This is a genomic window from Streptococcus mitis (assembly GCF_946190375.1).
GTDB classification, from domain to species: Bacteria; Bacillota; Bacilli; order Lactobacillales; family Streptococcaceae; genus Streptococcus; species Streptococcus mitis_CJ.
This window is the reverse complement of the sequence record NZ_CAMIAF010000020.1, coordinates 1-41412: the sequence shown is the minus strand read 5'-3', so window position 1 is coordinate 41412 and position 41412 is coordinate 1. Positions and strand designations below refer to the sequence as shown.

Below are 41412 nucleotides of genomic sequence, written 5' to 3'. Positions count from 1 at the left end.
TTGTTAGCCCAGCCTCCGTCGACTTTAGCAAGGCCTGTTCCTTGCGTTCCTTTAAATGCAAAGAACTTACCTGTGACTCCATTTTCAGTTTTCGCTTTAACCTTTTTTAAGACAGTATAGTTATACTCAACTTCCTTAGTATCACTTCCTTTAGTAACGAGTAAGGTTGCTTTTTTCGTACCCGGAGTTGATAAATCTAAAGTTCCAGGTTTCCAAGTAACAGTAGTTGTTGAAGGTAAAGCTCCACCATTACCATCTACAACAAAGTCACGAGCATTGAGTTGACTAGGATTTTCTCCTTCAACGGCATAAAAACGATCTGTTTTAGCTCTATACGGTGCCTTCGCAGTAGCAGTGGTTGTCGCTCCATCTGAGTTAAAGTTATAAGACATTGCATTAACTGGAGTGTTATCTTTGACTGCCTCTTCGGAAATAGTCACATTACCAGTCGATTTATCTAAAGTCACCCCAGCTGGAAGAGGATCACTATTTTCCCATGTAGTTCCAGATTTCTTAATCGTAATTTGAGTAGGAGTGTTAGCAGTCGTCGGTGTAGTCGGTGTATAAGATATATTTATCTTATCATTGTCGGTCACTGGACTAACAACTACACTACCATCACTCTTAGGATCAACACGAGGAGCTGTAGCTCTAGCCTTCTCAACATTTTCAAAGAAAACTTCTGAAACATCGACTGAATCGCCATCCTCATCATCTTTATAAATGGTCTTAAGTTGCTTAGTCAATCCTACTTTAGTACCAGTAATCGTAGCAGCATTCCCTTGTAAGTCATTATGAGCAAGAATTGCTTGCTTATCTTTAGCAGACAAAGGTGAACCCAATCTTGATATATCCATATCTTCAGGGACAGGTAAGTAAACTTCTTTACCGTTAACAATAGCTTTTACAGCCATCTTTTCCCCTATTCCTGAACCAATTTCGTTACCGCCAACCCATTCAACATTCTTAACGTTTAAACGACTTAGATCACTACCTGTTCCTGCAGTGGTGTTTGGAAGAACTCTAGCAGTATTTCTTCCTCCATTAATCTGACTATTGTAAAGTTCCATATCATAAGGCTGTTCAAACCCTGATATATCACGAGATTTATCATCAATTTTCTGAATAATAGATACAGGATCGACCACCTGCCCTTTAGAAACCGTGCTAGAAGCTACTGTCTTATTAATTACAGGTTCATAGGCATCAGCCTGAGTGATAATTCGAAACGGAAGAGTACGAGTCCCCATCTTAGGAGCGGTAACCCTGAGGTCATGTTCTCCTTTAGAAAATGAAATTTCTTTAGTGTTAGCAAGAAATTGAATATAAGAAGAACTCTCATTTCTCCCTCTAATCGCATAAGTGATACTCTGGCCAGGCTCTAAAGGAGGAACCTCTGTAATATCTCCTGTTAATCTATCATAGGCATTTGCAATCGCATTCAAACGATTAGCATTAGTTAGGTCATTCAATTTACCATACTTCAAAAAAGTAGATGGAACGCCAGTTTTCAATTTTAGTGCATATCGTTCATTCGATCCATTCATTTGAAGGTAATTTCTATGACGAGAATCTTCCAAAGAACGGAAACCAGCCATATAAAAATCATCGGTATTTTCTGGACTTGTTGTCGTAAATTTTATTTTATATCCTTCTTGACGAGCACTCCCCTTAGGGTGCAAGGCATAAACATTTGCTGTAGCACTTTCGATGGTGTTAAAAGCAAAATCTCCCGCCTGTTTAACCGTTTCTGATATTTTATCTGTCTGATAATATGCACTTGGATTATTAAAGGCAAAATCTCTCAGACTTGTGAGCGAACCACGTCCAACCCCATTTGGCCCTACACCAGCTACATTTTCATAATAAGAACCGCCTTGATTATTCCAGGTATTCCCAACTGCCGCCAAAAGGTCTCCACTCTTAGAATTATGTAAAAATGAACTACCGTCATTACTACTTCCTAATAAATTCCAGTTTGAATTCGAATTACCATTATCCTTTTGATAAACCTCCATATGGGTAATGTTATGCCCTTTTGGAACCGTAAAGTAAAAATAAGGATTATCGTGACGATCTCCACTTTCATTAAAAGTAACTTCCCAGTTAGTCGTAGTTCCCTGTCTATGCGAAGTCATGTAAACTTGGCTTCGAATTGTTCTGACCTCAACACGTGTAGGAACATTGGATTTTTCGGGTGGTCTATTATTAGCTTGTCTCCCTTGCGTTGCATAAATATAGGTACCAGGTTTGTATCCATTAGCCAAGGGCTCACTTTTTGATTCTGCCTCTGATATCACATAGGCAACTGTAGCCTTTGCCATATTAGTATTTCCTGGAGTATTCTCAGGCGCTACCTCCCTAAAGCTAACTCCTCTCTCCATCGGTCTACCATTTAGCACACTACGTTTGCCGTTATGGGCGCGGAGCACTGCATTAGCGATAGAGTTTCGTGCAAGTGTCGCTTGTTTGATAACGTCTGTTAAATCAGCGCCTGGAATCTTTAGCGCATCTTCGATAGCTGTTACAGCTGCATTGACCTTAGCTACGGCTTCGGTTGTGTTTGGCAAACCGATGGACTTAGCTAGGTACTCACTCATATCAGCTGAGATTTTAGATAGACGTTTGCGGTCTTCTTGAGCTTTCTTGTTGCTCTCAGCAGATACTGTAGCCGCTACGGCAGCTGTTGTCGTCGTATCCACCAAACTTGAAGTTGTTGATGTGATTTGGCTCAAACGAGTTTCAACTGCTTGTAGAGATGCGAGGCTATCTGTGATAACTTTTGAAAGAGCTGCGTCAGCTGTTGCGTTAGCTGCATCTTCCTTACGAACAGATGTCTCTTTGTTTGAAGCTGTCTCTGATGTTGCTGGTTTTGCAAGTTCAGAAGTTGCTCCAGCTTGTGATTGAGAAGCACTTGTTGAGGCTGACTCTGATGCCGATGTGCTTGCACTTTCAGAAGCAGATGTACTTGCCGATACAGAAGCACTTGTTGAAGTACTTACTGATTGGCTTTCACTTTCTGAAAGATGCTTACTTGCATTCTTGGAAGCTTCCTCAGACAAGGATTGGCTTTGGCTGACAGAAACTGATAGGCTGTCGGCTTGAGCCCCCTCCTGATCTTTTACTGTTCCCAAAGTTACTGTGTCTGTATTCGCAAGTGTTTGATTTGACTCTACTGTCTTTTCAAGAGCGTCATTGGCATAAACCGTTGTTTGCGTTGCAACTGCTCCTCCAAGTACCGTCCCTGCTGCGGCTATCCCTTTCAGGATATCCAATCCTGTTAGTTTATTTGCTGATTGCTCTTCGATCATTTCAGTTGTTACCTGAGCAGCATCTACACCACCACGCAAGACTTTAAAGAGACCAAATTGAGAGGTCGAGGCACGCAACCAATGCTTACCTGACTTGATCAACTTGAAACGGGTCACACGATCCGTCTCTCTATATTCACCTTTTTGGCGCCTAAAAAACATATTTAACTCCTTCTTCTAAAAAGATATTTTTTCCTAATTATATTCTACTTCTTTGACTATATTAAGTCAACCCAATATACGCTCATGATAAAAAAGTTTTATTATTTAATTCTATGTATAACACTAGATGAGGTGATATTACTACAAACCTATTCATACCAAAAAATATTAATAAAATCAGCAAATTGCTTCTTTTGATATATATATATATATATATATCAAAAATGGTGTATATTTTTTAGTATCAAACTAGAAAACTAGACAAAAAAACGTCAAAACTCTATACAACTTGCCCTGCTATTTCTGTTTGTAGAGCCACGATTTCGCTATCCCTTCCTCTCCCCACTACCTCACGATAGTCAGGATTGGGAATCGCTATTGGGTTCACCGGTAGCAGGTGCCCGCAGAGGACTTACACCTCATATACACGACATGCCCGTCGTACACAAAAAAATCACTCCCTGACTAGGCAAGTGATTTTTGGGCTACTGTAAAAAAGAGTTCTGAGTAATTTCCTTGAAACAAGTCTTCAGCGCTATAGAGGGTCTGACTATGCACAGATGAAAAACCATGCTCCATTAGCTTGTTTTCCAGTTCAGCTAAATCAAATCCATGATGGTTAGCTTCCGTCTTGGTAAAATCGGCAATAAGGAGTCGCCCATCTCCCTTCAAATGCTGATGAAACAGTGAGAGAGCCGCATCCAAATCAGGCATATGATGAAGAACCCGACTAACAACAATGCAATCAAACTCTTGCTCCAAGGGATTTTTCAGTAAATCTTGCTCCAGAAACTGGATATTCTTGATTTCTTGTCGCTCCGCTTTCAAGCGAGCTCGCTCCAGCATTTTCTCCGAAATGTCTACAAGAGTAACGAACTTGGTTTGTTTGGCCAGAGGCAAGGCTAACAGACCCGTCCCTCCACCGAAATCCAAAATTTCTTTGTCTGATAGAAGATCAATCTGTTTCTCGACTGCTTGACAAACCAAGTTTGCAAGGAAAATATTTTTAGGGGAATCGAAAGTTTCTGCTTTGTGGTTAAAATCATGTTTCATGCTTTTAGTTTAACACAAAGTAGCTTGGTTGGCTAGGAATTCTCTTTCCAGGCTTCTCTTCTGATTTTTTCTTCTCCGCTTTTTCGTTTGAATCAGTCACTACCTTTTCCTTTTTATCCGTTTTCTCTTCTTTGATTTTAACTGAAGGAAATAAAAACTCATATTGGCTCTTAGGCGTGCGAACCCTTGTCACCAAGTTTGTTTTCTTATTTTGATAACTCACCTGACCTAGATTAAAGGCCTGTTCCCCACTTTCTTGCTCAGCCTTATCTTTGGTTCGTTTAGCCATAGCAAAAGCGATTAACTTTTCTTTATTTAAAGCATAATCTTGATAGTGGGCGACTTGTCTGTTCAAGTAAAATTGTAACAAAAGGCTAAAGATGGCTGCCAGGGTGACTGCATAGAGGAGAACACCTGCCTTAACTTTTTTCTTTTTCCACACGATAGATGAACTCCCTTTCTAAGCCTTTTTGAAACTGGAAACGAAAACGAACCAATTGCTTATCCTCTGTAATCTGAGCTGATTTGAGGCCATAAACCATAGGCTGATACCCTCGTCCACTGGCATCGGTTTTCCGAAAATCGTCCGATTTAGACTTGCCTATCGCAATTTCCTTGCCATCCTGCTTCATATAAATGCGATTGCCTTCCACTTTGTCGAACTGCGAACGGTCTAATTCTGCCTCCAGCTGATCCACAAACAAGAGCCACTCTTTTTGCTCGCTTTGCTGCTGATAACGAACTTCTGAAATGAGGAGCTGACTCATGGCTTGAAAGAGGAGTAAACTCCCACTGATGACAATGAGGGCAATCAGGGATTCTAACAAGGTGAAAGCCTTGATTTTATGGCTCTTTGATAGCCAATAACTGTTCTGAACCATGGTAGACCTCCAATCCCTTTTCACTAGAAAACACCTGAATCTCAACTCCGTTGATGTTTACCTGATTTTGACCTGTCTGCAGGGCCATCTTAGCTACACGCACAACTTCTTCCTTTTGCAGGATTTTTGCTTCTTCCTGCCTATTTTTCTGAATTTGGCCCAAAAGGAGGGTCGCAATGCTGGCAAAGATAGCTAAAGCGACCACTGCTTCCAGTAAAATTACTGCCCTAATTTTTTGTTTCCTTAATGCGTTTAATTTTTCCATTTCCTAGATATAATTGATAACGAATCGCTCCTTTATTGGTCTGAAATTCAACCTTAGCCAGAGACGAATTGCCCCCAGCTCGGTCAAATGTAATACTTTGTCCTGATGGTGCTTGAATGCCTTTAGGAACTGTCAACTTTTGACTGCCGTTACTAATCGTCTGCCCATCTAAGTTTAGACTAGTCTTTTGCTGACTGGCTACACTGCGTTTTTGGGTTTCCCGATAGAGTTCTTCAAACTCCATAAAGAAAATCTGCTCCTCTACCGCCGCAAAAGTGGACTGGACAGAGCCTGACAAGCCCAAGGCAACGATACTCACAAGTCCCAAAACCAAGAGACTTTCCAGCATGGTAAAGGCCTTAATCTGCAACGGTTTGACTGGTATTTTGTTTAGCATGGTATTCTTTATAAGCTTTAGCCTGTTCTTCTGTGATTCGCCCATCTGCTTGTAACTTACTTAGGCTAGCATCTTCATTTTTATCTAAACTATAAAGCTCTGCCTGGCTTTCCACTACCTTAACAACAGCAGCTTTTCCTTTGTCATTGACCGCCTCTTTTTGCTTGGTCAAATTAGGCACAAAGAGCAAGAGAAGCACGCTGATGATGAGCAAGACCACCAACATCTCTACCAGAGTGAAAGCTTTAACCTTAGCTTTTTTCAAGAATGTCATCATTTTTTTCATTTTAAAAATTTACCTCCATATTTTGATACATGGGCATGAGCATTGCCGCATAAAGTAAAACGATAATCAGTGCCACAAAGATAAAAACCAGTGGCTGCACCAGATTCATGGTACGATTGACTCGGGTAAAAAAGACTTCCCAAGTTTTTTCAGCATAGATTTCCAACTCACTCCCCAGCTTGGACTTGACTTCACCATACTCAATAATGAGACTCAACTCCTTTTTGAAGAAAGGATAGGTTCCTATAGTCTGAGAAAATTCCTGACCATTTTGTAGGGCTTGAGCCAAATCTCGACCGATTTCTTTAAAGAGCTGGGAACCTTGTTCCTGCATGATCTGAAAAATCTGCGTCAGCTCCAGCCCTTGAGAAATCATATTACCCCATTCACGCGCATAATAGGCTGTCAAATAGGTCTGCACAAAGATTCCAAGAAAGGGAAGGCGTGCTAAGATAGAAAAGACGCGCATCTTAGAACTTCTTTTATAAAAAGTTAGTGCTAAAAGGGCTAGTACGGAAACAAACCCTACCATGCCTAGAAAAATTTGTGGCAGATTGCCAATGATTTGGGTAGCAATATTGCTACTATCCAGTTGTGGTAGCAGGTAATTACGTAGTCCCAGCATAATTAAGAGAAGAAATCCCAGCAAAATCAAGGGATAGGTCGCTACTTCAATTAGTTTTTTCTTGACCTTGGCTAGATTGTCTAGATACTCTTCTATCTTTCCCAAACTCAGATGGAGATTTCCATGGACTTCCGCTAGGGATAACTGAGTGACAATGGCACTTGAAAAGCCCAAACTGTCCATCATTTCTGAGAATGATTTCCCCTGAGACAAGCCCGTGCGCATCTGGGTCACACACTGCTTGTCCAACAAGGCACTCCTATCTAAAAAGGAGATGGTCTCCACCAGATGAAAACCGCTGGAAAAGAGATTGTTAAACAAGGTGATGATATTTTTTTGCTTAGCTGTAGCTAATTTTTTCCGTTTCAGCCTGAAGACTTGTGATATGTCCATCTTTAAGAAGCTGGTCAATCTGTTCATTCCAGCTAGTTGGCTGGTGTTCTTGATAGTCTTTGTTTGCAAAGTCAACGATTCCTCCTCCCCCGATTAATCTTTGATAGCAGACTCCCTGCAAAACGACTGCCAATTCCTCCTCACTCACACCCAACTCCAACAGGCGTTCATAAACACCTCGAATACTCTTGGCGTGAATGGTTGAAAAGACTGTCGCCCCTGTCAAACTGGCTCTGACCACAGCACGCGCCGTCTCGCTGTCTCGAATTTCTCCGATAATCAGGAGATCTGGTCGATGACGTAGGGAAAGTTTGATTAGATTTTCATAGGTCAACCCGATTGCTTCATTCAACTGCAACTGGAGCATGTCGTCCTGCTTGATTTCTACAGGATCTTCGATGGACATGACTTGCTGTCCTTTAAATATTGATTTAGCCAATTCGTGCATCAAGGTTGTCTTGCCACTGCCGACTGGACCAGCAAAAAGATAGAGTCCCCGTTGCCTGTACTGCTTACCCAGTTCTTCAATATCCTGAAACCAAAAATGCAACTCCTGCTCCTCATCATGCAACAAACGAATAACTAAACTCTCATGTCCTCGATAATCGCCTACAGTAGATAGACGTAGAGATGCCATCTTCTGGTCATAGGCATAATCACAGGAACCAAGTTGACTACGTCGCTTTTCTCCTACATTCATACCCGCCACAAACTTAAAGTGACTGATGACTGCCGCAAATTTTTCAAAATCATAACAACCGATTTTACAGCGCTCGTCTCCTACCCTCATATGAAGCTCATAGGCGTCTAACTTGGGGACAAAATAAATGTCTTGCGCCCCTTTTTTCCGGGCCGAACGAATGATTTCTTGTGCAATTTCTTGAACCATACTTACCTCCTCACCTATACTATTCGCAAAGATTTGGAAAAATAAAAAAAGCAACTCCAAAAAAGTTACTTTTCCTCTATTTTAATTTCATACGGCAAGAACGGTGCCTTTCCTTACCTGTTTGTTTTTCATAGCCTGGACGTAATTTTTCATCTGGGATAACCTGCTCATCCTGCAAAAGAGCCAAAGAATGGTATTGTTGTAAATACTCATCACATTCATCACACCAGCGTTGGTCTTCTGGGTCCCAAAAAATGGTCATCAAATCACTTCTACTTTTATAAAGAGGGGATTCTTGCTCCAATCTAAACCAGCAAGTTTTGTAGTATTTGAGAGCATCATAATACTGGTCAAATTTCTTACTTGCTACAATATCTTCTTCCCAACCTTCTAAGAACCACCACGGTTCAAAATCTCCGTACATTTCTATAACACGATACATATTCATTCATTCCTTTGTACCGTATATTATAACCAATTCCGCCAAACAAGGAAAGAAATATGCTCATTTCTTAATTTCTTGATAAAAAATCCAGCCATCTGATGGATGACTGAATTTCTATTTGCTTGTATTCCAAAATCTTTTTACTACCTAGACTTCTGAGATATCGTTTTCGATAATGACTTTGATTGCATGGTGGTCTGCTGCCTTACTGAAAACTTCATAGGCTTTTTCAATTTCACTGAGTTTGAAATAGTGAGTTACCAATTTTTCTGGTTCAATCTTATGACTTTCAAGTGCTTTCAACAATTGTGGAGTTGTATTTGTAGATACCAAACCAGTTGTTACATTGATGTTGCGAATCCAAAGTTTGTCCAAATCGAATTCGACTGGTTTACCATGCACACCACAGTTGGCAACCGTTCCGTCTACACCGATAATCTTTTGACAGAAATCAAATGTTGCAGGAATACCAACAGCTTCGATAGCGACATCCACACCACGACCATCTGTCAAATCATAAATTTCTTTAATCGCTTTTTCAGGGTCTGAAGAATTAACCTTATGAGTCGCACCAAATGATAGGGCAGTTTCCAAGCGGTTATCGTCTAAATCCACCATAATCAATTTAGCTGGTGAATAGAATTGAGCTGTCAAAAGAGCAGCCAATCCAACAGGTCCTGAACCAATAATGGCTACACTACAACCAGGTTCTACTTTCCCTTTCAAGACACCAATTTCATACCCAGTAGGCAGAATGTCTGATAGCATAACCAAGGCTTCATCTGACAAGTCTTCTGGAGTGTGGTAAAGAGTGTTATCTGCATGAGGGACACGTAAATATTCAGCCTGCATACCATCAATCAGGTGACCGAAAATCCAGCCCCCTTCGTCTTCACAGTGGGCATAAATTCCTTTTTTACAGTAGTAGCATTTACCACAGGCACAGACACAAGAAATCAAGACCTTGTCACCTTTTTTGAAATTAGAAACTCCTTCTCCGACTTCTTCAACAATCCCAATTCCTTCGTGGCCAAGAATGGTACCACTTTGGCAAGCAGGAACATCCCCTTTGATAATATGGAGGTCTGTTCCACAAATAGTGGTTTTTACGATACGCACAATAGCGTCTGTTGGCTTGCGAATAACTGGTTTGTCAACGTCAACAAAAGAAGCAAGTCCTGGTTTAACATAAGTATAAGCTTTCATAAAGTACTCCTCCGTTTTTTTATTTGTACTATTTATAACATAATTGTAAGCCTTTTCATTTGTTTCTTCAAGTTTTTTTGTGATTTTTTTAACTTTTTTATTTACCGGTAAAGCAATATAGATAAAAAAGCAGAAGCTAGCCTCTAACTTCTGCTTTCTCTCTTATGCTTGATAACGTTTCACACCATCTAGATAGGTTGCTACCAATTCCAAATCTTTGTCTAAAACAATAAAATCTGCATCATAACCTTCACGAATTTGTCCACAGACATCGTCAATATGAACAGATTTTGCTGGGTTAAGGCTAGCCATCATGACCGCTTCGTGTGGATTTGCAATACCCCACTCGACTACATTTCTCATACCATCTTTAAGTTTGAGGATAGAACCTGCCAAATTACCAGTAGATTTGAGACGTGCAGTTCCATTTGCTACTACAACAGGGAATTCTCCCAACATATAGTCACCGTCTTCAAGCCCACCAGCTGTCATACAGTCCGTAATAAGAGCGATGTTTTCTGTCCCCTTTTGCTTAAGTAAAATCTCACAAGCTTTTGGATCTACGTGATAACCATCACAAATCAATTCTGCGTAAGTATGTGGGAGCTCATACATAGCTCCTACCATACCTAGTTCGCGGTGTGTTAAACCACGCATCCCATTATAGGCATGTACCCATACACTAGCCCCAGCATCAACTGCCTTCTTAGCTTGTTCAAATGTCGCATCTGAGTGTCCAAGTGCAACTGTCACACCTTCACCTGTAATAGTACGTACAAAATCTTCCACCCCATCACGTTCTGGTGCAATAGCGATTTTATTTAGCATCCCTTTTGCAGCATCTTGCCAAGAATGAAACTCCTCAACACCCGGGTCTCTCATATAAGTTGGATTTTGTGCCCCCTTAAAAGTTTCTGTGAAATATGGACCTTCATAATAAATCCCACGAATCTTAGCACCTGTTGCTTCTTTATAATGGTTTCCAAGATTTTCAGTGACTGCAAGCAATTGCTCATAAGTGGCTGTTAAAGTTGTGGGCAAGAAACTGGTAACACCGGTACTAAGAAGTCCTTCACTCATAGTATGCAATGTACCTTCAATGTTGTTGTCCATCACATCTACACCTGCATATCCATGAATATGAGTATCCACAAGACCTGGTGCAATGCTATAACCAGTATAGTCAAGAACCTCTGCTCCTTCAGGAATTTGATCCACATGTTTCCCAAATTTGCCATCAACAAGTTCTAAGAACCCACCGCGACGAATGCCAAATGGATAAAAAAACTGATCCGCTTTAACGTAATTAGGCATAATAATGACCTCCTTAAAAGATTACTTTTGATATTTATTATGTCAATTACATTATAAACTTTTCTGATTCATTTGTAAATGGTATAGACCTATTTTCTAGAGATATTTTAAAAGAGCTGGATTTCTCCAACTCTTCTCTTTTTAATACAAGTTATTTTGATTTGACTGGCTTGTCTTGAGCTGTTTGCAAGGCTGTAGCAATGGTATCTGCATACAATTTTGCTCCTGCTTCAATCTTACTATTGTCACTTCCGAAATGGACTTGGTCTGTTCCTGTCCAAATTTCTGGATGCTCTTTCGCAACTTGATTCCAATCAGCAATGGTGATATAAGGAGTCTTCTCCGCCAATTCTCTCATATAGGCAGCCGCCTTCTCAACGATTGCATAGGTCTCTTTTGTCTTATCTCCTTCATAAGGAGTCACCAAAACCATATGGTGTCCCTTAGGAAGATTTTTCACGATACTATCCCAATCTTCCTTGTAATTTTCAGGATTATTTACCCCTGTTGCAATGACCACCATCTTAGGTAAAAATTTATTCTGGCTATTATTTAGCATGATTTCATTGGCAGTCTTGGTTGTTCTGCTGACCTGCGCGTTAATCTGTGCTCCAGGAAGGGCTGTCTGTAGGGCTGTATTTGCCCTTAAAGCAACCGAGTCACCAATTAACATAGTGCCATCAGCAATCCCCAAACTGTTTGCATCTGCCCGTTCTGTCATCACCTTGGTCTGGCTAATATTTGTTGCAGCTTGCTTCAAGCCATTGACAGTTAAGTCTGTCTCAAACGCTCCCACTTGTGGTGCCATCAAAGTCACTAAGAAGACAATGAAGGCCAAGATTCCTGTACTTGTTGCAAGGATTGTGTGAATATAAGGCAGGGGACGAAGAGTTTGTAAAATAGGTGTGCTCTTTCCTGCAATCCAAGGTTCCAACACATAAAATGATAGGCTGGCAAAGCCATAAGAAAAAATCAAAGTCAGTAACACAGCAAAAAGATTTGATGTTAACTGTGAGAATATGATATAGAAAGGCCAATGGAAGAGATAAACTGCATAGCTAGTATCTGCTAAAAAGCTGATAGTCTTTGGCTCCTGCACATAAGGTGTCTTTTCATGTAAGACACGCGCCGCCAGAATCATAGCAAGGGCTGCAAGACTGGCAAGCAAGAAGCCCATAAGGTAGGTAAAGAGATAGGTAAATTTGACAAAGAAAGTCAAAATGAGTAAGAAGCCAAAACCTCCTGCAAAAATTAACAGGGTTTTTCGTAAATCCCAGATTCTATCCAACTGCTTAACTAGGGAAGTCGTCTGACGAACGCCTACGATAGTTGCTAACACACTTCCCAAAAAGAATGGATAGACATGAGTTAAACTGGAGAAATAAACAGAGGAATAATAGGTCACTAGAAAACTACCAATAAACATGGAGAAGAAGCTGATTAAAAAGGCAGCAGCTGATAAGAGAAAAACCATCCCCTTCAACTGACCATTTGATCTAGACTGCTTGGATAAGAACCAAACTGCCAATCCCCATAGAATATAGTAGTGAACCTCAACTGCCAAACTCCAATTATGAACAAACAAATGGGGAATGAACTGAGATTCATAACTCCCACCTGTTAGGAGTTCATAGAAGTTGGTCATAAAGCCTAAAACACCCGCAATCTGCCCCCCAATTCCAGCCACATAATCTTGGCGAACTAGAAAGGTAAAGGGCATGGTTACCAAGACCATCAAAACCACAGGTGGTACGATACGATAAAAGCGCCTTCTAAAAAATCCTATCAAATCAATCTCACGATTCTTAGAAAATTCTTCGATGAGTAGAGCCGTAATCAGAAAGCCTGAAAATGTGAAAAAGACATCTACCCCGAAAAATCCTCCAGGAAAGATGGTCTGAAAGAAGTGATACAAGAGTACAAAAAGTAAACCTGTAATCCTAATCAAGGAAAACCATTTAATGCGCATACGAGTTTATTCTCCCTTTCATTGTACACTTTATTCTATCAAAAAAAGAAGAAAAATCCTAAGAGAAAACTTAGGATTTTTAGCTTATATCCATTCCATTTTAGAAATTACGCCCTGATTTATTATAGCCATATTTTTCCACAAAATACTCACGGAATTCCAAAAGATTATCATCCATGATGGCTTGTCGCACTTGCTTCATCAGGTTAAGCAAGAAGTAAAGGTTATGGTAGCTAGTCAAGCGGATACCAAAGGTTTCATCAGCCTTGAGCAGGTGACGAAGATAAGCGCGTGTATAGTTCTTACATGTATAGCAATCACACTCAGGATCCAGTGGTGTAAAGTCCTCAGCAAACTGAGCATTTTTGACAACCAAACGACCTTGACTGGTCATACAAGTCCCGTTACGAGCGATACGAGTCGGCAAGACACAGTCAAACATATCCACCCCACGAATCACCCCATCAATCAAACTATCTGGCGCTCCCACACCCATCAGATAACGAGGTTTATTTTCAGGAAGCAGTTGAGTTGTGAAGTCCAAGACAGCATTCATCTCTTCATGGGTTTCTCCCACTGCCAAACCACCGATAGAGTAACCTGGAAAGTCCATGCTGACAAGATCATGAGCTGATTGGCGACGAAGGTCTTCAAATCCTGCCCCCTGCACAATTCCAAACAAACCTTGGTCATGTGGACGACGATGAGCCTTTAAACCACGCTCAGCCCAACGACTGGTACGCTCGATTGATTTCTTAACGTAGTCGTATGGTTGATAAAACTGAGGACATTCGTCAAAGGACATCATGATGTCTGAACCCAGATTATTCTGAATAGAGATGGCTTTTTCTGGTGATAGGAACATCTTAGAACCATTGAGATGGTTTTTAAAGGTTACTCCTTCTTCTGTGATATTACGGCTATCAGCTAGGGAATAAACCTGGAAACCACCACTATCTGTCAAGATAGGCTGATCCCAATTCATGAACTTGTGGAGACCACCTGCGCGTGCAATGAGTTCATCTCCAGGACGAAGCCACAAGTGATAGGTGTTTGATAGGATAATTCCCGAACCCATCTCCTTCAATTCTTCAGGTGACTGAGTTTTGACAGTGGCTTGTGTCCCAACTGGCATAAACATAGGTGTTGGGAAGGTACCGTGGGGAGTGATGATTTCTCCCAGACGAGCTCCCGTGTGTTTTTCTTTCTTAATCAAACGATATTTGATTGGTGAATCTGACATTTTTTACCTCCGAAGCTGGGAAAGACAGTCCCAGTTCATACTTTGTGCCCAAGGGCATACTGTATGATTTTATCAAAAAAAGCCGGAACTGTCACGAACTATGGTATAATGAGAGAATGAAATACCCAAAAATTGATTTAAAAACTGTTCGTCTGCAAGCCAGACAATTTCAGGCTGAAAATCCCCGCCTCTTTCTCGCCTATCTCTTACCTAGCATGCTGGTCATCTTGTCTGGCTTCCTCAATCCCTTAGAGCGTATCAACGAGTCTATTTTAGAACAACCCTTTTTAAGCGTGTTTGGTCATGTATTCCAAGCCTACCTTTTTCCACTATTAGTCTCCTTTATCGGGGCAATACTTCTAACCAGTTCAGTCTATACAACCCTAAAACTCATCAAGAATCCAGATACAGAACTATCCGTCAAAAATAGTCTCACTCTCTTTAACGACGAGCACTTTTCACAAACCTTTTTGACTCTCCTTCTCAAACGCTTCTATCTCTTTTTATGGAGCATTCCTAGTTTACTTGGGATTTACTTCCTCTTTTACAGTAGCTTTCTAGCAAAGAAATTCGTTGTCCTCCATCCTGAATTTCCCAATCTGGATCTCACGTCAATTGAAACCGAGCGTTTCCTCATGACCTTTGGTCTTTACTTTCTAGCAAGTATCCTCTTGATGATTGTCGGAAATAGTCTCTATATTCCACAATACTATGCCTATTCTCAGGTAGAATTTCTCCTCTGTGATACTCTAGATTTAGGACAAGCCAAACCAGGACAAATCCTAAAAACCAGCCGTTTCTTAATGAAAGGTTACAAATTTCAACGCTTTGTTCTAGACTTACAACTCCTTCCTTGGTACTTCCTCAATTGGATTACCTTTGGAATTGCTAGTTTTTCACTCCTACCCTACATTCAAATCAATAAAATAATTTTCTACCGAGCTATACTAGCTCGAAAACGTCCAAAAGCTTGAAGGTTTTCCCTCAAGCTTTTTTCTATCAATGAATTTCTCCGCCTACCAACTTGAGGTCCTCATCTCCATGTTCTATCATAGCGCCGATTGCCACTTCTATCCCTCGCCTAATATCCACTAAACTCATAGCTGGGGTAGTCGGTCTATTCACCACCTGTTCCATCATATAAGGAATATGCATAAAACCTGCCTTGACATGTGGAAATTTCTTTTCTGCCAAATAGAGGACCTGATACATCAAATGATTGCAGACAAAAGTCCCTGCCGTATTGGAAACAGAGGCCGGCAAGCCCTCTTTTTTTATAGCTTGAACCATCGCTTTAATAGGCAGACTACTAAAGTAGGCCGGAGCACCATCTGGACGAATGGAAAGGTCAATCGGCTGATTACCTTCGTTATCAGGGACGCGTGCATCGTCTTGATTAATGGCCACTCGTTCAGGTGTCAAGCTAGACCTTCCACCTGCTTGGCCGATACAAAGGACAAAGTCAGGTTGATAACGGTTCATCTCTTCTTCCAATACTTGAGCCGATTTGTGAAAGACTGTCGGTACTTCTAGCCAACGAACCTCAGCACCATGAATTTCAGATGGTAAACCTTTAATGGCCTCCAAGGCTGGATTGACCTTTTCCCCTCCAAAGGGCTCAAAACCTGTCACTAATACTTTCATTTCTAACTCCTCAAAACCAATTCAATGAGACTTTTTTCTTAAAAACAAGTATAACATATTTCCCTTATTCTGGAGTGAAAAGGACTAGCGAGACTAGTACCGCCTTTCAAATTTATTTAAAGAGTAAAATACTAATCAAGGCCAAAATAGCTGGTCCACCTTGCTTCAAAATAATTTTCTTATCTGCTGTGAGAGAGCCATAAGCCGCAGCACCAATCACAAATAAAACAAAAATAGTCACAATTTCCAAATTCTGTGAGAAATAAATTCCATACAAGAGAAAGACTCCTAGCAAAGCATTATAAATCCCTTGATTTTTAAATAATGAGCTTACTGACGAACGAGCCAGTTCTTCCTTTTCCATGTTAAAGACACGACTAGTTGCATCTGATTGCGTTGCAATACTTTCCAAATAAAAAATGTAAAAATGCTCCAAAGCAACAATCGTTGCTAAAATGATTGTCATAATTGACATCTATTTCTCCTTAAATTTCTATATTTTCAATACCCAAAACCAATTTATTTACTAAACGGATGAGTTCTGTTCTTTCAGACTCTGTTAAGATACTTTCCATCGCTTCTTTAACCTTGATATGCTGCAGAGGTGGATTCACCACTAACTGCTCCTTGGCATACTTCGTAGACTCCACCAACACTTCCCGCTGATTTTCAGGATTACGATGACGCTCCACCAAACCCTCTTTTTCTAAAATCTTGAAATGTCGTGTCAAGGCAGCCTGATCAATCTTCAAACGCTCCTGAACCGCTATTTGATTACAAGGGGAATGCTTCAGCAAAAATAATAAAATCTGATACCGTGTCAAACTAATCCCAAGTCTTTTTTCAAACAATTGCGTACTCGCTTGCTCAGACAAGCGGAGTTGATAAAGTAAATCTTGAATCTCTAACATTTCTTCCTTCTTTCTATTGACTTATCAATAATTGACTAATCAAGTATAATATAAAGTAAAATAGATTGCAAGAATGTTGCTTGAAATATTACAAAATACTGACTATCCATTCTTCATTCAAATTGACAAAGAAAAAACGAACGAGATTCGCTTCCTAACACAAAAGCTATATCTCATTCGTCAAAATGATATTACCAAGTCTGGTTTATCCATTCATTGAAACGTGAACGTGGTCATAGTGGTTCTCTGTCACGCTACCACGGTCCGGCATTGGATTCCAAGTGTTGGCTGGTCCATATTTGCTATCGAATGGGGCATAGAAACGTTGTTTCCAAATAATGTAACTAATTCCACGGCTGGCCATGTTTTGAATAGCGTATTCCGCAATCTTATCCCCTAGTTCTGAGCTTTCTGGTACCATAAAATCGATAGCCAAACCTTTTCCGTGATCTCCACTATCTCCTGGACGGTAACCACTAAAGGATGTGATACCAAACAAGTTGGCAATCTCTTCTTTAAAGGCAGCTGTTTGTGGTTGAAGACCTGCATTTTCAGATTTCGCTACCGCAAGTCCAGCATAATCGGGCGCAGCTGGAGCCTCGTAAGTTGCTGAAGCTGTTTTCGTCTCTTCTGGTTGATAAGTAGAAACTGCTTCTGTAGCTTCACTTGATGATGCTACTTCTTTTGCTTCTTCTAAACTTGTTGCAGTTGTTTCGGTTGCTGTTTCTTCTACTGGAGTTGTAGTTTCTTCCACTGTTGAAACAGCTTGTGGGCTTGCTTGAGTTTCCTCTTTCTCAGCTGGACTCGTTGCCTGAGGAGCTGCTTCTGCAACTGTACTGCTTGTTTCGGCTGTTTGCTCCTCTGGGACAGAAGTTCCTGTAGAAGGCGCAACTTCTTCTGAAGCAGTCGCTGTCTCTGTAACTTCTGAACTTGTTGCTACTTCTTTTGTACTTGTAGTTTCTACCGCTTTTGGAGCTTCTGCAATCGGTTGAGAAAGGTCTGCAACCTGAACAGTTTGATCATCAACCGTCACTTGATTGGTTGTCAAATCTGCTGTCGCAGTTGTCACTTCTTCACTAGAAGCCGCTTGAGGTGTTTGGATTTCAACTTCTGTTACTTCTTCTGCTTCATTGACGGTCGTTGTCAAAACAGTTTCTGGGAAAATCAGATCCATATTAGTGATTTTATTCAAATTCGCAAGAACTGTGACATCTACACCCAGGGCTTCTGCAATGGTGCTCAAGGTATCACCATACTGTACGGTATAACTTGTTTTGTTGTCCGTTTTAGTCAAATCATTTTGGATTTGCTCAACACTACGTGCAGTCCAAAGAACTTCTTCTGCTTGGGTTGCCAATACTGAGGCAAATGACAAGGCTACTGTTGACGCTAATAATATTCTTTTCTTCATTCTTTCAAATTCCTTTCAAATGAGTACCTGTCTATGATAACACAAAAAATGCAGAAAAAAAGCCCTCTCGGGCCTATTTAACAGAACTGTCTATTCCTTGTAACAAACTCGGTTACTTGAAATAGTTTGTTAGTTCTCTGTCACAAAACTGACACAATCTTCTCGTTACTTGCTCTCAAAAATATAAGTAATATCTGCTAACTCTTGAATCCTGTGATTGCCTTCATAAGACGACTCTAAAAAATTAATGCTCTGAATACCACTATTCTGGGCAAATTCCACATCCAGAGTCCGATCCCCTATATAATAGGTTTTCTCAGGATCCAACTGATACTTGTCTAACAGATAGGTAGCCACTTCCGGATTAGGCTTGCGCGCAAAGCCACTCTGACTGGTTAAAATCTCTGTAAAATAAGATTCCAACCCCAAGTCTCTTAGAATGGTAAAAGCATTGTCTCCCTTATGAGTGTAAACAAAGTTCCGAATCCCTACTTGGTCTGTCCAATCCAACACCTCACGCGCACCTGGCATTAAGACTACCTGGGCATTCTTTTCAGCCAGACTCTGGGCACGCACCTGATTTAGCACTTCCACATCCAGTTTTCTCTCTTCCGCCACCTGCACAAGCAAATCTTGCACCGAATATTTGAGGATAAACTCTCTCACTTTCTCCTTATCATAAGGAATAGAAAACTGACCAAAAGTCTCCTCAATCCCTGACAAAATCGCTTCGTAAGAGTCCAATAAAGTCCCATCTAAATCCCAAATAAAAGCTGTTTTTTGCATTTCCTATCCTTTCAAGCTCATATAACGCTGGTAACGGTAGCGTAGAAATAACCAACGAAAACCATTATCCAACAGGGTTCCAGCCCAAATACCAGGCAAGCCCCAACCAAGCACAATCCCCATCAGATATCCTGTTCCAATGCGGATACACCACATTCCTATACTTGTCGCATAAAAGGGAAGCCGAGCATTGCCCAAACCCTGCCAGACTGCTGTATAGATGACTGTTCCTGTCGTCATAGGAGTACCAAGTAATGAAAAAAGTGTCACTAGAACACTGGCCTCAACCGCTAAAGGATCAGTCGTATAGAGATGAGTTAGTGGTATTCCTAAGGCATAGATACTGAAGGTCAAAGGCAACATGAGAAACAGAGAAAGCCAAAAGGTTTGCTTGCTCAAACTAGCGACTCTTTCCCAATTATCCTCTCCAACTGCTCGGGCCACCAACATAACCGTTGCCGTAGCAACGCCAAAAGCAGGCATGTAGTTAAACTGGGTCAAGACTTCTCCGACCGCATTTCCAGCCACTGCCTCCGTCCCAAAAGAAACGACCAAGGCAATGATCACTACATCTCCAGCCCGCATCATAAGTCGCTCTCCAGCTGCTGGTAAAGCCAAGGTCAACAGTTCCTTATCTAAACCAAAAGTTGGCTTCGCATAAGGCAGTTTTAATTGTGACCACAAAATCACAAGACCAACCAAACGAGACAGAATAGTCCCCCAAGCAACACCCGCTATCCCCATATCAAGGATAAAAATAGCTAGACTGGAAAAGAGAATATTCAAGGCATTTGACAAGAGGCTGACATAAAGAGGCAGACGTGGATTATGCGTTGCACGAATCAAGGCTCCCAGACTCGTCATCAAGCCCAAAAGAACAATCGTTCCACCTACCAAAGATAGGTAGAGTCCTCCACTTTCGGCCACATCTCTCTCCGTTCCCAAGAGTCCTATCATCTCTTGTCCAGCAAAGATGGACAAAGCTCCTAAAAGGAAACTTACTAGTAAAGTAATTTTCAACGCCTCAGTCACATGATAGGCTAGCTTAGACTGATTCTTCTGACCCAAACTTTTTGAAATAACACTGGAAATAGCAGCTCCCAGAGCGATGAAAATCGCCTGATAAATGGTGATAATATTACCGGCTACTGAAACACCTGAAATAGCTATCAATCCTAAATGAGCAACCAAATAACTGTCCACCATTCCCATGAGCATCTGCAAAAAGTTTTCACCCATAGCTGGCAATGCAATATTAAGAATGTCTTTATTTTTCTTAAACAATCTCTCCTCCTGATGAAAAGAAACTCAGTTGGTTTCCCAACCGAGTTTACTCCCTCTGTCTTAAAGTCCTAGATAAGCTTCAACCGCTGCTTGCATGTCAGCAGCTGCCACGGTTGTCTTGTGACGAACTGGAGCTGTTTCAAGCCCATCAACTGCTGGCGGCACTGCCACTCCTGAGATGTCATGTAATTGAGCCAAGGCTTCAAAGTCTGTCAAGTCAACTTTCCCAGTTACAGCTTCTACTGCAACCACTGGGAACTTGTATGGACTAGCTGTTGAAGCAATCACTGTCTTGGTAACATCGCCAGTAGACGCTTGGTATTTTCTATACACTGCTGAGGCAACTGCCGTATGTGGATCCTCAATGTAGGCATCTGTTTGGTAAACACGTTTGATTTCTGCCGCTGTTTCTTCCTCAGTCGCATACTCTGCTGCAAAGAGGTCCAAAATCTCTGCATCAAAATTAGTCAACTCATATTGACCTTGGCTATTCAAGGCATTCATGAGTTCAGCTGTTTTAACCGCATTATTACCCAAAAGATGGAAAATCAAACGCTCCAAGTTTGAAGATACCAAAATATCCATAGATGGACTAGTTGTCACCTTAAACTCACGTTTCTTATCGTAAACACGTGTCTTGAAGAAGTCTGTCAAAACATTGTTGTCATTTGAAGCACAGATCAATTTACCAACCGGAAGACCGATTTGTTTAGCATAAAAGGCAGCCAAGATATTTCCAAAGTTTCCTGTTGGTACTGTGAAGTTGACCTTATCACCAGCCACAATCTCACCAGTCTTGACCAACTGAGCGTAGGCATAAACATAATAAACAATTTGTGGTACCAAACGACCAATGTTCATAGAGTTAGCTGACGAAAATTGCAACTTGTTTGCCGCTAATTTTTCACGAAGAGCCACATCGTTAAACATATGCTTCACATTTGTTTGGGCATCATCAAAGTTACCATCAATAGCGATAACATGAGTATTGTCGCCAGTCTGAGTGGTCATTTGCAACTCTTGTACCTTGCTGACACCATTCTTTGGATAAAAGACGATAATCTCAGTACCAGGCACATCGGCAAATCCTGCCATAGCAGCTTTCCCAGTATCACCAGATGTCGCTGTCAAAATGACGATTTTGTTCTCCAAACCATGTTTCTTAGCAGCAGTCGTCATAAAGTATGGCAAGATAGACAAGGCCATATCCTTAAAGGCAATCGTTGAACCATGGAAAAGCTCTAAGTTATATTGTCCGTCTAATTTCACTAATGGCGCGATAGCTGGAGTATCAAATTTGCTATCGTAGGCATTGTTGATACAGTAGTCCAACTCCTCAGCTGTAAAGTCATCTAAAAATGCTGACAAAACTAACTTAGCAACTTCCTGATAAGAAGCATCTTTCAATTTGTCAAAGTCCAAATCTACCTTTGGATAAGTAAGCGGTGTAAACAAACCACCATCCGTTGCCAAACCTTGCAAAATTGCTTGGCTAGCAGTTACTGTATTGTTGGCATCACGCGTTGATTGATAAACTAATGTCATTACTCTCTATCCTTTATCTATAGTCTCATCCATTATATCATGATTTTTCAGAAAATTCTCCCTTTATAAGAAAAATTATAGGCTCAATTCTTCTTTCAAAGGCTCTAAATAAATCATTTCTTGTTTATTTCTCATCTTCAGTCCTTCATCAGCTAGCAAGAGTAAATCTTTTGAAAACTCTATAATCGCAGTTTTCTCCTCATCTGTTAGCTTTTTCTTAGAAAATTGCCGCCTTAAAGACTTATAATTTCTCCCAAATTCTTTAAAGAAAGGTGCTGTTTCTAAATAAGCTTCTAACTTATCTAAATTAACCAACAATCCTAAGTGAAAAGCTGCTGAAGCGAAGGTTCTATCTAGAGGTTGAGTACACACACTACGAAACTCAACTGTTCCGCGAGTCGTTAAGTCTTGGTACTGATAACTACGATGGGTTTCAAACTCCTTCTCTTGGGGGTAAATAATAACCTCATCCCCATTAAGAGCATATGCTTGGATTTCAGGTGTAGATAAATAGTCCCCAGCCTGAATCGGATAAAAATAATATGTTTGCCCATCACGTTCCGCAGTAAAAATTGCAGAATGATCTAGATAGTCAAAAAAATCATCTTCATCATCAAAGAGTCTAGCATTAATCCCAACATTCTCTGTATAGATGCCATGCATGGATTCTTCCCAGAAAATATCCCTTGAAATTTTAGTATCCCAATCCATACCTGAAAACTCAGAATTTGCAAATAAATAAGCTTTAGCTGCTTCAATTTGGGTAAAAGCATTAATCACCCGTAAGTAATTGGATTTTGAAACATCCAACTGAACCTGACTCCCACAGATAAAAGCACCATATTCAGGGAAATGATGTAAATCTGATTGAGTAATATTTCTACTCAAATTCAAATAATCCATCAACATCTGGTAGCGTGGATAAGCCACTGGACAATTCTCATTTTTATCCCAGTTGGGATGAATGCCACAGCCAACAATAGCATGATTAGATTCGCCTAATTTTCTCTGAATTACATTCATATAATTATTGAAACGATTTTCGACCTCTTGAATCGTTTCAGCCTTACCAAATGCAAACTCAATCGTTGTATAGGAAACTTCAAATAAAATAGCATCCTGACTTTTCGGATCCACTAACTGGATAGGATTGCCAAAATCATCTACCTTTTCTACAGTGAAATCCAGAGCGGAAAGTAAATAATGAAATAAATCTTTTATAACTTCAACATCTGTTGCATTCCCTTCCAAGTTTACAACAGGATATTCCAGCTCAACCCCAATAAACAATTCAGGATTTTCTTTAATATTTTTCAGATACCGATGTTTTAATAAATCGATAGAACGAGACATACTTCCCTACACTTTCATAATCTAAATAAAATTTGAATAACTATAATTATAGCAAAAATAATATAAAAAAGGAACGAAGATTAACTACGTTCCTTAGCTCTTTACTATACCGGCGGCCGGGGTCGAACCGGCACGTCCTTGCGGACACTGGATTTTGAGTTCGAAACATTGTGTTTTACAACATTATAAATATCATTAAATCAGACTTTGGGGCATAGATTTTTATTGTAAAAAAAGTAATTTTCCTATTTTTGGTTATCATATGGTATAGATTTTATTTTTTAGATAAATTTCTATTGATGTCATATCTCATCAATTCCATAGTCGTTTCTGAATCAGCAATCTTATACAATTCAATCAATCGTTCTTTGTTTTCATCAAGTTGTTCAGATAATTTAAGTTTAACTAGATTCACTTTATCTTCAAGAGAGATTGAAACATTGCTATCAAAGGATAATTCTTTGTTTAGCAGTTCTTCTGTTATCTTGTTTTCTGTTAGATCTTGCTGAAATCGAACATACTTAAATAGCGAATTAAGATAAACTTCTTCTTCTGCCAATCTTCTATACATAAAATTATTATTCAATCTATCCATATGTTCTGCCCAAGCAAAATCACCTTTTGCTTGTCCCATTTCATTATATGGAAAAAAATCTTCAATATCCACATTAAGGGCTAAAGCTATTTCCTCTAGTCTTTCCCAAGTAGGCTCTGTTGTGCCTTTTTCATAATTTATAATTGTCTGTTTAGTTACTCCAATTATTTTCGCTAATTCTTTTTGGGTTAAACCAGCTTTTAATCTCACTGATTTTATATCTATTTGTCCAGCACGAATAATATTTGTATAGTTAAATAAAGGTTTCATAAAAATATCTCCTTGGTAAAAAAACATTTTACTTTTTTATTGACAGGTAAAATTCTTTTTGATATCATAAAAATGGGTAAAAAATCGTTTTACCTTACTAGTATAACATTTTTTCGAAATAATGTAACATTTTAAAATTATCGGAGGTGGTATTATTGACTATTTAGAAGTTGCAAATAAAACAGGTAAATCCATCAGTACTATTAAAAAATGGAGAAAAAAAATAGAAACTTTATCCGGCTATGAATTTACAAAAATTAAGGCTAAAGTTAGTTATCGTAGCGTACAGACATTCTTCGATTTTACCAAAGAAGAAGTTTCTAAATTTGTAGAACTATCTAAACAAGTGGAAAAAACTAACGACTTGGATAAATCAATAAAAAAAATTTGGGGAGATGTATCAGATTCAAATGAGGTTGATTTAGAGCGTCAAATCTTATACTTACATTCTCTTCAAAAGAAAAACGAAAAGGATACTAACATTGAAATACAATTTTTGAAATACGCTAATAAATCTTTAGCTAGCCGTGTCGCTTCTCTTGAGAAACGATTTGAAGAATTTGAAAAACAACGACACACTCATTTTTTCAAATTTTTAAAATAATTAATAATAAGAGTTGAAAGCATGCAGTTCGATTGAGGGCGGTTAGGTCGTGTCTGCGAGCGAGGGGGCAAATTGCCGTAGCTCGCAATGGCACGGAGATCCGCGGACGCACGAACTAAAGAGAACAAAATGCTTTTAACTGTTCCTCACTGCAAAGCAGTGATATAAGAAAGGATATACGAAATGAAATTAAATGATTTTTTGAAAACTGAACTACTTGGTAATAAATTTTACGCAGTTAAAGGATATAGTGAAGAACTTAATAGGGAAACAGGAAAACCAGAAGCACTAAGACTTAATGTTTCCATCCAAGACGATAGTAGCGATTTCTTTATGGAAATGATTACTGTTAAAGTTAAAACTATTACTCCCACCTTGTCAAAGCAAGAAATGTCTAATAATAAAACTAGACATGTAATTTTAAAAGATTTAAATATGGGACAGTATAATGGAAACTTGTGGTTTAACTGTTCTGATATTTTACCTGCAGAAAAAAATTGATAATGAAGGGACAAAGTCCCTTCTAGTTTATTTATTATATAAACAATATTTTGGCGAAATTCATCTAAGACATTCCCACTAATTTTGGATTAAATACTATGAAATATAATAAGAAAATCATACGTACTTCTTCTTATATTGAAATTTGGGAATATGAAAAAGCAATTTTTACTAATAGAAAACATAAGGAGTCTGCCAATGAAAGTGAACCAAGAAAAAGAAGAACATTTGAAGAACTGACTGAAAAAGAACAAAGGAAACGTCTTCAACGAATGAAACAAACTCGATTAAATGCAAAGTGGAAGTTACTTAGGTTAGTGGATTGTAATTTTGATGATAATACATCATTTTTGACTTTGACCACAAAAGAAAATATCCAAGATAGAAATAAATTTAAAAACTTACTAAAAACATTTATTAAGCGTTTTAACTATAACATTTTTCAAACAAAGAAAAATCAATTAAAATATATAGCAGTTTTAGAAAAACAAAAGCGTGGTGCTTGGCATGCTCATATTTTGCTTTTTGATGTTCCCTATATCCCTCATAATCAGTTACTCAAACTTTGGGGACATGGAGCAGTACGAATAAATAAAGTTAATGTTGATAGCAAAGATAATAGAGGGAGATATGTTACAAAGTATTTTGAAAAAGTAATCGGTCAAGAACTCCTTGATAATTTTGGAAAACATCCTTATTTATCTTCAAACAATCTAAAACAACCAATCATTAATACAAATTATGTCCCATTTGATTATAAATTCTCAAATGAAGAAATCGTATATGAAAGCGAATATAACAGTAAAATTTATATAGGGGGCGAATATATTGATAATAATGTAAAATACAAAAAAATTAAATTAAATATTAAGGAGTAAAACAATGATTGCAACAATAAATAAAGATGACTTAGTTGCCCTTGGATTTTCCGAAGGCACCTCTAAACGAATTATACGGCAAGGTAAGAAACTTCTTGGCACAAGAGGTTTTAATGTCTATCAAAATAAACGTATTGGTACAATCCCAGCTACTATTGCAAATGAACTACTAGGATTTGATATTTCAGTAGGTATAGAAAATGACCGTTAGGAAAGAAAAAAATGGAACTTGGACAGTTGATATATCTGATGGATTTCACCCTATAACGCAAAAAAGAATCCGAGTTGTTCGAAAAGGTTCAAAAACAAAAAAGGAAGCTTTAGAACTTGAACAACATCTCCGAATTGTTGACTTGAAAGAAAAACGTTTTGATTTTTTAATAACAACTGATATGCTTTTTGAATTGCTTGAAGAAGAAGACATACAAAATAATAGAAAAATTAGTTACCTAAGTACTCAAAAAAATAATTATGAAAGGCATATAAAACCATACTTTCAAAATGTAAATCTGAATAAGTTAAGTTATGAAAATATTTTTGAATTCAGAGAATACTTAAAAACTAAACCAAAAAACAAAATGATAATCAACATCTAAGTAATAACACTATCAATAAAATAATAATACTTCTCAAAAAAATATTTGATACCGGTGTGAGAAAGTCCTTAATTGATAAAAACCCTGTTGAAAATTTGAGAAAGTTACCAATCAATAAGAAGACAATCACATTTTGGAGTGTAGAAGAATTTGCTAGATTTAGAAAACTTATTACCAAAGAAGAAAAAAGCTACGATCTTTTCTTTACACTTGCTTTCTTTACAGGTATGAGAATGGGGGAAATTCTTGCTTTAAACTGGCATGATATAAATTTATTAACTAACACTATTCATGTTACTAAAACGGCTTACTTTTTGAATAAAAGAAACCATATAAACTCAACAAAAACAAGAGCAGGCACAAGGTACATTACAATTAATAACAAATTAGCAGATATGATGAGAGATTGGAAACAAGAACAAGCTACATTACTAAAAGAGTTTATTGATGATATCGACAATCTTCAGGTTATTCAAAGTTCACCTTTAGCGATTGAAAAATGATCCTCAAGGTCGAGTTTTGAAATATTAGCAATATCATCATGAACAACATTCCACTCTGGACGATTAAATTTCAATGTTTTTGAGGCAGATTCATCAAACTCAACTAAACCAATAGTTTCAAATCCAGCTTTTTCGATACCTAGTGCTAAACCACCAGCACCAGCAAATAGTTCTATTGCTTTCACCTTATCTCCAAATCTAAGCTAAGAATTAATAAAGTTAATTATACCATTTTTAAGAAACAATAAAAACAAAATAACTTTACTAAATTTCAAATTCAAGTTAGCCAGCAAGAGAAATTCTCTAGAAAACTTGTAGCTCAAGTATTTTTCAGGATAATTCTTAGTTCCTTTAGGTAACCATCTACGAATGAACCTATCGTGATTTTCATTAGTTCTCTTTTCCAATTAGAGGAGCACCTTCTCTATGCCTTTCTTATGTTTGTAGTTGAACAACAAGTATAACACAAAGGTGTTTTCTTATGCCTAAATTAGCTGTAAACTCTTAATTATTTATGATATAATATTAAAAAATCAAATTAATATGAAGGAGTATATTATTATGCCGATTTATTACAACTCTGAGGAAATTACTAGTGTGGAGGAATTCCTAACACTCATTTTTGATTATGCAAGGAATAACCCTCACGAACTTTGGTATAGGGGGCATAGAAGCCAAGACTGGAAACTACGGCCGAGTCTTTTTAGAAAGGAAGTTTTAGATATGCCAGATGATGGCTCTATACATCCAATAAAATACAAAAATTTTATGGATTTCAACGTGGCTTTAAAACAGTATAGAGATGAATTGAGAGAAACAATTCTAGATGACAGGCTTAATCTGTTTCATTATACTTTTCTTGCTCAACATTATGGAATGCCGACGCCAGCATTAGATTGGTCTACTGATCCTCTGATAGCTTTGTACTTCGCGGTAGATGGCTTTGAGTACACTAACGAAGATGAATTTCCAGTTGTCTATATCTTAAATCCCACAAGATTAAATGAGAATTCAGCAATGAAATATAAAGAAGGGAATCGCACGGTAAGTGAGGTATACTGTATAGATGAAGCTGATGATGAACTATTTGATTACTGTTTTTCAGATCTGAATGACACTCCGTTTGTTACAATTCCCTTTGCTGTAAAAAGTGATTATGATTTGAAGTCACAAAGGATATCAAGACAATCAGGAGTATTTACTCTGCACGAAGCTAGATACCATAGAGGTGTTGAGTGGATTAATTTTACCGCAGATGATGGAGAAAAAATGGGTGTTGCTCTAAAGATTTCTCCATCTAGTGTAGAATTGATTAAAAATCAACTTAAGATTCTCAATTTAACTCCAGAAACTATATATGGTAAGGAAGCAACAATACTAGAAGAAAAAGCAAAGTCTATTTCAACAGAAGCTCCAAAAATATAATAATATTTCACAGTTGAAATTCCAACGTTAACTCTCTTAACCTTGACTAACTTATCAGGCGAAAACTTTTAGTTATGATAGTGGGGGAGTTCTCCCGACAAGAGTAACAACTTCTATATTAGACTTCCCTTCTTTCTTCCTCGATTAGATGATTGCTTTCGATTATCAAATATTTTGCTTTTATAATACAATTTATTCGCATATCTGTGGCTTTCTTGTGTCTGTGGTTAAAAACAAGTATAACACAGAGGTGTTTTCTTAGGCTTAATTAGGCTTTCATTTGACAAAAAAGTCCCTTTGTAACTGTTAAATAAGTTATTAACCAGTTTAAGCATCTAACTTTTAAGAATTATGGTTGTCTAACTTCATTATATAACTTTCAAACAAAATACCTTTATCAGATAGATGAAGAAAAAAAGAAATTGGTATAAAATGGTAATTAAATATAGGTTAGACATAAAAAGACAAGGCTCGAAAACCTTGTCTTTATTACTATACCGGCTGCCGGGGTCGAACCGGCACGTCCTTGCGGACACTGGATTTTGAGTTCTATGAATACACTTTTTTAATCTTATATCCTTGATTTAATAGGGTTTTAGGACTTTTGAATCTTTCAAAATAGACTCATTTTTCAAATTTTAGTAACTTTTTAGTAACCTGTTCAAGATACGGATGTATAGCCCAGATAAAGACAATTCAAATTAGATTACGTCTATCTATTCACTTACCTTTTATTTGCTTTAATTCCTTTATCTCTTTTAGAATACTAAAAATATAGACACTAAATAGAACTACACCTAAAAAAGATAAAACAAAGAAACCAAACGTAAGTTTTCCTCCCATACCAGATACTACTCCAAGGGATAAAATACCGATAGCCATTATGGAAATTATGAGGATAAACCACAAGTAAATCATGTAAAACTTATAAAGATAGCAAAAGGACTCAGTCTTGTGCAATACAGAACTAAATCCTTTGGATAAATTAATTGTCTAACTTTTTGGGGTCTGTACAAAACAATGCTTTTTGTTATTCAAGTTTTTAGCAAGATTCCTTACTTTTATAAATCAAGTCATCTAGCCCTCTTTTGCTGATAGTGACCATTTCCTCAAATATCATATCGCCGATAAGCAAAGTTGCTGCAGCGGTTCCTACAGGAAGCAAGACCAAAAGAATTACCCCTTGTTTTTTCAGATCATCGAAAAATGATTTAAAGCGCAAACCTGATTCTATATGTGATTTTTTATCAAAATGTTCAAGAACAAAGAAAAAGAGAATACCAATCAGTACAGTGAGACCTGACAAAGAAAGTTCAGGTATTATCTTTGTCAAAGACAATACTGCCATTAGAAACAAACCAATGATCGTAGTATATACAGACTTTTTATCTATTTTAGCAAAATCAGGCATAAATATTTCTCCTCAACGTTAGTAGGGCGACATGGTTATTCATTTGTCCTGAATTGTCAAACTAGGTGCACAATTCAAGACTTAAAAAACTTTCGCCAAAAGATTTCTAGGATTTCACGAGCAAAGTTACACACTCAACAATTCGCTGTTGTCGTTGGTAATCGAGTTCTATGAATACACTTTTTAAATCTTATATCCTTGATTTAACAATGTTTTAAGACTTTTAAATTTTATAAAATAGACTCTTTTCCCAAATTTCAGTAACTTTTAGGTAACACTCCATACCTTATCGTTCTATGAGCATCATCAGAGAATAGACGATATATCCCAACAGGTTAAATTCATCCAGAAGTATTCAAGACACTTGTACTTTTATTTGAGGTATATGGAATATTAACAAACTAGACATAAATTAGGTCTAGTTTTTGTATAAATGACTCTAATATTTTTCTTTTAGATAATTCCTAAAGCATTTTTTACTACTCTAATACCATCATCAATACTTCCGGCATACTTGATGTTTTGCTTAGCTTGGTCAATTTGAAAATCTGAAACAACTGTTCCTGGTGTCAAACTTTGACTATCAAATCCATTCGAAACTATAAACGTGTATTTCCCAGTCCAATCTTTTTCAACAGTTAATGTAATCATTTTATTTTCTCCTTTTTTTAGAGTAAGTGTTTTTTATTATTTTAACATAAATAACTCTTTAGCCCAAGAATTTGATAATTCATTTTCTAACAAAACTTTTTCTTGCCATATACCAGAATATTTTAAACCACAATCTTTGGCAGAATTTTTATGATTCCCATTTATATTTTCAGGCATAAGCGCTGGTATCTCTTTCCATACACTTCTTGATTTACCATTCATTGTTAATACTCTGTCATCATGAAAATTAAAAGTTCCATATCCTTTTTCTTGAGGTAAAAATGATAAGTTTTCACTTGGGATATAAAGTATATTTGATTGCAAATTACTCATATGGTCGCAAGAATGAGGATGAAATGGGTACATATTCTGCAAACATTCTTTATCATTCGTCATGTCACCAATTTGCAAATAACCATAAATGATATTTAAATCAGGTGCATCTTTCTTAAAACACAATGTTCCATTGTAAATATCCCCTTCAGCTTGTCTAAACCATCCAAAAAATAGAAAAAGGTCACCGATAGAAACATTATGATTTCGTAATATTCCCTGAGAACTTTTAATTTGGCCAAATGCTGGCTTCCAATTAGAGACAGAATTATTCCTAATATTTTCTCTTATGTCCGGGTCAAGATGACAATTAAAATGATTTGTTTTATCTTCCTTCCCTTTTAATTGTTTTAATATATCTGAAAATAATACTCCATTATAGTTTAAATCGTCAAAAGATATAGTATCAAATTTAGCAGGTATTGGTAACGAAAGTAGGGTTCCATCAGGTAGTATAGGACTCGGGATACCACCGTTAGATGAATCAAATCCTTTTCTTGATAAAATTATTTTCAAAATTCTTTTCCTCGTATAAAGAATGGGTGATAAGGCAAATTCATTACTTTGTTTTGTGAACCAAGAATAGTCTCAGCAAATTCCATTAATTCTAATACATCAGTAAATCTCTCTTCCGAATTATAAAATCCATTTTTTGCATTCCATCTTGGGAATGGTTTCCCATTAATTCTTGCTCGCTCTCCCATCGGAAAAAAATCTAAAATTTCTTTAGGAATTTTAAGTGGAGACTTACCAAAATAATTAAAACGGTCTGCAAGAATCACTACTTCATTCATAAAACTAGATTGGTTTAATCCATTCTTTTCAATCAGCCATTGATAAGTATAAGCATCTCTTCTATTATTAGATTTTGGAGATAGTAAATATTCTTTCATTGTTAAAATTTCACTAATTTTAGCAACAAAAATTAGATGATTATATTTTGGAGTGATAAACATTCCTTGCTCATCTCTCCATTGTTTTCCATCGTTTGAATGCCCTGCTACAGCCATTATGTAAGCATCTACAGACTTCGAGTTTATTTTATCAGCCCAGTTCTTTTTGATATTCCTTCTTAACTGAAGCATACACCCTCCTTCAGTAAGTAAATGGGGAGTTGTATCATAATTTTCTGTAAAAACACAAGGATTGATACCATAATCATGAGTCATTCTATAGCAGTAAAAAATGGTTTGTTTGTCCACCCTTTTGTATCTCCTTCTCTCCAAAATTTTTTGTATTCTAATTAAATATAGTATATCAAAAATACTTTTTTGAAGAAAGGAATTTTGAGTTCAATTCCTACATTTTTTCAACTTAAAACCTTGATTTAATAAGGTTTTAAAGTCTTTAGTTTTCACAAAATAGAGCAATTTTTCAAATTTTAGTAACTTTTTGGTAACCGAAGAGAAGTCTCAATTTGATGTTCTCTGACACTAAAAATATCTTATAAATAAATAATTTAATGGTATACTAACATTAAGTAACTATATCCTACAAGCTCATCATTATAATACTAAAGCGGATATGGGAAATTATGATTTAACAAAAATCGTCGATGGTATAAAGACCTAATTAATAGAAAGGAATGCCACGTATATGTCAAACCAAAGATTTCATACTTCTAACAATGTAATAGAGCCATATCAATACGATATAGCTCTGAACTACATTGAAGCTTATAGACCTTCAACTGAAATTAATAATTTAATAGAAACCTATTTAATCCTGAAATTAATTAAAAAAGAAAATGAATTTTCTAAATTCAAACATCTAATTTCAAAATTTCATAACGATATATCCAAGAATTTCCCAATTACCATTTTTGAAATAGACTATGATAGCATTGATATTTTTTATAAAGACATATTCTGGGAGTTAGTACTATTCTTAGGAAAAATTAATAAAGATGATGTTAGTCAGTTTGAATCATACATTAAAAAATATAATATCCAGACAGTAAATCTTAAAAATGTTACAAAACTGATTGACCTATTTCCGCAAGTTATCAAAGAAAATTTTCTCTCTCTGTCCAGAAATATAGAATTTTTCTTGAATCATCAATCAGGAAAATTCACAGATTCTAATGGTTTATACATTAAATTAGGTATCACAAATGAAGAGATAAATAATCTAGCAAGAGAATATTGTCAGACAGATAGTATTAACCCCAACTATTTACAATCAATTGTTGAGTATAAAAAATTAAGCAAATATGAGTTTGATGATGAGATTAAGCTTTTAGCTAAAAGAAAAAGTGATAAATTTTGGGAAAAACATTTTGAAACTAATGAAGGGTTCCAATACTCTATATCAGTTGGTATCAAGTCTTTAGATTCTGATAAATTATATGAGCCTATTAAGAATGGTATTCTTTTAAATAAAATTATACTAGATGAACATCATGATTTTCCGACATTACTAAATAATTATATTTATTTACTTGGCTTCTTTAATCATGAATCGGGATTGCCTTGGCTAGTTGCGAATGAAGAAACATTCAGTTTCACTCGTTACTTTTCTCACAAATCAAATGCTCATTATGATTCCTATTTTCCTCAATTAAAACTTTGTCACAATTTGTTATTTCAGGCATATTTTGATTACTTAAAACAAAATGAAATTGATGTCGAAGAGATAATAGAATGGTATTTCAATATTTACCTTGAAACAGAGTTAGATATAAAAGGTTTTCATTTCCATGCTTCCAATAAAGAATCTTCTTATTACGAAAGAGGAAAATCGATAATTTGTGAAATGGATAGTATCTTAGACCAATACGAACTATTTGTTAGAAATGGGGAAATCAACCAAGATTTATTAGAGATTAAATCTAAAGCCTCCTCTTATGCTTCATTAAAATCATTCAATGAGAAAAAATTTATCAAATTGAACAACACTCCTGATAATTCTGTATTGTTCTCTGCGCTTTTTTCTGAACAGAGTCTACTTGGCTTCATTTCATCAAAAAATGACAACAAAACCTTCTTTAAACATATAATAGATGGTATAAAGATTACAGATTTTGCTGATTATCAGGTAGAACAAATAAAAATTCTAATAGAAAAGAACATTTTAAAACTATCAAATGATGTAATAAAATTTACAAATTTCCAAGAAATTAACATTTTGAATAAATTATGGAAGTCAGGTACTTATTGCCTATACTATAAAGATAAATTGATACTAGATATTGCAGAAGACCTTTGTAAGAAAGGGTATTGTGAATATTCAGATAATCTTTTTTCTGAATATGAAAGTAATTATTTATCTTATATTTTGGATGATAAAAAATATGGTAACGGCTTAAAGATAAGAAATAAATTTTCTCATGGTAAATTTGGATATAAAAAAGAAGAAGAACATTTACAAAATTATTTAGAGTTACTTCAGATTGTCATTTTTTATGTGATGAGAATCAATGATGAATTGGAGTACTATACAACTTTAAAACACTCTTATAAGTGATACTAAATTCTAGTGAACTATTAAGTTGAGTAAAAGAAAAATAGCCTTATCTTCTTGATAAGGCCATTTTTTAGTTACAGTATCCTATAAACTATTTTCTACATATTTATAGCTAGCTTGAACTTCATCAAAGATTTTAATTAAATTGTATATTAATTTGGAAAATCTTGAAACTCCAATTGCACTTCTTTAAAAATAGTGTTAATTACTTCTCGTTCAATTTTATCTAAGTTATGCTCTACAATTAAATTATTTTTTAAGTTTAGCAAACCAATTTTATCATTTCTTTGCATTATTTCAAATAAAATGGCAAATTTAAAACTATCTCTCTCTTCTTTCGACCAATTTCTTATATCACTTACATCATAGTCATCCAAAAATCTAACTAATTTTACTTTTGAATATATTGTTTGTCCTAACAACTCATCAGTAGTCGTATTAAAAATTTGAGCTAGTTTAACAACGTTTTCCAGTTTGGGTTCCGTCTTTCCATTTTCCCAGTCACTATATGTATTTCGTTTTACACCCAGTAATTCGGCTATTTCTTGTTGTTTCAGCCCCTTATTCTTTCTTAATCTCTTTATATTATCTCCAAAAATGCTCATATTTTCTCCTAATTAATTTAAAATGTCGAATATTGCGACATTTTTCTTGACAATTTCTAAAAACGAGTGTATTATAAATATGTCGGATAAACCGACATTTCTAAATAATAAAAATTTTATCGGAGGTAAATGCCTATGATTGTATTAAAAAGTCTTTGATAATCACGACAAAATCAAAGACTAAACAAAATTTCTATAAGACCATTATACCACACTTTCGTTAGAACGGGGGAATATGGATATAAATAAACTTGTTTCCTCGGTTGACGGTTTAAACTCTGTCAGTACTGCTAAAAAATGGATAACCTTGATAAAGGACATTAGTGGTCATGAGTTTAAAAAAGTTCAAGCAAGGAATAGTAGGCAGTTTGTAAGTTTTTATAACTTCACTGACGATGATGTTGAGGATTTCAGGACGATTGCTTATTTGAAAAACGAGATGTCATTAAAAGATGCTATAAGGGAAACTTATGGAGATATTCATAAACATAAGGAAAACACCCTTACTCAGCAACTCGAAACCCTTAAAGAAGATTTTATTACCTTGAATGATAATTTTAAGAATTTGTATTCTAGTAATAAAAAACTGCAAATAAAATTCCAACGATTGGAAAAAGAGCAAGAAGAAATTCTCTCTACACTTGAACTACTTCCATTTGGTGCTTGGGAAAAAGCTCGAAGGAAGTTCGGCAAGTAGGTTTGTTACGGTCAGCGAGTATGTTACCGCAGACCGTAACAAATTGTAAGCGCAGACGAACAACAAAGAGCTTTTTCAAGGTTGGTGAGGGTGTGTAGTAACACCACCCTCTGCAAGTCAGGTGTATTATCGAAAGAATGCATTATTATCAAGGTTTTTCACGGTTTTTAAGGTGGTGAAATTAGGCAAAAAGTTGAGTCAAAATTTATGGCAAAAAACGAGAATTTACGTTCTGTTTTTGACTGGATTCAGATCCAGTTTAATACATTCGACTTTTCACTGGAAGAGATAGTTGAAGATATCTTACTTCTTGATACAGAGCTATTTATTATAGATAAGGGCAGTCTTAAATACTATGAATATGACTCTCAGATAAACTATGGTAATATTCGTATCTACTATGGTGATGAAGAAAATTCTTTCATGCTGGTCATGTCAGGACAAGCATTAGAATTCTATCGAGATATGGTTTTAACCCCAAAGGGACTTTCTGAACGTCACTTCTTGGATAATCTATATTCCAATTATAAGTCATTTTCAGTAAGAAGAATTGATATCGCAATAGACGATTTTATTGAAATTCCTTACTTCACTCCAAATCAACTTTCTAAAATTTGTAGAAAAAACCGCTTCCTATATGGTAAGAGTAACTACTACATTACGTACGGAGATGAGAAAACGGGACAAACCTTATATTTAAGAAAACCTAATGATGATGATGAAAGACTTAGAATATATGATAAATGCTTAGAACGAGCATCTAAGCTCGGTGTCAGCAAGAGATTTATTGAAAATTGGATAAGAACGGAGTTAGAACTTAGGAAAGAGAGAGCCCACTACTTCATTCAAGAATGGCTTAAGGGCGAAATAGACCTTCTAAACTTTACAAAGGGATATCTAAAGGATAAAGTGAAGTTTTATACTGATAGTCAATTTTCAAAGCCTCTAAGGTCTTGGGAAAAATTCTTAGGTTCGTCAACTCCAGTTACTATTACTATTTCAAAAACAAAGACAGAACTAGAAAAAAAGTTAGATTGGTTTGTCTTTAAAGGTTCTGGAGCCATTCTAAGAGCATATAAGTTTCTCTATGAAAATGGATTACTATTTGAACAAGAGAAAGAGAACTTTGAAAAATTAGAAGCTTTGGAGTTTCCTCCAGAGTTAGCAAGTCAACTCATAGAAAGGGTAATATTCTTCAAAAGAGAAGATTTAATACCAAAAATTAAGGATAACATAAAAAGGAGAAATTAAACATGGCAAAAATGCTATCACAAAATGACTGGAATTTCGATAACATCGGAACGAAATTTGAATTGGATGAGGTACTTCCAAAATTTGAAACAGAAGTCAGAGCCGATGAAAATGGCGAGATTATCAAAAATAGTGATGGAAGCGAAAGACGATTTAATACCCAAAAGATTGTTGGTTGGAAATATAATATTACTATCAAAGATGGACCATTTAAGAAGAAATCAACACAAGTATCCGTTGACAATCCTGAACCATTAGTTGATAATGATTATATTCAAGCAATGGATGAAGTACCTGTTACATTTGAAAATCTTCGAGCTTCAATGATTAGCAAAACGATGTATTATAAGGCTGATGCTATTCATTTGGTAAATAATAAGCAAAAATAATTCAATGGCTAGGGGAGTAAATTTATAAAATTATCAAAGGAGAACCAATGATTAAAACCGTAACAAAAGATGATTTGATTGAACTTGGATTCAGCCCTGGTACCGCAAGAAAAATTATACATACTGGGAAAGTACTACTAGTCAATCGTGGCTTTTCTATCTATAACAATAAACGAATCGGTACTATTCCAGCAACTATTGCAGAAGAACTTCTAGGACTGGAACTGCAGAAAGAAGCATAGAATATGGCTATTCGTAAAAATAAAGATGGTTCTTGGATTGTCGATGTTTCGAATGGTATTAATGCTGTCACGCTTAAACAACGTAGAATAGTTAGAAAAGGCTTTAAAACGAAAAGGGAAGCTCTGGAAGCTGAACAGTATTTAAGAAGTGTAGAACTAAAGGAAAAAAGCTTTGGTTCAAAAGTAACAATAGATATTCTTTATAAGCTATTAAAAGAAGAAGATAAAACAAATAATAGAAAAAAGAGTTATATCGATACACAAGAAAATAACTACAACAAGCATATAAAAGATTACTTCTCAAAAGTTTATGATGTTTCAAAACTCACTTATGAAGATATCTATCAATTTCGAGAAGATTTAAGAGAAAAAAATGCCAAAAACTCTGATAAGTATTTGAATCCGAACACAATCAATAAAATAATGATTTTATTGAAAAAAATATTAGATGTAGGATTAAGAAAAGGGTATTATAACGATAATCCTGTTAGACTACTTAAAAAACTACCAATAGAAAAAAGAAAAATGAATTTTTGGACTGTGAAAGAATTTAAGCATTTCCTTTCTCTATTTGAGAAAGATGAATATAATGTTGAACTACTTTTTACAGTATATTCTTCACTGGACTGAGACTAGGAGAAGCACTTGCACTTACGTGGAGGGACATAGAATTTCCCACAAGTACAATTCATGTAATTAAGTCAGTATACGTTAATAATGGTGAGGAACATATTAGTAGTACAAAGACAAAAGCTGGTACTAGAAGAATCATTATTCATAACAAACTAATAAAGACATTAGAAGAATGGAAAACAGAACAGAAACAAAAATTAAAAGTATTTACAAATAACACCGAAGAGCTTCAAATATTTCAGAACAGCCCAATTAGTCTTACAAAAAATTCAATTGAAAAACAATACAAAAAAATCCTTGCCAGAGATAATAGTTTGAAAAAAATAAGAATACATGATTTTAGACATTCGCACGCATCTCTCTTAATAAATCAAGGTGAAGATTATCTAGTTGTCAAAGAAAGATTAGGTCACGCATCAATAACTACAACTATTGACACATACTCCCACTTATATCCTAGTAAGCAACGAGATTTAGCAGATAAACTAAATGATTTATTTTAAAAAGAACAGCTAGAATAAAAGCTGTTCTTTTTCTTATTAAAAATATAAATAACTCAGTTCTACAAAAAAAGATTACTTAGTATTCTCACGAACCATTCTTTCAAAGTAATTATCTATACTTTCGAAACTTTTAGTTATTCCCTCCGTTTTATACTTTTCTAAACTTTCCTTAATTGCATTCTGAGTGAATTCATTATACTCGGTTATATCTCTCATACGAGGATTATTATCTAATTTTTCTACCATAGCTCCCTCCAATTTCTATACATCTATCGAATTTTTAAGATTATTTCAAACTCAATATCATCAAAATTTTTCTTTTAATCGTTAATTTAGTTTTATAAGAAGGTGAATCTGAATTACCATTAAACCCATTGTACCTGAAAACATACTCACCTATCTCCCCAGTACTCGTTTCCCATTTCACTTTAAAAAATGGAGCACCTTCAGGTAAAATAGTACTAATTACAATACACGTATGATTTCTAATATTTATTTTAGAATCCCTTAATTTCTCTATTTCCTTACAGTTCTTTCCATATGAAATATCAATAAAATCTAATTTTTTAATATCGACATTCTTAGGATAAAGTAAAAAGTAATTTACATGTGGTTCATCTTTAATATAATCGTATTCATGAATAAACTCAAAACGACTGTTTAAAGAATCAAAATCCTCAAGTTTAATTTTTTCTAATGAAACGTTATCAGAATAGTAATTTTGGTTAAAAGTAACTTTCAAAATAACACCAATAAATGTGATAATTTGAAGAATTCTAAGAATCCAATCAATCCATGATGCAAAAATAGAAAAATCCATTATAATCCTCCAAGTAAATATTCCAAAGTATATTCAACAACAAATTAATCAAAAAACAATTTTATATTATTAAAGAATTAACAATTTAAACAATCGATTTGTGGTATAAAAGAATCCTATCATTTAAGAAACTCTTCTTTACCAGTGCTCCTATATTGGTTCTAGGTGACAATAGATCACTAACCAATAGAATATCTACATTACCACCAAAGATGCTCGAAAGACTTCCATAAACGTCCATATATTTTGATACGTCTTCTAATTCTAAAGCAATATCTATATCACTATTTTCATCTTCTTCCCCTCTTGCATAAGAACCAAAAAGATAAACTTTAGATATATTATATTGCTTAGCTATAGGAATAATCTTAGCCTCAATATCATCTAATGTGTAAATCACCATAAATCTCCCCTTTATTTTCTAAACATTTGACACTATCTCCACATATTCAGGGAACTCATCATCAGCAAAGAATTTATCAATATCGTCTTGTTTACTAAAATCAACTTTAACAAGTATTGATTTCTCTTTCACTAATGTTTTAATATCTTTTTTTGCTTGTGCTACTAATTCTTTTGAATATCCTTCATCATATTGTGACATAGCATTCCTCCTTGATTAGTCATAAATCTATTGTATAGTTTTCTGTAAAATGATTCAAGAATCTTTAACAATAATATAAAAATAGATAAGGATATAGTGACAGTTAGTCTAGTCGAGAAACAAGAAAAAATATAAATTAGTAATTTTAAGTAACTTTGAAACAAAAATCAATTGAGAAAATAAAAAAACAAGGCTCGAAAACCTTGTCTTTATTACTATACCGGCGGCCGGGGTCGAACCGGCACGTCCTTGCGGACACTGGATTTTGAGTCCAGCGCGTCTGCCAATTCCGCCACGCCGGCAAATAGTAACTGGGGTAGCTGGATTCGAACCAACGCATGAGGGAGTCAAAGTCCCTTGCCTTACCGCTTGGCTATACCCCAATAATATAAAATAGGCGAGTGATGGGGATCGAACCCACGCATGCCAGAGCCACAATCTGGTGTGTTAACCACTTCACCACACCCGCCATAATTCTATTAACACGGGCAGTAGGAATTGAACCCACACTGAAGGTTTTGGAGACCTTAGTTCTACCTTTAAACTATGCCCGTAAAATGGAAGGGGAGGGATTCGAACCCCCGAACCCGAAGGAGCGGATTTACAGTCCGCCGCGTTTAGCCTCTTCGCTACCCTTCCAAAATATAATATATAAATGGCGCGAGACGGAATCGAACCGCCGACACATGGAGCTTCAATCCATTGCTCTACCAACTGAGCTACCGAGCCTTATTGCGGGAGCAGGATTTGAACCTACGACCTTCGGGTTATGAGCCCGACGAGCTACCGAGCTGCTCCATCCCGCGTTAATGAAAAGGAGGATGTGGGATTCGAACCCACGCACGCTTTTACACGCCTGACGGTTTTCAAGACCGTTCCCTTCAGCCGGACTTGGGTAATCCTCCAAAATAGTTTATACGGGAACAAACCCGTGTCCTCTTAGTGAAAAGATAATATTTCAATTCTCTAGTAATGGACTAAACACTATGGGCACGAGTGGACTCGAACCACCGACCTCACGCTTATCAGGCGTGCGCTCTAACCACCTGAGCTACGCGCCCAA

43 protein-coding genes, 9 tRNA genes and 4 pseudogenes are annotated in these 41412 nt (G+C 36.4%); 13 read left to right on the top strand and 43 right to left on the bottom strand.

What is annotated here, in order from left to right; all coding sequences use genetic code 11:
• The 14 genes from N8M09_RS09365 to tgt form a co-directional block, all read right to left on the bottom strand.
• A partial coding sequence (locus tag N8M09_RS09365) for an accessory Sec-dependent serine-rich glycoprotein adhesin (RefSeq protein ID WP_261064983.1) occupies positions 1–3473 on the bottom strand: 3473 nt, incomplete at its 3' end.
• A gap of 465 nt (positions 3474–3938) precedes the next feature.
• Positions 3939–4526, bottom strand: coding sequence for a class I SAM-dependent methyltransferase (locus N8M09_RS09360; RefSeq protein ID WP_261064982.1), 588 nt, complete (start codon positions 4524–4526; stop codon positions 3939–3941).
• A 4-nt stretch (positions 4527–4530) separates the two neighbouring features.
• The gene (gene comGG, locus N8M09_RS09355; protein WP_261064981.1) at positions 4531–4968 is read right to left on the bottom strand and encodes a competence type IV pilus minor pilin ComGG; all 438 of its coding nucleotides are present in this window, start codon (positions 4966–4968) and stop codon (positions 4531–4533) included.
• Positions 4946–5407 carry a competence type IV pilus minor pilin ComGF gene (gene comGF / locus N8M09_RS09350; RefSeq protein WP_261064980.1) on the bottom strand — a complete coding sequence of 154 codons (462 nt, stop codon included), beginning with the start codon at positions 5405–5407 and terminating at the stop codon, positions 4946–4948. Before comGF ends, comGG begins: the two co-directional genes overlap by 23 nt.
• The gene (comGE, locus tag N8M09_RS09345; protein ID WP_071478895.1) at positions 5370–5672 is read right to left on the bottom strand and encodes a competence type IV pilus minor pilin ComGE; all 303 of its coding nucleotides are present in this window, start codon (positions 5670–5672) and stop codon (positions 5370–5372) included. Before comGE ends, comGF begins: the two co-directional genes overlap by 38 nt.
• The gene (comGD, locus tag N8M09_RS09340) at positions 5635–6069 is read right to left on the bottom strand and encodes a competence type IV pilus minor pilin ComGD (protein ID WP_261064979.1); all 435 of its coding nucleotides are present in this window, start codon (positions 6067–6069) and stop codon (positions 5635–5637) included. The genes comGE and comGD overlap by 38 nt, the downstream gene beginning before the upstream one ends.
• Positions 6032–6355, bottom strand: a complete 324-nt coding sequence (comGC, locus tag N8M09_RS09335) for a comG operon protein ComGC (protein WP_000738641.1) — start codon at positions 6353–6355, stop codon at positions 6032–6034. Before comGC ends, comGD begins: the two co-directional genes overlap by 38 nt.
• A 1-nt stretch (position 6356) precedes the next feature.
• Positions 6357–7373: a competence type IV pilus assembly protein ComGB gene (gene comGB / locus N8M09_RS09330; RefSeq protein WP_261064984.1), complete on the bottom strand. Its 1017-nt coding sequence runs from the start codon at positions 7371–7373 to the stop codon at positions 6357–6359.
• Entirely contained in the window at positions 7321–8262 is a 942-nt protein-coding gene (gene comGA, locus N8M09_RS09325; RefSeq protein WP_261064978.1) for a competence type IV pilus ATPase ComGA, read from the bottom strand. The genes comGB and comGA overlap by 53 nt, the downstream gene beginning before the upstream one ends.
• Before the next feature lie 76 nt (positions 8263–8338).
• Positions 8339–8704 carry a DUF1033 family protein gene (locus N8M09_RS09320; protein ID WP_000286405.1) on the bottom strand — a complete coding sequence of 122 codons (366 nt, stop codon included), beginning with the start codon at positions 8702–8704 and terminating at the stop codon, positions 8339–8341.
• A 150-nt stretch (positions 8705–8854) separates the two neighbouring features.
• Entirely contained in the window at positions 8855–9913 is a 1059-nt protein-coding gene (locus tag N8M09_RS09315) for a zinc-dependent alcohol dehydrogenase family protein (protein ID WP_033688031.1), read from the bottom strand.
• Positions 9914–10075: 162 nt separating this feature from the next.
• On the bottom strand, positions 10076–11227 hold the full coding sequence (gene nagA / locus N8M09_RS09310; protein WP_261064977.1) for an N-acetylglucosamine-6-phosphate deacetylase: 1152 nt from the start codon (positions 11225–11227) through the stop codon (positions 10076–10078).
• A 151-nt stretch (positions 11228–11378) separates the two neighbouring features.
• Positions 11379–13196 carry an acyltransferase family protein gene (locus N8M09_RS09305; RefSeq protein ID WP_261064976.1) on the bottom strand — a complete coding sequence of 606 codons (1818 nt, stop codon included), beginning with the start codon at positions 13194–13196 and terminating at the stop codon, positions 11379–11381.
• A 100-nt stretch (positions 13197–13296) separates the two neighbouring features.
• Complete coding sequence (gene tgt / locus N8M09_RS09300; RefSeq protein ID WP_001285237.1) at positions 13297–14439, bottom strand: tRNA guanosine(34) transglycosylase Tgt; 1143 nt, start codon at positions 14437–14439, stop codon at positions 13297–13299.
• Positions 14440–14555: 116 nt separating this feature from the next.
• Here tgt and N8M09_RS09295 point away from each other — a divergent pair, with 116 nt between their 5' ends.
• Positions 14556–15413, top strand: coding sequence for a DUF975 family protein (locus N8M09_RS09295; protein WP_261064975.1), 858 nt, complete (start codon positions 14556–14558; stop codon positions 15411–15413).
• Between the two features lie 25 nt (positions 15414–15438).
• Here N8M09_RS09295 and pcp read toward each other — a convergent pair whose 3' ends face one another.
• From pcp to N8M09_RS09250, 9 genes are all read right to left on the bottom strand, one after another.
• Positions 15439–16083, bottom strand: coding sequence for a pyroglutamyl-peptidase I (gene pcp, locus N8M09_RS09290; protein ID WP_261064974.1), 645 nt, complete (start codon positions 16081–16083; stop codon positions 15439–15441).
• A gap of 112 nt (positions 16084–16195) precedes the next feature.
• Entirely contained in the window at positions 16196–16558 is a 363-nt protein-coding gene (locus N8M09_RS09285; RefSeq protein WP_261064973.1) for a DUF1304 domain-containing protein, read from the bottom strand.
• Positions 16559–16568: 10 nt separating this feature from the next.
• The gene (locus tag N8M09_RS09280; protein ID WP_261064972.1) at positions 16569–16994 is read right to left on the bottom strand and encodes a MarR family winged helix-turn-helix transcriptional regulator; all 426 of its coding nucleotides are present in this window, start codon (positions 16992–16994) and stop codon (positions 16569–16571) included.
• A 205-nt stretch (positions 16995–17199) separates the two neighbouring features.
• Positions 17200–18405 (bottom strand): LysM peptidoglycan-binding domain-containing protein, encoded by a 1206-nt coding sequence (locus N8M09_RS09275; protein ID WP_261064971.1) that lies wholly within the window; start codon positions 18403–18405, stop codon positions 17200–17202.
• 165 nt (positions 18406–18570) lie between these two features.
• Complete coding sequence (locus N8M09_RS09270; RefSeq protein WP_261064970.1) at positions 18571–19191, bottom strand: HAD family hydrolase; 621 nt, start codon at positions 19189–19191, stop codon at positions 18571–18573.
• A gap of 3 nt (positions 19192–19194) precedes the next feature.
• Positions 19195–20475, bottom strand: a complete 1281-nt coding sequence (locus N8M09_RS09265; RefSeq protein WP_261064969.1) for an MATE family efflux transporter — start codon at positions 20473–20475, stop codon at positions 19195–19197.
• A 60-nt stretch (positions 20476–20535) separates the two neighbouring features.
• On the bottom strand, positions 20536–22020 hold the full coding sequence (thrC, locus tag N8M09_RS09260) for a threonine synthase (protein ID WP_261064968.1): 1485 nt from the start codon (positions 22018–22020) through the stop codon (positions 20536–20538).
• 75 nt (positions 22021–22095) lie between these two features.
• On the bottom strand, positions 22096–23373 hold the full coding sequence (locus N8M09_RS09255) for a glutamate-cysteine ligase family protein (RefSeq protein ID WP_261064967.1): 1278 nt from the start codon (positions 23371–23373) through the stop codon (positions 22096–22098).
• A 274-nt stretch (positions 23374–23647) separates the two neighbouring features.
• Positions 23648–24238, bottom strand: coding sequence for a helix-turn-helix transcriptional regulator (locus tag N8M09_RS09250; RefSeq protein ID WP_261064966.1), 591 nt, complete (start codon positions 24236–24238; stop codon positions 23648–23650).
• Positions 24239–24602: 364 nt separating this feature from the next.
• Here N8M09_RS09250 and N8M09_RS09245 point away from each other — a divergent pair, with 364 nt between their 5' ends.
• The 5 genes and pseudogenes from N8M09_RS09245 to N8M09_RS09225 form a co-directional block, all read left to right on the top strand.
• A complete protein-coding gene (locus tag N8M09_RS09245; protein ID WP_261064965.1) occupies positions 24603–24842 on the top strand; it encodes a hypothetical protein in 240 nt (79 codons plus the stop codon).
• A gap of 183 nt (positions 24843–25025) precedes the next feature.
• Complete coding sequence (locus N8M09_RS09240) at positions 25026–25343, top strand: hypothetical protein (RefSeq protein ID WP_261064964.1); 318 nt, start codon at positions 25026–25028, stop codon at positions 25341–25343.
• Positions 25344–25441: 98 nt separating this feature from the next.
• On the top strand, positions 25442–26221 hold the full coding sequence (locus N8M09_RS09235) for a rolling circle replication-associated protein (protein WP_261064963.1): 780 nt from the start codon (positions 25442–25444) through the stop codon (positions 26219–26221).
• Between the two features lie 4 nt (positions 26222–26225).
• Entirely contained in the window at positions 26226–26432 is a 207-nt protein-coding gene (locus N8M09_RS09230) for a DUF3173 domain-containing protein (RefSeq protein WP_261064962.1), read from the top strand.
• Positions 26422–27317 (top strand): annotated as a pseudogene (locus N8M09_RS09225) (tyrosine-type recombinase/integrase); the annotation flags it as partial. The gene N8M09_RS09230 and the pseudogene N8M09_RS09225, both read left to right, overlap by 11 nt.
• Here the strand turns inward: N8M09_RS09225 and N8M09_RS09220 are convergent.
• Together N8M09_RS09220 and N8M09_RS09215 are read right to left on the bottom strand one after the other, a co-directional pair.
• Positions 27293–27505: pseudogene (locus tag N8M09_RS09220) on the bottom strand (DNA cytosine methyltransferase); the annotation flags it as partial. The pseudogenes N8M09_RS09225 and N8M09_RS09220 sit on opposite strands and share 25 nt — an antisense overlap.
• 18 nt (positions 27506–27523) lie before the next feature.
• A pseudogene (locus N8M09_RS09215) lies at positions 27524–27724 on the bottom strand (hypothetical protein); the annotation flags it as partial.
• A gap of 157 nt (positions 27725–27881) precedes the next feature.
• Between N8M09_RS09215 and N8M09_RS09210 the strand changes: the two are divergent.
• The gene (locus N8M09_RS09210) at positions 27882–28745 is read left to right on the top strand and encodes an FRG domain-containing protein (protein WP_261064961.1); all 864 of its coding nucleotides are present in this window, start codon (positions 27882–27884) and stop codon (positions 28743–28745) included.
• A gap of 1042 nt (positions 28746–29787) precedes the next feature.
• Here N8M09_RS09210 and N8M09_RS09205 read toward each other — a convergent pair.
• The 4 genes from N8M09_RS09205 to N8M09_RS09190 form a co-directional block, all read right to left on the bottom strand.
• Positions 29788–30156 carry a hypothetical protein gene (locus tag N8M09_RS09205; protein ID WP_261064960.1) on the bottom strand — a complete coding sequence of 123 codons (369 nt, stop codon included), beginning with the start codon at positions 30154–30156 and terminating at the stop codon, positions 29788–29790.
• A gap of 453 nt (positions 30157–30609) precedes the next feature.
• Positions 30610–30807, bottom strand: a complete 198-nt coding sequence (locus N8M09_RS09200; RefSeq protein WP_261064959.1) for a hypothetical protein — start codon at positions 30805–30807, stop codon at positions 30610–30612.
• Between the two features lie 36 nt (positions 30808–30843).
• The gene (locus N8M09_RS09195; RefSeq protein WP_261064958.1) at positions 30844–31656 is read right to left on the bottom strand and encodes an Nmad3 family putative nucleotide modification protein; all 813 of its coding nucleotides are present in this window, start codon (positions 31654–31656) and stop codon (positions 30844–30846) included.
• Positions 31653–32342: a hypothetical protein gene (locus N8M09_RS09190; RefSeq protein WP_261064957.1), complete on the bottom strand. Its 690-nt coding sequence runs from the start codon at positions 32340–32342 to the stop codon at positions 31653–31655. The genes N8M09_RS09195 and N8M09_RS09190 overlap by 4 nt, the downstream gene beginning before the upstream one ends.
• Before the next feature lie 394 nt (positions 32343–32736).
• Between N8M09_RS09190 and N8M09_RS09185 the strand changes: the two genes are divergently transcribed.
• Entirely contained in the window at positions 32737–34605 is a 1869-nt protein-coding gene (locus N8M09_RS09185; protein WP_261064956.1) for a hypothetical protein, read from the top strand.
• Between the two features lie 152 nt (positions 34606–34757).
• Here the strand turns inward: N8M09_RS09185 and N8M09_RS09180 are convergent, their stop codons facing one another.
• A complete protein-coding gene (locus N8M09_RS09180; RefSeq protein ID WP_261064955.1) occupies positions 34758–35210 on the bottom strand; it encodes a helix-turn-helix domain-containing protein in 453 nt (150 codons plus the stop codon).
• Positions 35211–35445: 235 nt separating this feature from the next.
• Here N8M09_RS09180 and N8M09_RS09175 point away from each other — a divergent pair, with 235 nt between their 5' ends.
• From N8M09_RS09175 to N8M09_RS09155, 5 genes and pseudogenes are all read left to right on the top strand, one after another.
• Positions 35446–35907 (top strand): hypothetical protein, encoded by a 462-nt coding sequence (locus N8M09_RS09175; protein ID WP_261064954.1) that lies wholly within the window; start codon positions 35446–35448, stop codon positions 35905–35907.
• A 207-nt stretch (positions 35908–36114) separates the two neighbouring features.
• The gene (locus N8M09_RS09170; protein WP_261064953.1) at positions 36115–37158 is read left to right on the top strand and encodes a replication initiation factor domain-containing protein; all 1044 of its coding nucleotides are present in this window, start codon (positions 36115–36117) and stop codon (positions 37156–37158) included.
• A 2-nt stretch (positions 37159–37160) separates the two neighbouring features.
• A complete protein-coding gene (locus tag N8M09_RS09165) occupies positions 37161–37547 on the top strand; it encodes a hypothetical protein (protein WP_084919925.1) in 387 nt (128 codons plus the stop codon).
• 47 nt (positions 37548–37594) lie between these two features.
• Complete coding sequence (locus N8M09_RS09160) at positions 37595–37789, top strand: DUF3173 domain-containing protein (protein WP_153224482.1); 195 nt, start codon at positions 37595–37597, stop codon at positions 37787–37789.
• Positions 37790–37792: 3 nt separating this feature from the next.
• Positions 37793–38925: pseudogene (locus N8M09_RS09155) on the top strand (tyrosine-type recombinase/integrase).
• A 72-nt stretch (positions 38926–38997) separates the two neighbouring features.
• Here the strand turns inward: N8M09_RS09155 and N8M09_RS09150 are convergent.
• The 13 genes from N8M09_RS09150 to N8M09_RS09090 all read right to left on the bottom strand — a co-directional run bounded on the left by N8M09_RS09150 (position 38998) and on the right by N8M09_RS09090 (position 41410).
• Positions 38998–39171 carry a hypothetical protein gene (locus N8M09_RS09150; RefSeq protein WP_261064952.1) on the bottom strand — a complete coding sequence of 58 codons (174 nt, stop codon included), beginning with the start codon at positions 39169–39171 and terminating at the stop codon, positions 38998–39000.
• A 40-nt stretch (positions 39172–39211) separates the two neighbouring features.
• Positions 39212–39745 carry a hypothetical protein gene (locus tag N8M09_RS09145; RefSeq protein WP_261064951.1) on the bottom strand — a complete coding sequence of 178 codons (534 nt, stop codon included), beginning with the start codon at positions 39743–39745 and terminating at the stop codon, positions 39212–39214.
• An 85-nt stretch (positions 39746–39830) separates the two neighbouring features.
• Positions 39831–40148 (bottom strand): nucleotidyltransferase family protein, encoded by a 318-nt coding sequence (locus N8M09_RS09140; protein WP_261064950.1) that lies wholly within the window; start codon positions 40146–40148, stop codon positions 39831–39833.
• Between the two features lie 18 nt (positions 40149–40166).
• Positions 40167–40349: a hypothetical protein gene (locus N8M09_RS09135; RefSeq protein ID WP_261064949.1), complete on the bottom strand. Its 183-nt coding sequence runs from the start codon at positions 40347–40349 to the stop codon at positions 40167–40169.
• Positions 40350–40567: 218 nt separating this feature from the next.
• Positions 40568–40651 (bottom strand) — tRNA-Leu (locus N8M09_RS09130).
• Between the two features lie 9 nt (positions 40652–40660).
• Positions 40661–40732 (bottom strand) — tRNA-Gln (locus N8M09_RS09125).
• A gap of 13 nt (positions 40733–40745) precedes the next feature.
• A tRNA-His gene (locus tag N8M09_RS09120) sits at positions 40746–40818 on the bottom strand.
• Positions 40819–40832: 14 nt separating this feature from the next.
• Positions 40833–40903 (bottom strand) — tRNA-Trp (locus N8M09_RS09115).
• Between the two features lie 4 nt (positions 40904–40907).
• A tRNA-Tyr gene (locus N8M09_RS09110) sits at positions 40908–40988 on the bottom strand.
• Between the two features lie 17 nt (positions 40989–41005).
• Positions 41006–41078: transfer RNA gene (locus N8M09_RS09105), tRNA-Phe, on the bottom strand.
• Between the two features lie 3 nt (positions 41079–41081).
• Positions 41082–41155, bottom strand: a tRNA-Met gene (locus tag N8M09_RS09100).
• A 9-nt stretch (positions 41156–41164) separates the two neighbouring features.
• Positions 41165–41254, bottom strand: a tRNA-Ser gene (locus N8M09_RS09095).
• Positions 41255–41336: 82 nt separating this feature from the next.
• Positions 41337–41410: transfer RNA gene (locus tag N8M09_RS09090), tRNA-Ile, on the bottom strand.
• Between the last annotated feature and the right edge of the window lie 2 nt (positions 41411–41412).

What these genes read in the sequence shown, in the direction of transcription:
- thrC (WP_261064968.1), bottom strand. Translation starts at nt 22,020, where the DNA reads ATGACATTAGTTTATCAATCAACGCGTGATGCCAACAATACAGTAACT.
- N8M09_RS09170 (WP_261064953.1), top strand. Translation starts at nt 36,115, where the DNA reads ATGGCAAAAAACGAGAATTTACGTTCTGTTTTTGACTGGATTCAGATC.
- N8M09_RS09285 (WP_261064973.1), bottom strand. Translation starts at nt 16,558, where the DNA reads ATGTCAATTATGACAATCATTTTAGCAACGATTGTTGCTTTGGAGCAT.
- N8M09_RS09275 (WP_261064971.1), bottom strand. Translation starts at nt 18,405, where the DNA reads ATGAAGAAAAGAATATTATTAGCGTCAACAGTAGCCTTGTCATTTGCC.
- N8M09_RS09205 (WP_261064960.1), bottom strand. Translation starts at nt 30,156, where the DNA reads ATGCCTGATTTTGCTAAAATAGATAAAAAGTCTGTATATACTACGATC.
- N8M09_RS09235 (WP_261064963.1), top strand. Translation starts at nt 25,442, where the DNA reads ATGAAATATAATAAGAAAATCATACGTACTTCTTCTTATATTGAAATT.
- N8M09_RS09360 (WP_261064982.1), bottom strand. Translation starts at nt 4,526, where the DNA reads ATGAAACATGATTTTAACCACAAAGCAGAAACTTTCGATTCCCCTAAA.
- comGA (WP_261064978.1), bottom strand. Translation starts at nt 8,262, where the DNA reads ATGGTTCAAGAAATTGCACAAGAAATCATTCGTTCGGCCCGGAAAAAA.
- nagA (WP_261064977.1), bottom strand. Translation starts at nt 11,227, where the DNA reads ATGCCTAATTACGTTAAAGCGGATCAGTTTTTTTATCCATTTGGCATT.
- N8M09_RS09135 (WP_261064949.1), bottom strand. Translation starts at nt 40,349, where the DNA reads ATGTCACAATATGATGAAGGATATTCAAAAGAATTAGTAGCACAAGCA.
- N8M09_RS09250 (WP_261064966.1), bottom strand. Translation starts at nt 24,238, where the DNA reads ATGAAACCTTTATTTAACTATACAAATATTATTCGTGCTGGACAAATA.
- comGD (WP_261064979.1), bottom strand. Translation starts at nt 6,069, where the DNA reads ATGCTAAACAAAATACCAGTCAAACCGTTGCAGATTAAGGCCTTTACC.
- N8M09_RS09295 (WP_261064975.1), top strand. Translation starts at nt 14,556, where the DNA reads ATGAAATACCCAAAAATTGATTTAAAAACTGTTCGTCTGCAAGCCAGA.
- N8M09_RS09185 (WP_261064956.1), top strand. Translation starts at nt 32,737, where the DNA reads ATGTCAAACCAAAGATTTCATACTTCTAACAATGTAATAGAGCCATAT.
- comGC (WP_000738641.1), bottom strand. Translation starts at nt 6,355, where the DNA reads ATGAAAAAAATGATGACATTCTTGAAAAAAGCTAAGGTTAAAGCTTTC.
- N8M09_RS09210 (WP_261064961.1), top strand. Translation starts at nt 27,882, where the DNA reads ATGCCGATTTATTACAACTCTGAGGAAATTACTAGTGTGGAGGAATTC.
- N8M09_RS09180 (WP_261064955.1), bottom strand. Translation starts at nt 35,210, where the DNA reads ATGAGCATTTTTGGAGATAATATAAAGAGATTAAGAAAGAATAAGGGG.
- N8M09_RS09150 (WP_261064952.1), bottom strand. Translation starts at nt 39,171, where the DNA reads ATGGTAGAAAAATTAGATAATAATCCTCGTATGAGAGATATAACCGAG.
- tgt (WP_001285237.1), bottom strand. Translation starts at nt 14,439, where the DNA reads ATGTCAGATTCACCAATCAAATATCGTTTGATTAAGAAAGAAAAACAC.
- N8M09_RS09165 (WP_084919925.1), top strand. Translation starts at nt 37,161, where the DNA reads ATGGCAAAAATGCTATCACAAAATGACTGGAATTTCGATAACATCGGA.
- pcp (WP_261064974.1), bottom strand. Translation starts at nt 16,083, where the DNA reads ATGAAAGTATTAGTGACAGGTTTTGAGCCCTTTGGAGGGGAAAAGGTC.
- N8M09_RS09145 (WP_261064951.1), bottom strand. Translation starts at nt 39,745, where the DNA reads ATGGATTTTTCTATTTTTGCATCATGGATTGATTGGATTCTTAGAATT.
- N8M09_RS09230 (WP_261064962.1), top strand. Translation starts at nt 26,226, where the DNA reads ATGATTGCAACAATAAATAAAGATGACTTAGTTGCCCTTGGATTTTCC.
- N8M09_RS09240 (WP_261064964.1), top strand. Translation starts at nt 25,026, where the DNA reads ATGAAATTAAATGATTTTTTGAAAACTGAACTACTTGGTAATAAATTT.
- N8M09_RS09320 (WP_000286405.1), bottom strand. Translation starts at nt 8,704, where the DNA reads ATGTATCGTGTTATAGAAATGTACGGAGATTTTGAACCGTGGTGGTTC.
- N8M09_RS09280 (WP_261064972.1), bottom strand. Translation starts at nt 16,994, where the DNA reads ATGTTAGAGATTCAAGATTTACTTTATCAACTCCGCTTGTCTGAGCAA.
- N8M09_RS09200 (WP_261064959.1), bottom strand. Translation starts at nt 30,807, where the DNA reads ATGATTACATTAACTGTTGAAAAAGATTGGACTGGGAAATACACGTTT.
- N8M09_RS09140 (WP_261064950.1), bottom strand. Translation starts at nt 40,148, where the DNA reads ATGGTGATTTACACATTAGATGATATTGAGGCTAAGATTATTCCTATA.
- comGB (WP_261064984.1), bottom strand. Translation starts at nt 7,373, where the DNA reads ATGGACATATCACAAGTCTTCAGGCTGAAACGGAAAAAATTAGCTACA.
- comGF (WP_261064980.1), bottom strand. Translation starts at nt 5,407, where the DNA reads ATGGTTCAGAACAGTTATTGGCTATCAAAGAGCCATAAAATCAAGGCT.
- N8M09_RS09315 (WP_033688031.1), bottom strand. Translation starts at nt 9,913, where the DNA reads ATGAAAGCTTATACTTATGTTAAACCAGGACTTGCTTCTTTTGTTGAC.
- N8M09_RS09305 (WP_261064976.1), bottom strand. Translation starts at nt 13,196, where the DNA reads ATGCGCATTAAATGGTTTTCCTTGATTAGGATTACAGGTTTACTTTTT.
- comGE (WP_071478895.1), bottom strand. Translation starts at nt 5,672, where the DNA reads ATGGAAAAATTAAACGCATTAAGGAAACAAAAAATTAGGGCAGTAATT.
- N8M09_RS09175 (WP_261064954.1), top strand. Translation starts at nt 35,446, where the DNA reads ATGGATATAAATAAACTTGTTTCCTCGGTTGACGGTTTAAACTCTGTC.
- N8M09_RS09255 (WP_261064967.1), bottom strand. Translation starts at nt 23,373, where the DNA reads ATGTCTCGTTCTATCGATTTATTAAAACATCGGTATCTGAAAAATATT.
- N8M09_RS09160 (WP_153224482.1), top strand. Translation starts at nt 37,595, where the DNA reads ATGATTAAAACCGTAACAAAAGATGATTTGATTGAACTTGGATTCAGC.
- N8M09_RS09270 (WP_261064970.1), bottom strand. Translation starts at nt 19,191, where the DNA reads ATGCAAAAAACAGCTTTTATTTGGGATTTAGATGGGACTTTATTGGAC.